The 42,469-nt window shown below is 63.4% G+C and carries 31 protein-coding genes and 1 pseudogene; 10 read left to right on the top strand and 22 right to left on the bottom strand.

Annotated elements, in window-relative coordinates:
* From D477_RS04410 to D477_RS04375, 8 genes are all read right to left on the bottom strand, one after another.
* A partial coding sequence (locus D477_RS04410) for an ATP-binding cassette domain-containing protein (protein WP_005267656.1) occupies nucleotides 1-1,383 on the bottom strand: 1,383 nt, incomplete at its 3' end.
* Nucleotides 1,380-2,267 (bottom strand): ABC transporter permease, encoded by an 888-nt coding sequence (locus tag D477_RS04405; RefSeq protein ID WP_005267655.1) that lies wholly within the window; start codon nucleotides 2,265-2,267, stop codon nucleotides 1,380-1,382. The genes D477_RS04410 and D477_RS04405, both read right to left, overlap by 4 nt.
* Nucleotides 2,264-3,220 carry an ABC transporter permease gene (locus D477_RS04400; protein WP_005267654.1) on the bottom strand — a complete coding sequence of 319 codons (957 nt, stop codon included), beginning with the start codon at nucleotides 3,218-3,220 and terminating at the stop codon, nucleotides 2,264-2,266. The genes D477_RS04405 and D477_RS04400 overlap by 4 nt, the downstream gene beginning before the upstream one ends.
* Nucleotides 3,217-4,743 (bottom strand): ABC transporter substrate-binding protein, encoded by a 1,527-nt coding sequence (locus tag D477_RS04395; RefSeq protein ID WP_005267653.1) that lies wholly within the window; start codon nucleotides 4,741-4,743, stop codon nucleotides 3,217-3,219. Before D477_RS04395 ends, D477_RS04400 begins: the two co-directional genes overlap by 4 nt.
* Nucleotides 4,744-4,848: 105 nt before the next feature.
* The gene (locus D477_RS04390) at nucleotides 4,849-5,319 is read right to left on the bottom strand and encodes a thioesterase family protein (protein ID WP_005267652.1); all 471 of its coding nucleotides are present in this window, start codon (nucleotides 5,317-5,319) and stop codon (nucleotides 4,849-4,851) included.
* Entirely contained in the window at nucleotides 5,316-6,287 is a 972-nt protein-coding gene (locus D477_RS04385) for a 3-hydroxyacyl-CoA dehydrogenase NAD-binding domain-containing protein (protein ID WP_005267651.1), read from the bottom strand. The genes D477_RS04390 and D477_RS04385 overlap by 4 nt, the downstream gene beginning before the upstream one ends.
* The gene (locus D477_RS04380; protein WP_005267650.1) at nucleotides 6,284-7,171 is read right to left on the bottom strand and encodes a 3-keto-5-aminohexanoate cleavage protein; all 888 of its coding nucleotides are present in this window, start codon (nucleotides 7,169-7,171) and stop codon (nucleotides 6,284-6,286) included. The genes D477_RS04385 and D477_RS04380 overlap by 4 nt, the downstream gene beginning before the upstream one ends.
* Nucleotides 7,168-8,037, bottom strand: a complete 870-nt coding sequence (locus D477_RS04375) for a TetR/AcrR family transcriptional regulator (protein WP_043845610.1) — start codon at nucleotides 8,035-8,037, stop codon at nucleotides 7,168-7,170. The genes D477_RS04380 and D477_RS04375 overlap by 4 nt, the downstream gene beginning before the upstream one ends.
* Nucleotides 8,038-8,161: 124 nt before the next feature.
* Between D477_RS04375 and D477_RS21685 the strand changes: the two genes are divergently transcribed.
* Nucleotides 8,162-8,311: a hypothetical protein gene (locus D477_RS21685; RefSeq protein WP_005267648.1), complete on the top strand. Its 150-nt coding sequence runs from the start codon at nucleotides 8,162-8,164 to the stop codon at nucleotides 8,309-8,311.
* Between the two features lie 144 nt (nucleotides 8,312-8,455).
* Here the strand turns inward: D477_RS21685 and D477_RS04370 are convergent, their stop codons facing one another.
* The 14 genes from D477_RS04370 to D477_RS04305 form a co-directional block, all read right to left on the bottom strand.
* A complete protein-coding gene (locus tag D477_RS04370) occupies nucleotides 8,456-11,749 on the bottom strand; it encodes a UvrD-helicase domain-containing protein (RefSeq protein ID WP_052510685.1) in 3,294 nt (1,097 codons plus the stop codon).
* Nucleotides 11,746-12,066, bottom strand: coding sequence for a hypothetical protein (locus tag D477_RS04365; protein WP_005267645.1), 321 nt, complete (start codon nucleotides 12,064-12,066; stop codon nucleotides 11,746-11,748). Before D477_RS04365 ends, D477_RS04370 begins: the two co-directional genes overlap by 4 nt.
* The gene (locus D477_RS04360; RefSeq protein WP_005267642.1) at nucleotides 12,039-14,600 is read right to left on the bottom strand and encodes a PD-(D/E)XK nuclease family protein; all 2,562 of its coding nucleotides are present in this window, start codon (nucleotides 14,598-14,600) and stop codon (nucleotides 12,039-12,041) included. The genes D477_RS04365 and D477_RS04360 overlap by 28 nt, the downstream gene beginning before the upstream one ends.
* A gap of 207 nt (nucleotides 14,601-14,807) precedes the next feature.
* Complete coding sequence (locus D477_RS04355; protein ID WP_005267641.1) at nucleotides 14,808-16,511, bottom strand: NERD domain-containing protein; 1,704 nt, start codon at nucleotides 16,509-16,511, stop codon at nucleotides 14,808-14,810.
* Between the two features lie 113 nt (nucleotides 16,512-16,624).
* Nucleotides 16,625-16,894, bottom strand: coding sequence for a hypothetical protein (locus tag D477_RS04350; RefSeq protein WP_005267640.1), 270 nt, complete (start codon nucleotides 16,892-16,894; stop codon nucleotides 16,625-16,627).
* A gap of 233 nt (nucleotides 16,895-17,127) precedes the next feature.
* Nucleotides 17,128-17,643 (bottom strand): hypothetical protein, encoded by a 516-nt coding sequence (locus D477_RS04345; RefSeq protein WP_005267639.1) that lies wholly within the window; start codon nucleotides 17,641-17,643, stop codon nucleotides 17,128-17,130.
* Complete coding sequence (locus tag D477_RS04340; protein WP_005267638.1) at nucleotides 17,640-18,161, bottom strand: hypothetical protein; 522 nt, start codon at nucleotides 18,159-18,161, stop codon at nucleotides 17,640-17,642. Before D477_RS04340 ends, D477_RS04345 begins: the two co-directional genes overlap by 4 nt.
* A gap of 23 nt (nucleotides 18,162-18,184) precedes the next feature.
* Entirely contained in the window at nucleotides 18,185-18,691 is a 507-nt protein-coding gene (locus tag D477_RS04335) for a hypothetical protein (RefSeq protein ID WP_005267629.1), read from the bottom strand.
* Nucleotides 18,691-19,776: a sigma factor-like helix-turn-helix DNA-binding protein gene (locus tag D477_RS21050; RefSeq protein WP_005267628.1), complete on the bottom strand. Its 1,086-nt coding sequence runs from the start codon at nucleotides 19,774-19,776 to the stop codon at nucleotides 18,691-18,693. Before D477_RS21050 ends, D477_RS04335 begins: the two co-directional genes overlap by 1 nt.
* Before the next feature lie 117 nt (nucleotides 19,777-19,893).
* On the bottom strand, nucleotides 19,894-20,472 hold the full coding sequence (locus tag D477_RS22545) for a ribonuclease HI (RefSeq protein ID WP_190273517.1): 579 nt from the start codon (nucleotides 20,470-20,472) through the stop codon (nucleotides 19,894-19,896).
* A gap of 396 nt (nucleotides 20,473-20,868) precedes the next feature.
* Nucleotides 20,869-21,129 carry a hypothetical protein gene (locus D477_RS04320; protein ID WP_005267624.1) on the bottom strand — a complete coding sequence of 87 codons (261 nt, stop codon included), beginning with the start codon at nucleotides 21,127-21,129 and terminating at the stop codon, nucleotides 20,869-20,871.
* Between the two features lie 323 nt (nucleotides 21,130-21,452).
* Nucleotides 21,453-22,247, bottom strand: a complete 795-nt coding sequence (locus D477_RS04315; protein WP_005267623.1) for an EcsC family protein — start codon at nucleotides 22,245-22,247, stop codon at nucleotides 21,453-21,455.
* Nucleotides 22,248-22,429: 182 nt separating this feature from the next.
* A complete protein-coding gene (locus D477_RS04310) occupies nucleotides 22,430-23,908 on the bottom strand; it encodes an ADP-ribosylglycohydrolase family protein (RefSeq protein ID WP_005267620.1) in 1,479 nt (492 codons plus the stop codon).
* Between the two features lie 62 nt (nucleotides 23,909-23,970).
* Nucleotides 23,971-24,858, bottom strand: coding sequence for an ARPP-1 family domain-containing protein (locus tag D477_RS04305; RefSeq protein WP_005267618.1), 888 nt, complete (start codon nucleotides 24,856-24,858; stop codon nucleotides 23,971-23,973).
* Nucleotides 24,859-24,993: 135 nt separating this feature from the next.
* Between D477_RS04305 and D477_RS04300 the strand changes: the two genes are divergently transcribed.
* The 9 genes and pseudogenes from D477_RS04300 to D477_RS04260 all read left to right on the top strand — a co-directional run.
* Nucleotides 24,994-25,647 (top strand): NUDIX hydrolase, encoded by a 654-nt coding sequence (locus tag D477_RS04300; RefSeq protein ID WP_005267616.1) that lies wholly within the window; start codon nucleotides 24,994-24,996, stop codon nucleotides 25,645-25,647.
* Nucleotides 25,629-25,906: pseudogene (locus tag D477_RS21680) on the top strand (transposase); the annotation flags it as partial. The gene D477_RS04300 and the pseudogene D477_RS21680, both read left to right, overlap by 19 nt.
* A gap of 1,318 nt (nucleotides 25,907-27,224) precedes the next feature.
* Nucleotides 27,225-27,782, top strand: a complete 558-nt coding sequence (locus D477_RS04290; RefSeq protein ID WP_005267614.1) for a BREX protein BrxB domain-containing protein — start codon at nucleotides 27,225-27,227, stop codon at nucleotides 27,780-27,782.
* Nucleotides 27,779-31,234, top strand: coding sequence for a BREX system P-loop protein BrxC (brxC, locus tag D477_RS04285; protein ID WP_005267613.1), 3,456 nt, complete (start codon nucleotides 27,779-27,781; stop codon nucleotides 31,232-31,234). Before D477_RS04290 ends, brxC begins: the two co-directional genes overlap by 4 nt.
* Before the next feature lie 58 nt (nucleotides 31,235-31,292).
* Nucleotides 31,293-34,433 (top strand): Eco57I restriction-modification methylase domain-containing protein, encoded by a 3,141-nt coding sequence (locus tag D477_RS04280; RefSeq protein WP_005267612.1) that lies wholly within the window; start codon nucleotides 31,293-31,295, stop codon nucleotides 34,431-34,433.
* A gap of 24 nt (nucleotides 34,434-34,457) precedes the next feature.
* A complete protein-coding gene (locus D477_RS04275; RefSeq protein WP_043845605.1) occupies nucleotides 34,458-35,174 on the top strand; it encodes a hypothetical protein in 717 nt (238 codons plus the stop codon).
* Entirely contained in the window at nucleotides 35,063-36,784 is a 1,722-nt protein-coding gene (gene pglZ, locus D477_RS04270) for a BREX-1 system phosphatase PglZ type B (protein ID WP_005267609.1), read from the top strand. The genes D477_RS04275 and pglZ overlap by 112 nt, the downstream gene beginning before the upstream one ends.
* Nucleotides 36,781-38,826, top strand: coding sequence for a protease Lon-related BREX system protein BrxL (brxL, locus tag D477_RS04265; protein ID WP_005267608.1), 2,046 nt, complete (start codon nucleotides 36,781-36,783; stop codon nucleotides 38,824-38,826). Before pglZ ends, brxL begins: the two co-directional genes overlap by 4 nt.
* A 221-nt stretch (nucleotides 38,827-39,047) precedes the next feature.
* Nucleotides 39,048-42,469: DUF4011 domain-containing protein (locus D477_RS04260; RefSeq protein ID WP_150109996.1), on the top strand; the 3,422-nt coding region annotated here is incomplete at its 3' end.

Below are 42,469 nucleotides of genomic sequence, written 5' to 3'. Positions count from 1 at the left end.
GTCGCCGGGCCGCCGGTCGAGGTAGCTGGCGCCGAGCCGCACCTGGTCCAGCGCCTCGAGCACGCGCCGCCGCCGTTCCTTGCGGCCCAGCTTGCCGGACATCTGCAGCGGCACCTCGACGGATTCGCAGATGGTGCGCCGCGGGTTCAGCGAGGAGAACGGGCTCTGGAAAACGTACTGGATCCGCTGGCGCTGCTCAGCCGTGCGCGCCCGCGTGCCTGCCGACAGGGTGTCGCCGGCGAGCCGGACCTCGCCCGAGTAATCGTCGTTGAGCCCGGCGACGCAGCGGGAGAGCGTCGTCTTGCCCGAGCCTGATTCGCCGAGCAGCATCATCGATTCGCCCGGCGCCAGCGTGAAGCTGATGCCGTCCAGGATCTGGTTGCTGCCGTAGGCCAGCCGCAGGTCGGAGACCTCCAGGAGGCGCGCGCTCGCGGATTCCCGCGCCGCCTGCACAGAATCCTGCGAGCCGACCGAATAGCCGTCTGCACCCGCCGGCTCCGCGTGCCTGCCGACCACCGGCTGCTCCCCGGTGATCACCGACGTCCGCCCGACCCGCCGTTTCCCGGCCAGGTCCGGCACGGAATCGAGCAGCTTCCGCGTGTACTCGTGCTGCGGCTGGTACAGCACGCGCTCCGTCGGCCCCTGCTCCACGACCTCGCCGGAGAGCATGACCACCACCTCGTCGGCGATCTTCGCCACCACGGCCAGGTCGTGCGTGATGTAGAGCCCGGCCACGTGGTGCAGTTCCGCCAGCTGGTCGATGGTCTGCAGCACCAGCGCCTGCGTGGTGACGTCGAGTCCGGTGGTCGGCTCGTCCAGCACGATCACGCTGGGCCGGCAGGCGAACGCCATCGCGATGCCCACGCGCTGCTGCTGCCCGCCCGAAAGCTGGTGCGGATAGCGGCACTGGTACGCGTCGTCGTTCTTGAGGCCCACTTCCGCCAGCACCTCGGCAACCCGCGCCCGCCGCTCCGCCAGGGAGCTGCCGTAGCCCTGCACCTGCAGCACCTCGAGGATCTGCTCGCCGATGCGCATCGCCGGGTTCAGCGAGAGCGCCGGATCCTGCGGCACATAGGAAATGACCCCGCCGCGCAGTTTCCGGCGCTCCGGTTCCGCCAGGTCCAAAAGGTTCGACGCCGGACCGGTACCTGCCATCCGGATCTCGCCTCCGGTGTGCTTCAGTCCGCGCCGGAAGTGGCCCAGGCACGCCAGCCCGGCCGTGGTCTTGCCCGAACCGGACTCGCCCACGAGCGCCAGGATCTTGCCCGGCTGCAGCTCGAAGGAGACACCGTGCAGGATCTCGTCCCCGCCGGTCGTGGCGATCCGCAGGCCGGAGACGCTGAGGACGGAGGTCCTGATGGGGTCCTGGAGGGAAGTGCTCATTTGCTTGCTCCCACGTTCGCGTTCGCAGCCGCACGGGCCAGCGAATCGGTGATCAGGTTGATGCCGACGGTCAGGACGGCGATGGCGAGGACCGGCAGGATGACGCCCCACGGCTGGATGACCAGCGCGATCCGGTTCTCGTTGATCATCAGCCCCCAGTCCGCGGTCGGCGGCTGCATGCCCAGGCCCAGGAAGGACAGGGACGCCACGGCGCCAATCGAGTAGGTCATGCGCAGGCCCAGCTCCACCATGAGCGGACCGGTGATGTTCGGTAGCACGTCCTGGACCAGGATCTTCCACCGCGGCACCGCGTACATTTCGGCGGCCCGGATGAAGTCCTCGGTGATGACATCCACGGTGGCCGAGCGCGTCACCCGGGCAATCCGGGGCGCGTGCGTGATGCCGATGACGGCCACCAGCACCCAGCCCTCCGGCCCGAGGACCGTGATGGCCAGCAGCGCGAACACCAGCGAGGGCAGGGCCAGCAGGACGTCGTTGCTGCGCATGATCAGGCTGTCCACCTGGCCGCCCGCGTACGCCGCGGTCATCCCGGCCAGCACGCCGAGCACCATGCCCAGCAGCGTCGCCAGTGCGGCGTAGGCCAGCAGGCGCAGCCCGCCGTCGAGGAAGCGCGACAGCACGTCCCGGCCCAGATTGTCGGTGCCGAACAGCCCGTCCGGCTGGAACGGCCGCCCGGTGAATTCGGTGCTGGTGAAGCCCGTGACCAGCGGCAGCAGCACCGGTCCCAGCAGGGCCAAAAGTACGACGGCGGCGGTCAGCCCGATCCCGACCTTCGCCTGGCGCTGTGCCACCAGCCGGCGGAGCAGCCCGGGCGGGGCCTTGGTTTCCTGGATGACGAGCTGGGGCGAATCAATGGCGGTCATCGGGCACCCCCGGTGCGTAGTTTGGGATTGGTCACGATGCCGACGACGTCGGCCAGCAGGTTGACCACGATGTAGACGGCGGCGATCAGGATGGCGAGGACCTGGACCACCTGCACGTCCCGGTTGGTGACGGCGTCCACGAGGGCCTGGCCGACGCCGGGGTAGCGGAACAGGAATTCGACGACAACGACGCCGCCGGCCATCCACGCCAGCTGGATCGCGACCACCTGGGCCACGGGGGAGAGGGCGTGCGGAAGGGCGTGCTTCAGGATGACCTGCCGCTCGGGCACTCCCTTCAGCCGGGCCATCTCCACGTAGCCGGACTCCAGGACCTCCAGCATCGTGGCCCGCATCATCCGGATGATGTACGGCGTGACCACGAGGACCAGCGTCAGCGTCGGCAGGATGAGCTGCAGCGGGTAGTTCCACACCGCTTCCCCGGGAGGCGCCATGGTGACTGACGGCAGGATGGTGAACACCGTCGTCGAAAACAGCGTGACCAGCGCGATGCCGATGACGAACTCCGGCAACGCGGCGAGCACCAGGCTGGTGCCGGTGGCGATGTGGTCGCCGGCCCGGCCGCGGCGCAGCGCACTGTAGGTTCCCACCAGCAGGCCCACCGGGATGCTGATGATGCCCGCCGCGGCCAGGAGGACCAGCGAGGCGCCGATCCGCTCGCCCAGCAGGGCGCTGACCGGTCCGCCGGAGGCTGCGGAGACGCCGAAGTCGCCCACGAAGAGGCCGCCCAGCCAGGTCAGGTAGCGTTGCCAGACCGGGTCGTTGAGGTTCATTTGCTCGCGCAGCGCGGCCAGCCGTTCCGGCGTGGCCTGCTGGCCCAGGATGGCCTGCGCCGGATCGCCGGGCAGCAGCAGCGTGGCGACGAAGACCAGCACGGAGACGGCCAGCAGGATCAGCACGCTCGTCGCGAGCCTGCGCAGGATGATGGGCATCATGATGCGACTCCTAGCCAGACGCGGCGGAATTCGAAACCGGACAGGGCGAGCCCGGTCCGGCTGGGCACGAGGCCGGCAACGTACTGCTGGTACGCGTCCGCCTGGTTCGCGTGGCCCCAGATGATGTAGCCGCCTTCGTTGTATTCGATCTCCATGGCCTTCGCGATCAAGGCGTTGCGCTCCTCGGGATCCACGGTCCCGGTGGCCTTCTTCACCAGGGCGGTGAACTCCGGGTGGTCCCAGTGCGTCTCGTTGAACGGCGACGTCGGAAGGGTGCTCGCGTTGACCTGCGGCAGGTAGTTGCGGGTGTAGTAGAAATCTTGCGCGAAGTCCCACTTGAGGTAGCTGTCGCCGAAGAACGTGGTGGTGTCCACCTGGCGGATCTTGACCATGATCCCGGCCGCGGCCGCCTGCTGCGCGAAGACCTGGGCGGCCTCCACTGCACCGGACTGGATGGGAGCGGTGACCAGCTCCACGGTGAGCCCGTCGGGATAGCCGGCCTCGGCCAGCAGCTCCTTCGCCCGCGCGATGTCCTGCTTGCGCTGCGGGAGATGTTTGGGATAGCCCGGGTCGAACGGCGAGTACATGTCGTTGCCGAGGCTGCCGTTGCCGCTGAGGACCTGTTCGATCATCTGCTCGCGGTCCACCACCAGCCGGAACGCCTCGCGGACGCGGTTGTCGTCGAAGGGCGGCCGGTCCACCCGCATGGTGAACGGCATCCAGGCGCCGGTCTCGGCCGAGAGGATGCTGATCCGCGGGTCGGCGTCGATCACTTCGAGCAGCGCCAGCGGAATCTGGCCGATGGCGTCGACCTGGGAGGACAGCAGCGCGTTGATCAGTGCGTCGTCGTCGTTGAAATTCAGGATCTCCAGCTCGTCCAGGTACGGTTCGCCGTCCCGCCAGTAGTCCTCGTTGCGGACGAAGACGCTGTTCCGGCCCGGGGCAAAGGACCGGTACTTGAAGGGGCCCGTCCCCACCGGGTTCGCCGGATCGTAGTCGGCCGGCACAATGCCCAGCGTGTACTGCCCCAGCGAATCGTCGAAGGTGGCGCTGGGACTGTTGAGGCGGAACTCCACCCGGTGGTCGTTCACCACGGCCACCTCGTCCAGGATCGCCAGCGCGGCCGCGCCGCTCTTGGGGTCGTCCGGGTTGACGATCCGCTTGAAGCTGGCGGCGACGTCCTTGCCGGTCATCGGGCGGCCGTCATGGAACAGCACGTCCTGCCGCAGGTCCACGGTCCAGACCAGCGCGTCGGGCGACGGCGTGACCTTGGTGGCCAGCAGCGGCTTGAGCTCGTAGTTCTCGTCCCGGTAGACGAGGGACTCGTACAGGTTCACCACGCGGGCGATGTCGGTGGTGCTGACGGAGGAGTGGGCGTCCAGGCTGTCCGCAGCGCCGCCGCCGGCCAGGCCCACCCGCAGCCGGCCTCCACGCTGAGGCGGACCGCTTGGAGCGGACAGCACCGCGGCCTGGCTTGCGCCGCACGCGGTCAGGAAGCCGCCCAGCCCGAGGGCCAGGGCCATCCCGAGCACGCGGCGCCGGGTCGGCGGCAGTGCCGGTCTATCGGGCAGTTGCCCGCGAAGAACAGAAGATCTTTCCACTGGTCCTTCTTTCTGAAAAAGGGACGGCTAGGAACTGACTTTCCTGCCGGTCCATTCCGGTGCCGGCTCCCCCTGAGCCGGCAGGAAACCTGTGATGGTGTCCATGACGGACGGTGTGAATGCGGTGCTGCGTCCGGACTGCTGGTCCACATGGAGCGCCAGCAGTTCCTCGGTGGCGATCAGCGTTTCTCCGGACCGCATCTCGTGGGCCAGATGCAGCTTCTTCGCCCCGGCGCCGACAATCCGGGAAACCACGCTGAGCTCGGCGTCCACGCCCGTCTCCGCCAGGTAGCGGATGTGCGCCTCCACGGTGTAGAGCGAGCACCCGCTGGAACGGCGGTACTCGTCATCGAGCCCCAGCTGCTCCATCACCTGGTCCGTGGCGTAGCCGAAGACCAGGACGTAGAAGGCTTCGGACATGTGGCCGTTGTAGTCGATCCACTCGGGTTGCACCCGGCACCGGTACTCCTGCAGCGTGCCGGCTGCGAGGGCACTCATGCGCCGCCCTTGACCTTGGCAATCGCATTGCGGATCGCGATGATAGCCTCGTCGCGCTCGGCCACCAGCTCGACGACGGACCGCCCGGCCGCTTCCTCGTCGCAGCCCGCGATCACCGCGTTGCGCAGCTCGGGCGTCAGTTCCGGGGCATCGAGCCGGGTCCACGGTGAGAGCAGCGACGGACCGAAGTGGTCCAGCATGTGCGCCATCCCGCCCTCGCCGCCGGCCAGGTGGAAGGTGAGCATCGGCCCCTGGATCGGCCAGCGCAGGCCCGGACCGTCGGTGATGGCCAGGTCGATCTGCTCCACCGTCGCCTCGCCGTTGTCCACCATGTGCAGGGCCTCGCGCCACAGCGCCTCCTGCAGCCGGTTGGCGATGAAGCCGGGAACCTCGCGGTCCATGGTGATGACGGACTTGCCGATCAGCTCGTACCACGCGGACGCCCACTTCACGGCGGCGGCCGAGGTCTGCTCGCCGCCCACCACCTCGACCAGCGGGATAAGGTACGGCGGGTTGAACGGGTGGCCCACCACCAGGCGGGACGGATTGGCGGCTTCGGTCGCCATTTCCGTCATCCCGTACCCGGAGGTGGAGGAGGCAATAACGACGTCGGGGGCCGTCACCGCGTCAATCTGCGCCAGCAGATTCTGCTTGAGTTCCAGAACCTCCGGCGCGCTCTCCTGCACGAAACCGACGCCGTCCACCGCTTCGGCCAGGTCCGTGTGGACGGTGATGTTGTCCTTCGACGCGTTTGGCGCCAGCCCGAGCTTGGTCAGCGCCGGCCAGGCAGCGTCGATCAGCCGACGGAGCTTCGGCTCGGCGTCGGGCGACGGGTCCCACGCCTTGACGCGGTAGCCGCGGGCCAGGAAGTACGCGGCCCAGCCCCCGCCGATGGTGCCGATGCCCACGCAGGCGATCGTGTCGACGTCGTTCATGTCCAGGGGAGTGAAGTCTTCGGTCATGGTCATGCTTTCTTCTCGAGCTGGAGGATTTCGCGGGCCTCGTCCGGAGTCGCGACGGAGGACCCGAGGTCGTGGATGATCTGGATGGCGCGCTCGGTGAGCTGGGCGTTGGTCGCCTTGACGCCCTTGCTGAGGTAGAGGTTGTCCTCGAGGCCCACGCGGACGTGGCCGCCGAGCAGGACGGACTGGGCGACCCACGGGAGCTGGTCGCGGCCGATGGCGAAGGACGTCCACTGGGCGCCCGCCGGGAGCATGTTCACCATGGCCTGCAGCAGGCCCGCGTTGACCGGGGCGCCGTAGGGGATGCCCATGCAGAGCTGGTAGAGCGGCGGGGGAGCGATGAGCCCCTCTTCCACCATGATGTTGGCGAACCAGAGGTTGCCGGTATCGAAGATTTCCATCTCCGGCTTGACCCCGAGTTCCTTGATGCGTTCGGCGCCCTCGCGGAGCATGTCCGGCGTGCTGATGTAGACCTGGCTGCCCTCGCCGAAGTTCAGCGAGCCGCAGTCGATGGTGCAGATCTCCGGGCGCAGTTCCTCCACGTGGGCGAGCCGCTCGAGGGCGTTGACCAGGTCCGTGCCCGGCAGCTGCTTGGTCGGCTGGCCCGGATCCAGGATGAGGTCGCCGCCCATGCCAGCGGTCAGGTTGATGACCGGGTCCACATCGCTCTCGCGGACCAGCCGGACAACCTCGCGGTACAGCGCCACTTCGCGCGACCCCTGGCCCGTCTCGACGTCGCGGACGTGGATGTGCACCACCGACGCGCCGGCCCGGGCCGCGGCGATCGCGTCATTGGCGATCTGCTCCGGGGTGACGGGCACATGCTCGCTCTTGCCGGTGGTGTCGCCGGCGCCGGTGAGGGCACAAGTGACGATGACCTTGCGGTTCATGCAGGGCTCCCTTGCTCAATGACGATATTGCGGTCGATGAAACTTTCGATATGACGGTGCATCTGATCCGAAGTCAGCATGCCCGTCAGGACTTTGATGCCGAGGCCGTCGATCAGGCTGGTGAGCTCCATGGCGAGCTGGTCGGATGGGACCACTACAAAGGCGCCGGCCTCCTGGCCCTGCACGATCGCGTCCTCCACGGTCTTGAACCAGCGCCGGTAGCCCTGCGCGTGGTTCTCCTTGCCCGAGCCTTCGACGGCGACGTCCGCCCAGGTCTGCAGCCAGATGGAGAACTCGGCGCTGCCGCGCTCGCCGGCGGGGAGCTGCAGCTCGATCAGCCGCTTGAGCCGGCGCACCGGGTCACTGATGGGAAGCAGCTCGGCGATCTGCCGGTCGAAGGCCAGCTTGATCGAGTAGCGCAGCGCCTCGGCGAAGATCTCGCGCTTGCCGGAGAAGTAGTAATGGATGGCGGCCGTGCTGAGATTGCAGGCGTATGCGATGTCGGCGATCCGGACGGCCGAGTAGCCGCGGCGCGCGAACAGCCACCAGGCAGCCTCAGTGATGGCCCGCCGCTTCTGGGCATGCTCGTTGTTCTCCGGGTGCCGGGTCGGCAGCACCATCGGCGGCGGCGGGACCGACGGACCGTGCGTCTCGTCCGAACCTGACAGCAGCCAGTTCACCGTCACCCCGGTGATGTCCGCCAGGCTGGTCAGTTCCTCGGGGTGGAACCGCCGCGTCCCGTTCAGCGCCTTGGACAGCTTCGTCTCGTCCAACCCCATGTGGTGCGCGATCTCGCGCTGGGCCATCCCCGAGTTCCGGATCGAAGTCCGGACCCGTTCTGTGACGCCCGTCTCATTTCCTGCCATGCGTCGAAGTTAGCTGCTGTTTGCGATTGTGGCAAGCACTTTTAACTCGAAGTCAGAAGTTTGCGATTCGCAAGTGGGTCACCTGGCAAATCCATTCCGGCCTTGCCGGAGGGAGTTGGTTTCTTTGGGCCCGCAGCGCGCGGTCTGGCTGGAGCGTTTCGTCATAGGGGAAATTGCCGGCAACTCGTGGACCGAGGTCGGCAGCTCCAAGATCTGTGACGTCATCATCAAGGTCACCCCGGATTTGAACTCAGCACCGGCGGCTTCCGCATGAACGGCACCAAGTATTATTCGACCGGCAGCATCGTCGCCGCTCCTGGCAGGGCTGGACGTGGCCCAGCCCTGCCATCGGGGTTCATCGCGAAAGAGATTGCGGCAGAAACCAGGAGATCTACTTCCGCCATATAGTCACGCCGAGTTATGCCAGCAACCTTTTCCGAACATCGGCTTCACTGGAACGGCAGAATATTAGTGCAAGGTCGCTGACTTTCTCGCCGGTGATCTTATTGATCATGGCCGCATAAGTCGTCAGCTGGTTCCAATAGGCAGCCAGCCGTTCTTCCGTGACTCCCAGATCGGTCTTGAAATCCGCGATGACCAGCTTGCCGTCGTCTTTGCGGTACATCAGGTCGATGATGCCTTCGACGGTCATCGAACCGCTGGGGTAAACGACAGGCAGCTCCAGCCAGTGTTCGCGCGTGGAAGCGGACCGGACCGGCTCGCTGTTCAGCGCCGACCGCGCCCGGTCGGCCAGACCCAGGGCATCCTCCATACCATACAGCGCAGCGGTCTGCTCGGCGAGCTGGCCGAAAGACTCGGTTTCCTGCAGACCGCTGAGCTCGAGCAACCGGTGGAGCGCCGAGCCGAACTCCGTGCCGTGCTCGCCTAGGGCTCCTGCAAAACCAAGGGGCCGGTCGCCCTCGTCCTCCACCGCGACATACAGCGGTATTTTCTCCAGTCCGTACCCGACAGGCATCGTGCTGCCGGCGGACTTGGCCAGCGCAGTCACGGAAGTGCGGGACTGGAGAGCGGAGAGCTCCTGCCACCGCCTCGATTCCAGCTTCCATTCTTCGAAAGAGTCGACGCCGGTAACCTCGACCTTGATTTCCGCCCCTGTGAAAATCTCGTCGGGCAGGCGAAGGTCCGGCGTTGCCCGGGCTTCTTCCAGCTTGGCCAGCGGGACTATCAGGCCGTGTCTTTTTCCTGACGTAAATAGTGACACGACCAAGTGGCTCTCGGCCCGGGTACAGGCCACGTAGAGCAGGCGCAGCTTCTCCTCTGCCAGGAATTCTTTCTCCGCCTCAGCGGCCTCGAAATGGCCGGCAGATGCGAGCCCCGCCCCGAAACTGACATGAGGAGCCCCAGCGGCGTCCCAGACGGCAGGAAACGTGTCGGATTTTGGCTGGTGCCCGGCGCCGGCCAGAATGACCACCGGAAACTCCAGGCCCTTGGAGGCATGGATCGTCATGATCCGCACGGCCTGTGCGTCCGTCTCCGGGACCACTGATTCCTTGACGCGCGAGTTCTCCTCCAGCTGGGCAGTGGTCCAAACTAAGTAGTCCCGCAGACCTCCATGGGTGGCCTCACTCCATGCCCGGGCCTGGTCGATGACAAAACGGATACGGCGCCAGACGTCCCGGTAACGGGGCGTGTCCGTTGCCGCCTCCAGGACCCTGCGGTCGATCACCAAGCGGTCGAGCAATTCGCCCGGGGACAGCAGAGGAAGCTCCCGGGCCAGCGCCGATAGGTATTGCATGGCCCGCGCAACGGGGGTGTCCTTCTGGGTTTCGGGCGCGGGGGCGAAGATGTTCCACGCCCCGCCGGCCTGCTTCCAGTCGAAGAGGTCATCGTCGCCGCAGGCGAACAACGGGGTGCGCAGGGTCAGCACCAGAGCGGCCTCGTCTGCGGTGTTGGCCAAGGCCTGCAGCGCGAGCAGCAGGTCTGTGACCTCCTGTGTGGAGTAGACCAGCGAGGAGGCCTCCGCGCGGTACTCAATACCGGCCCGGTCCAAGGCATCCTCGATGGCCGGAAGGGGAGTGCGGGTGGGAAGGAGGATGCAGACGTCCTTCAGCTCAACCGCGGACATGGCGAACTGCCCGCCACGACCCGCCTGCTTCAGCCAGCCAGGCGAATCCGTTTGGCCCGTCGCCACCAGGATGGCTCCGGCGACCGCCTCTGCTTCTTGCCGGCGGACTTCGTTGGGGCTGGCCTTGCCATCCGCACCGGGGACAGCGCCATCGCGGCCGACGACGGCGACGGCGGGTCCGTGCCCATCCTGCCATTCCGGCCGTGCAGGGTCGGGCACAAGGCTGGAGTAGTCCGGCTGCAAGGTCCCGTTGGCCTCGATCAGCTTGCTGAAGGTGGCGTTCACCCAGTCCAGGAGTTTTCCGGTGGACCGGAAGTTCGTCTTCAACTCGGAGATCTTTGAACCGGGATCCGACTTCGCCCGTCCCAGAGATTGCAAATAGGTGGCAATATCGGCGCGGCGGAAGCGGTAGATCGACTGCTTCGGGTCCCCAACCATGAACAGCCGGCCGGGCGGTACCGTCAATGACTCCCAGCCTTGGCGGCCGCAGACCTCGGAGGCCGCGATTCGCACCGCGATTTCCGCCTGGATGGGGTCCGTGTCCTGGAACTCGTCGAGCATGATGACGCGGTAGCGGTCATGGAGGGCGGCCTGGACCTCCCGCTTGTCCTCGCCGATGAGCAGGTCCCGGGCATGGACCAGCAGATCGCTGTACTCCAGTTCACCCGTGCGCTGGCGTTCCCTCGCCGCGACGAGCAACGCCTCAGCAATGGCAGCGGCCACGGTCTCGGCCGCGGGGGAGATGAGCCTTTCGCGGGTTTCGGTCACGGCTTCGCCGAGTTCGATGATGGAAGCGCGGAGACTGCCGACGTCCGGCCAGTTGCCCTTGTTGCCCGTCCTCGAGACTTTGGTGGATGGCAGATCGTCCAGCACGGCCAGCTGCAGTTGCTGAACATCCAGCTCAGTGGCGTGGGCCAGCCGCCGGTGCCAGTCCTCCAATCCGGCAAGCCGGATGAACAACCCGTCGTTGGGGTCGCTGCAGGAGGACTTGGCCATGACGATTTCCCCGGCCTGCCGCAGAATCCCGGTGACGTCCAACTGCGGGACGTGCCGGCGCTGCGGCGGGTTGTCTTCCAACCGATCCCAGTTGGCATCCAGCTGCTTCGCAACGTTTCTCAGGCCATCTAGGCTGAGCCCACCGGCCAAGAGCACCCGCAGCGCCCGCTCGGTCTCGGGCTGGTCGAAGATCAGTTTCCGGGCTTTCTCCCAACGCTGGGTGAAGGCGATCTGCGACCGCAGCTCGTCCACCACGGTGATCAGCGGAGGAACCCCGGCCTCGATCGGATGCTCACTTAGGATCCTGGCCGCGAAGGAATGGATGGTGCCGATAGCTGCCGTGTCGAGCTGGTCCAGCGCCGCTTGCCGGAGGTCGGTTGGCTCGGCTTCGCGGAGCCGTTTGTGGACACGGTCCCGGAGCTCGCCGGCTGCCTTTTCCGTGAAGGTTATCGCGGCCAGATTCTTGAGCTCGACGCCGCTGTCCACCAGCGCGATGATGCGTTCGACCATTTCGCGCGTCTTCCCGCTGCCGGCGCCGGCCTCCACGAAGACGGTGGAGTCCAGCCCGGACACAATCAGGTCCCGGCTTGGCTGATCAATCAGCGCTGGGACATCCACAGTATTCATCATTTCTCTCCCCCAAGCAGTGCGGCGATGTCCCGCAGTTCCTCCGCGCCAGACACACCGTGCCAGGCCTGCTGCATCCCGTCCCGGCCCATCATCGTCGAGAAGCTGGCGAACTGGCCCGATTCCGGCTTGGGCGGGAAGTATCCTCGGCGCATCGCGGTGATGACACGCGTAGCGTCCGCGCGGAGGGTCTCAATGACCTCGTTAGTAACGGCATAGCCTCTCCTGGTTTCTCCGAAGGGCAGGGAGATGAACCAATATTCGGCTTCAACCTCGACGGCTGGGATTTCGCTCAGCCGTCGGGCAAAGAGACCGTACACGGGAAGCTGGAAGCGGGTTCCCCGGCAGTCGGGTTGGTCGGGCTCAGGTCTCCGTACTTCTTATCGCTGCCGGACTTGTAGTCAATGACCTTGATCCGGCCGTTGGCGTCGCGGTCAATGCGGTCCACCTTGCCGAGGAACCGCACGGTCGAGCCATCCGCCAACTCAAGCTCCGCTGGGGGATAGGCGTGCCCGTGTTCCTGCGGGCCGAAGCTCGCCTCCGCGGCTAAATATTTCCAGCCTGCGGACTGCCGATCCTGATCGGCGGTGAAGACGGCGAGCAGGTTCTGCCGCATGGCGGCCATGTCCCGCTCCCAGAGATAGCCCAGCCACGCCGGATTGGCCTCCCGTTCGAACGCGGCCTGCGCCAGTTCCATAAGCCGGGCTGACGACGGCACCAAGCCGCCGCTCGTAGCCTCGCCCACGAAGTCCTCGAGCACGGCGTGCAGCAGTGTTCCCCTCTGCAACCTGCCGATCTGGACCTCAAGGGCCACATCCTCGAAGAGCTCAACCTTGAGGATGCGGCGCAGGAAATAGGCCAGCGGGCTGTCCACCCAGTCCTCCAGCCGCGTGGGGGACATGGCCTTGTCCGGATCCACGAGGCCTGTGCGGCCGGACAGATTGCCATTGAACCGGGAGAACACCCCGTCGCGGCGGTGCCGGCGGACCTCAAGTGAGCCGAGCAGCACCGCATCGTCGGCGAGCATGCCAGGTCCGGCGTTGGACTCCAGGCAGCGGCGGAGCCGCCATTCCTGCGCAGTCGGCACCAGGCCGCCCACAGTCGGCGCACCGGTGGCGACGCCATGGGCGTACGAAGGTAGCGCCGTCGGTCGCCAGCCTTCCGGCACATCGGTGGTGATCCAGCGGGAGAGCTGGTAGGCTCCTCCGCCGCGCAGGTTTCCGCGGGGACTGGTGATGACCTGTTCCGCGCCGGTGGCCAGAAGAGCGAAGAACTGTTCCTTTTTCGTGACCGCCCGGTCTTCGACGGTGGGCAGGCCCGGACCGAGTTGCCGCCGGACCGAGTCTGGGAGCAGCGGATCCTCCTTGATCCGCGCCGGAGCCAATCCTTCGGCAGCGCCGACGATATAGACCGCGTCCAGGTCCCGGCCGATGCCGTCCGCGTACGCGCCCAGCACAACGCCGGTGCCGCTCCTACCCTTCCAACCGCCCTTGGCGGCGATGGCTCCCTCCAGGACGCTTCGGAGCGACGCGGCAGAAGGTGCGGGCGCAATGCCCTGCAGGAGTTTCAGTTCCCCGACGATATCGGAGACCTGCCCGCGGGCGGCGCTGAGTTCCGGGCGTTCTTGCTCAGAGCGCGGCCCCATGAATCCGTCGATCAGCTCTTCCAGCTTTGCCGCAGCCTCTGTCCATGATTCGGCCAGGAAGATCCGGTCCACCTGATCGGATAGCTCCGACACGAACTCGCGGAAAAGTAGCAGGTTCTCGCGTTGCCGAAGGAGGTGGCTTGGCGGCTCAGCGTCGGGATCCCCATCCTCATCCGGTGGAGCGGTGTACAGCCTTTCGCACGTGGCGCTGCTTGGAAGCGTCCTGTCCTTCCACACCAGCGTTCCTTCGGCGAGAACGTTGAGGATCAGCCGCAGGTCCGGATCGAGCGGATCGAGTCTCAGCAACCGCAGCAGACCGCGGGCCATGGGTGTATCGCTCAGCTGGTGAGCGTCGGCGCCAACGTAGGTAATTCCGGCCTCGGTCAGACGCTGGGCGAGCAACCCGCGGTAGGGGTCGGCCGCGGAGTAGAAGATGCCGATGCGGTGCCCCGGCGTTTCGGAGTTAATCCGTTCGGCGACCAGCCGCACTACGGCCCGTGCCTCGTCATCGGCATCAGAGGTCGTATAGACGGTGGTATCCGGAGTCAGTGCACCAGCAGCCCGCAGGACCGCCATCCCGGTTCGTTCCTCCAACATGGCCCCAAACTGCCCGCCGGCCGGATCATCTTCCGGCGGCAGCATGAACCCGACGACGACGCCGAACCGGCGGATGACTGCCGGGTCCAGCAGGGCCTTCTGCGCCAGGGCGAAGAGCTCGTTGCCGGTCAGCCAGCCGGTGGTCAAGGCGGCCGCGGCCTTTCCGTGCACCCGCAGCACTTCATTGACAAGAGCGGGAAGTTTGATGTCACCCGGCTCATCGACGGCGTCGAGGACCATGGCGGTGCGCGCAATAGCACGTGCAGTGGCGGGCTGGTCCGCGACGTCGGCGAAGAGTCCCGGGTCGACGGCCAGGACGGAGCTGATGGCTCCTTCACGCAGCATCGGCGGCAGCGGAATGCGGCCATCGGCCAAGTTGCCCAAGGCGATCAGCTCTAGGGCAAGGTCCCGGAGGGTGAACGTGCGGACCGACACGCTGCCGCGACCGTCGTTGAGCGTGCGGCCCAAGTAGTGTTCCACGTCCAGGCCGGAGGCATGGGACGGGACGACGACGGTGACAGGTGCGAACGGATTCTCTGCCTGGGCTGTTCCCACCATCTCAGTGAGCTCGGCTAGCGCCTCGGGCACGGACAGCAGCGTGCGGTTCCCCAACTTCCCCCCAAAAAAATCGGCCAGATCACTAACTCTATGCGCTTGCGGCAGCCGCCATGGTCTTTGACGGCCTGCGACACGACGGTCAGTGATCGCGAAATCTCGGAAAACGTTCGCGCCGTGGTGCGCACCTCGGCCCGGACGAAATTCCTGCTTCACCTCAACCGGCAGCTCAGCCACCGGATAACCGCTGAGGGCCGCCTGCTCCTACCCGGCCGCCATGTCGGCAGCGGGTTCCATATGTGGGTCCCAGTCCTCGGCGCGCTTCAGTTCGGCGGCGAGCCGCGCTCCACCTGCCTTCTCGAGCAGGGCCGGGTCGCCGACGACGACCAGCAGGCTGCGCGCCCGGGAGAGCCCGACATACAGCTGCTCCGGCGCGCGGGCGGCTTCCTTGAACCCGTTGACGCATAGGACAACCACCGAGCGTTCCAAACCCTTGAACCCCAGCACGTGCCCGTAGAACTCGGCCTCGTTGGCATGGAATTCCCTCCAGTACTCGGGGACGGTCCCATCGTCGAAATGCCGTTGGTGCTCGGGATGCCGGCTCCGGGTGGTCAGCAGGGCGATCTGGTTGTTGGCCCAGCCCTCGCCGATGAGCGCGTCCACGCAGTCCCCGGCCACATCCAGCGCGTCCTCGGTAGCGCAGCTGACGAACCGCACTGGTAGTCCGGTGCTTCCCTTTGGCTTGAAGGACTCGCCGACGAACACGCCGAAGGTTTCCGCGATGCGCCGGGTGTTGCGCAGATTGTCGTCGATCCGGATCGGCACCAGATCCACCGCGCCCAAGGCGGCGCCGACGGCGGCCTCGTCCCAGCGCCGGTAGACATCCTGCTGGTCGTCCATGAAGGCGTAGACCTCGCCGGACGCAGGATCATTCAGGCAGGCCAGCAACGCCTCCCACCACAGCGGTGCGAAATCCTGGGCTTCATCGACGACGACGGCGTCGAGCTTGTCCCGTTCCGGCAGCAGGGCGGCGGCTTCCCTGAGCAGGCGCGGCATCTCCTCGTCGAAGTAGGCTTGGCCCTGGCCGTCCGGAACTCCAAGAGAGCGGACATATTCGTGGAACTCGCCGGTGAACACCGGCTTGGCATGCCGCCAACCGGACACCTGGTGCTGGAGGTACTGGCCGAGGCCCTTGTTGTAGCAAAAGAGGCCTACGCGCTTGCCCTGGCGGCACAACCGCCGGGCCTTCTCCACCGCCAACCAGGTTTTGCCACTGCCTGCCCCGCCGGAGAACCGGATGCGCGGAATGTCCCTCGTAGCCGATAGCAGAACTGCCTGCTGTGCAGTCAGGCGCTCCTGATCGTCTTCCTGCTCCTGGCTGCTCAGGCGCGGTCCGTCGTCGGGCTGCAGCGTGCCGGAGAGCTTGGCGGCCACGCGGTTGGCGTACGACGGCGTCAGCTGGCTGGCGCCGCTGCCTTCCTGCTCGATGGCGCGCCGGATTTGTTCGGCAGGGTCAGTCAGATCTCTTTCGTCCAGAATTAGGGAGCGCGGGCACCCGGCCATGGTCCAGTCTGCGGGCACGTGCGTGTAGGGCAGGCACACCATGTAGGCGAAGCGGCTGGTCAGGGGAGTGCCGAGTTGGTCGCCAATCCACGCCTTGAAGGCGTGGGCCGAACTCTGCGACTGGGCGACCGGACTCTGGATCCGGCGCCTGCCTTCCTTGCCACCGGACTGGTACCACTGCCCGTTTTCGATGCTGACGAGCCCGCCTTTGACTTCGACCGCGGCCAGCCCGACTCCGGGCCACAGCACAAGCAGGTCGATCTCGTGCTCGGCCCGTCCGTGCCGGACCTGCACCGAGTGGGCCAGGATGACGCCGTCAGGCAGACAACGGCGCAGCTTCTCCCAGACGGCCTTCTCCGCCGTCTGCCCCTCGCTGAACTCCGGCTCCTCCGGAATGCACCGCATTTTCGACCCCCCGCTCCTGACGGCCGGAAGTCCAGCCCGGCTCATGTGCTTCCACCGTACCGTGGCCCGCTCCTTGCTCCAGGCAGGCCACGCAGTCCGGAGGCGGTGGCGCATCAGCTCGGGCGGGGAGCGTCCTCGTCGGGGACCAGCCTGTATGGCTTCATCCATTCGACGTGCTCTTGGAGCTTCTCATTGAGCGCGTTGTGCGCGCCAGGAGGAACGTCCTGAGGGCGGGTTTTCTGGAGCTCCAGCAGGAGCCCGTACTTTTCGAGCAGCTGGTCTGTCGTCGTCTCCGCATGCCCTAGGACGGCGAGAGTCTCGATTTCGGTCTCTTCCTCCCGGGACATGAATGCATCGCCCGGATGATTTAGATTGTCGGTCACTTGATTCCTTTCGCAAGGTACAGGAGTACGCTCGCGTCCCGACCCTAGTCATCGGCTGTCTGCACTCGCCATTCGTAGCCACAGTCCTCATTCATGCAGATCTACTCCGGGTCGTCGCCTCCGACGACGCATCCGGCCATGCCTCCTGACCACACCGCGGGAAGGAGACGATCCCGTCCATGACCTCGGCAGGGCGCACCCGTTCCATCACAACCTCGGGCCAAGGGTCTGGTCTATCTGAGGGATTCCAGCACGGCTCGGGCCATGTCCTGATAGGCAGCCAGGCCGAGATCGCCGTGTTTCGCGGTGATGGTCACGACGAAGTCTGTGCTGATGGCGTTACTGTCCGCGGTTCCAGGCTGTGGATCCTTCGCTACGAACTTGTAGCTCTGGTTGCCGTCTTCGATCTTCGTGACCAGGCAGTCGTGTAGCCTGTCCGCCTGCTTTCGGCTGACTCGCACGTGGGTGTGCAATTCCCGGGCCAGGGCATCGTTGACGGCCGCTTGGATTCGGTCAATGGATTTCCGGCGTAGCGCGAGGCGGATTGGAACCGAGGACAGCAGCACGAGCAGGAATACGGCAAGGGCTGCGCCGGAGTTGCCGCCGCTCACGGAGGCGATGATCAGCCATAACAGGGAAGTCAGCACGGCGAACCCCAATAGGCAGCCGCCCGTGGTCCGTTTCGTCACTTCGACATTAATGGAAGAGTCGCAGGACCGCTCACCGCTACTGCCGGCGCTCTTCGTCATCGCCACTCCTTTAACTCAGCTAGGGCCTCTGCCTCGCGGGCCAACTGCAAGGCTTCGCGAAACTCTGGCATCTCCCGCGCCTGTGCGGTGGGCAGCGGTTCGCCGAGTGCTGCGAGCGAAGCCAAATGGGCTTGTCCCTCCATGAGCTTCTGAGCTACGTCGAGACGGTTCCTGGCTTGGACTAGCTCATTGCGTACGGCGTTGAGTTTGTTCTGGCGTCCCTGTTCGCGGCGGAGTTGCGTCTTCCAGTAGTCCCGATTCCGCTCAGCTGTAGCCAGCATCGCCTTACCGGTTTCGATGAGACCGGTGACGCGCGGATCGGAAGTGTTGGCAGCGAGCAATTTGTGAAGGCAGTCCTGGTAGCCGGCGACAATCTCCCGATAGTGCTGCGAGACCTTCAGCGCGATGTCCAGCGCTGGCCCGAGACTTTCCGCTGAATGCTCGATGGACTCTAAAGCGGAATCCAGCCGCTGCCGCGTTTCCGCATAGTTGTTTACGTCCGGTTGATGGCCTGCCATTCAGTTCCCCCAACTGCAGATTTCTATTGGCCGTGTTCCAATCCCGGTGAGTCGTGCAGAGCAGCATTCACTGCCGTCAGCTCGACGTCGTATAGTTCGGCGATGTCCTCGAGCGACAAGCCCTCATGGCGCAGTTGCATTAGGGCGAGGCGATCAGGAATGCCCGTCGTGCTGTGCGTGTCGACGCGCCAGTTGTAGCCGCAGCCGTCGTTTTGGCAGGCCCATTCGGGGGCGTCAGGACCGATGACGCATCCTGCCATGACGGCTTTCGGCGCCGGCTTGTCCCGCTCTGGGATCCACATGCCGAAGCGAACCGGCCAGGCTTCTTTGGCGCAGCGGGGGCAGATCGTTGTGCCGTCCTTCGCTACCTTGGGACGTTTGCACTCCACTCCCGTCCACGTGCCTATGGCTCGAGCAATTTCCTCCGCAGGAATGCGCAGCGCCTTTGAAACTCGATCTAGGGAAACGCCCTGACGATGCAGTTCGATGACGCACTGCCATATGGGACTGTTCCTCAAATCGCCGTTCATCAGTTCTCCTTCCCATGTTTAGACAGCTCGACCGCAGCAGCGCGAACAGCCGCCGACCAGCCGCCGAAGAAGTTGCGGACCGATGAACCGGAAGGGCGCTCCACTCCGGAGGATTTGGTAGCGGCTAGCCAGTTCTCGTATCGCTCAATGCTCGGATGCAGACCCTGGTTGTGCATGGCTTGCGCGAACGAGTCGATGGCCGCTTGGTAATCCTCCTCGTCGAACTTGACCAGTCCGGGTGCGCGGCCGAGCGCGGCGGTTGCGAGTCCCATGGACTCGAGCGCTGTGTTCCACAGTTTGTATCGGCCCATCAGTGTCTGGCGAGTGGGAGGCCAAGGCGTCGAGCCTTTGCGGGACTCCCAGCCGAGCGCGGGTACCAGCTCGTCGCGCAACTCTTCATAGCGCGCGCCGGTGATCGTCGTCGTTGGATTCTCTGCGACGTGGCGATGTGCGGCACCAATGACCCCGAGGATTGTCGCTATGTCCTCGTCGCTGGCTGTGCCGCCCTGTAGGATCCCGGCGAGCTCCTCCATGAGCTCAAGGTCCAGATGGACCGCGGTGTATTCCGGTTCCGGCGCCAGCCCGAGTTCGGCACCGACGAGATAGTAGACACCGGCCTTGATAATGGCATCCGAGAAGATGTTTTGAGCGCCATGGTCGAACACGATGTCGGATTCGCGGAGCACGGTCTCAGCGAAATCCTCGTCCATTTCTGGGAAGACGTACTTCAGCCGGTTGATGGTCTGGGAACGTGTGCAGCCTTGGGCTGCAATCTGCCGCGCAATGTCGCCGTATCGTCCGATGAACTCATCGGCACGGGCCTGTGCATGTGCCTGCCGTGCTTCGATCCGTTTCTGCCGGGATTCCTGTGCAAGGCTACCGCCGAGTTTCGTGATTACCTGCCGGACGCGTTCGCGGGTAACGCCGTAATCAATGCCAATGGCTTCCAATGTCTCGCCATCGATGTACCGCTCGACCCAGAGTGCGTTGCGCTCGTCCTGGGTGAGCTGCTGCTGCGGTACTGTAGCTGCAACCGGCTTTGAGCCGGCTGCGCCGGTCAATGCCGGCGGAAGGGTTAGGGTCATCTATTCTCCTAAAGTCGGGAATAAGGTTGAAAGGGCAGCGGCTGCCGGCCGTTCCATGAGGACTATTTATCAGCCGGCTCCGACAGGATTCGTGAGGCCTGCAAGCAGTGGTTCTTTCTAGGCGGCCAAGGCCAGGGCTGAGCCGAGCAGCTGGTTGCGGGCTTCTTCGCGTACTCCGGCCGCTAGCCGTGACGTCTCTTCGTCGGAGAGGCCGGCTTCCTGGCAGCGCCTCGAGAGCACAGCCAAGCGGTCCGCGTAGATGTTGGGCATGTTGTCGGCGTGGCCCTTGACCCATCTGAAATCCACGTTGGCGCAGCGGACGAGTCCTCGGATGCGCAGGACTTCGTTGGCGCAGCGCCCGTTGGCGGAGGGTGGCTCGAAGCCGGGCTGGTTGATCATACGCAGCGCAAGCTGGCTGTCCGAGCTGACGGTGACGGCGCTGCGTCCGTCCAAGGCGCCTACGTAAATATTTCGGGCCGCAAGCAGGGCCAGTCGGATAGCCCGGAGCTCGCCCTCCAACACACTGCCACCATCCATGGCCTTGTGTCCGAGGGACGGCTTCATTCCATCCGGAAACACTAGGACCCAGCCATGCCCAACCCAGCGGGAACGCTGGCCGCGGGAGGCATCAGTCGCGATCTCCAGCCTGGCGAAGAGCTCCTGGACCCGCGCATTGATTGCCTCCTGCAACGCCAAGACAGCAGGCGCCGGAGGATACAGAGCCGAAACGTCGATGCCGAGCAGTCGCAGTGATTCCGCCTGATCCTCACTGAGGCAGAAAACGTCGGCGGAGGTGCCGCACTGAAGCTGCCGAACGGCGTCGCAAATTGCCTTCAGCAGCGCATGTTGGCTGCCGTTGACAGACTCGGTAATGACCGACCCGGAGCGGATTCCGGCGACATGTTCGCCCGCTGTCCGGACGGCTGCCCAGAGGAAGTGGCCTCGGCGGTACTCCGTGTGGACGGAGATTCCGCTACGGCTGGTGAGTGCGTCGGCAGCGCTGATGAAGCGTCGGACGGGTGGAACTGGAACTGGAAACTGCATAACGACCTCCTCGGCCTGGTAATTGGTGTTGGTTGTGGTGCTCCCTTGTTAGATATGCAAAGTTGTCCGGCGGCTGATCCGATGAAGTTCAGTCAGAATCTTGGCCGCCTCGATGTCATAGAGCTCGGTCAGGTTTGCGATCGGCCGCCCGGTGGTCTTCATCAGGAAGTCCAGCACGGCTCCCTTGGACCGCAGGCCAGCTGCGCGCAGGCCTCGGATGATTTCCATCTTCTTGCTGTGTCCTAGCCGGAGCCGGACCGGGTCCCGCTGCTCGTTACCCGTATCGAAGATGGCGTAACCGTCGCTCATAATTCCCCCCAAGAATGTCCGCAATTCAGTCGTGGCAGCGGATGCCTGCCCCCACTTTTTACGGTAGAGGTTGCCTCTGACAGTTTTTGCAGTTGGCCACGGTAAATGGAGACTCGCTCGAGTAGTGCGACTTCAGCCCTGGGTCGGATTCCGGAGATACGCCGCTCGGTCAGGCCTGGGTCTTCAGATGGTAAGTACGAGCATGTCTATGCCGGAAGACCCCGATCTTTAGAGGGCGCGGGGCCTCGCCCCGGCTACCTGAGACTGCCGAGTAGCCGGGACGCGTGGCGCATGGGCGATGGTGGCTGCCCTAAAGCGAACCGTCAGTCGACGGGGAACATCGCTCTCGCAGTGCGGCCGATCACGCTCGTCATGGTCGCGTCCACAGCACCGCCGATCACCCCTCCGACCAGCGGTACGCCCTTCGCTAAGGTAACGAGCGCACGCTTCGAGCCGTACTTGGCCAAGAGCATGAAACCGGCCTTCTTATTGATCTCGCGAATCACCACGATCGGGAGCCTCTTGATTGCCTGCATGGCCACCTTCTGGCCAACCTTGATGCCGATTACCTTCCCGATTTGCTGGGCGTTCGAGCCCACCGCGATGAGCGTGGCCACGGTTCGTACGTGCGGATCCTTGGGATCATATCCACGTAGGTAGGCGATCGCGGCGGCGAGCCGTGCATTGATCACGAGTGCGCCCGCCATATTAGCGGGTACTGTCACCGGCATTGCAATGAACCCACCGAGCCCGGTCACAAAGCCGTTGACACCGGCAGCCTCAACGGATTCGACGATCAGCCTCTTGATGGCCTTTTCGATATCCTCTTGCTCGTCCGGCCGGATTTTCCGTGTTGGGTCGGCGCTGGGTTCATACCGGTCCCCTTGTATGCGGGAGAGTCGATCCTCCGCCCATGCAATCGATCCCGTCAATGGACCAACACCCTTGTCGATCACGTTGTCAACCAGCTTCAGTAGCTGTGCGGACGCCTTCTCTGTGGCAGTGGTGGGTGTCTCGTCAGCGTGTCGCGTATCCCCAACAGTGCTCGCCGTCTCCTCTGCTTCGACGGGCGGCGTCTCCTCAGCGGTAGGCGTCGTCTCATCGGTCGTGTTAGCCATAGCTACCCCTCTCTAAATCTTGCGAGTATACGGAAGGCGGCAAGCGCGCCGCCGAACAGTGCGACCGATTTCACTATTTGTGATAACGAGAGCCCTTTGAGCACTTTAGCGGGGTATAAATTCTTACGCTGAACACCGCGCCGCGTACCGCCCGCCGCAAGTCGATCGAGTCATTGCCCAACTCACGAGAGGCGGCGCAGCGCTTGGCGGAAGCCGGGGTTCGGGTTGGCGTGCGGGAGGACCTCGCGGACCTTGTCGAGGGCTTCCTCTGGAGTCATGCCAGTGAGGAGCGCGCCGTAGAGGGCGGCGACGGTGGGGGTGCGGCTTTCCATCCGGACGCAGTGCAGCAGCACGCGCTTGCCTTCGGAGCGGAAGAGCGCGACGGCGGCAGCGGCTTCCTGGAGCACGTATTCCAGATGCGCGTTGGATTCAGCGCCGGCTTCGTCCAGCAGCCAGAAGGCAGCGTGGTCAGATGCGTCGACGTGCGTTTCGGCGGTGCCGACGCGGGAGAGGGATACGACGGCGTCGTAGTCGTTCCGGGACAGGGCCGGGGCCCCGCCGAGGAGCACGTCGGAATCGAGCGGGTGCTCGACGACGTCGGTCCGCGTCGGGCTGATGTACGTGGAGTTGTCGAAGACCGGCAGGTCCGGCCAGTGGCCTTCGGTTCGCCCTTCGCCGCGGGCCAGCTGCAGGGCCAGCCGCTGCAGATCACGCGCCTTGTACCCGGGCCAGCCGTGCAGCTTCCGCCGCCATTCGAACGGCACAGCGGTAAAGCCGTACGCAGCACCGAGCAGCCCGCCGGCGATCGAGGCGACGGTATCGGTATCGTTGCCGCCACGGACAGCCGCTTCCAAAGCGGCACGCAGGTGCGCCGGACCGGAAGCCGCGCCCGCCGTCGTCGTAATTGCCGACCACGCTGCTTGGAATGCCTCGACCACCCAGCCGTTGTGGGAAAAGTCCCGCGGGAGCTTGGCCTCGGCTGTCTCGATTCGCACGGCCCACACTGCGGCCCGCTCCTTTGTCAGAAACGGCAGCCCGGCACGGACATCGAGTTCGCCGGTAAGCACGGCGTGACGGATGGCCAGGCACCAGAGCGCGCAGGCCTCGCCGGCCTCGGGGTCGAAGTGGGTCAGGGCGCTGACCTCCAGGGCGGCGTCGAACAGATCCCGCTCGGGCCGGCCGAGGTAGGCCAGCGCCAGGGGAGCGGTGCGCATGAGCGAGCCGTTGCCGCCGGAGCGTCCGGTGGAGCGGTGCACCTGTTCGGACGCGGCGTAGGCATCCGCCGCCGTGATCGTACTCCGTCCCTCCGCGGTAACGGCGGCGCCGGCCCGCCCCAGCACGGCACGAGTCTGCACGCCAACGTCCTTCGCGCCGCGTGCCCAGTCGGACCATGCCTGCGCCATCGCACCCTTGGTCCGTTCATCCAGGCTCCGGCCCTCGCCGGCGGCCTCGAGCAGGGCTTCGGCGATGACGATCGCCATGGACGTATCGTCCGTCCACTCGGCGGGGGCGAAGCCGAACGGTCCGCCGCCCTTCATACTGACGTCGGCGGTGTCCGGCAGGGCCGGGCCGAATTCGTAGCCGGCACCGAGGGCATCGCCGGCGGCAAGGGTGACGAGGACGCCGGCGGCGCGGTCATTCTGCAAAGAGTTCAGGTTCATAAGGCCTCCAAGGGGCGCGAAGTGATGAGTGAAGTATTGCGGATGAGGTGGAGCGGCGGCGGTCAGATCGCCATCATGGGATGGTGCGTGTCCCAGCTGCTCAGGTGCGCCAGCGCCGGCATCCGCTTCGGCGGCGCCCAGGCGATGCCGCTCGCGGTCACACGGCCGTCGCCTGTGGTGATGGCCGTGCCGTCCAGCCGGGTGCCGAGCTCGGCCAGCCGGACCGCGAGGTCGCGGGCGGACTGTGCCGGTGTCTTGATGCTGGGTACATTGCCGGCGAAGAGCTGGATGTCCAGCCACGCCGCTTCCACCAGCGACCGGTAGTGCTGCACAAACAGCTTGTGGCTGCCGAAGAGCTCCAGCATCAGGGCCTTGCCGCCAAAACCAACGACGACGCCGCGCTGGCCTTCGATCGGGCGCGGCAGCTTGGCCAGGTCGAGACCTGCGTGGCGCGTGCCGGCATCCAGATGCTCAACCAGCGAGCCGGAACCGGAGATCGTGTGCAGGCCCTGGTAGCGAGCCACCCGCTGCCAGACCCGGCCCTGCGTTTGCTGTCCGCGGGCGGCACGGTTCAGCTCCGCCCGGACATTCAGCGGCGCCCGCCGGGCGGACCGGCCGTGGACTGAGGCTCCGCCCCAGCGGCCCTGCTCCACGCAGTACGTGTCGATGTCGCGGGTTTCGCCTGGCGCCAGGATCGCGTCCCGTGCGCAGACCCGGTGCTGGTGGCCGCCCTCCAGCAGCTCGCCCTCGAGCAGCAGCACCGGCTTGGTGTCGCGGTTCGTGACGGTCAGCTTGGAAACCTGCGGGCCGGAGGCCAGCTCCGTCACCTGGAGGTTGGCGGCCGCTCCCGTCGTGAGGCCGACAGCGCCACGGCCCTCAGTCCAGAGCGGGAAGAGCGTGAGCGGGCCGAGCTGCGTGCCGGCCCCGATGTGCAGAGTGCTGATCTTCATGATTCCCCCAATCTGCCGCCGGCTTGCACCTCAGCTTCGAGGTTCATTCCCTGCGGCGAATCTTTAGAGCGTCTTTGCTCAAAATAGAGAGTAGGGCAGTTTGCGGCTTTGCGCAACTATGAGTTAATTGAAATTGTGGCAATCACTAACGACGCCGGCAAGCGCCTGAGCGACTACCCTCGCCCTTCGGTAGCAGTAGACACCGCGGTACTGACAGTTTCCGGAGACGAGCTGTGCATCTTGGTCGTCGCCCATTACAAGGCGCCTGGCTACGATTGGGCGCTCCCCGGGACATTCCTGCACGAGGGGGAGCGGCTGGCCGACGCCGTGCTCCGCTCGCTTCGCGAAAAAGCTCACGTCTCCGGGCGCCAGCCTAAGCAACTGCACGTCTTTGATGAACCCCGGCGCGATCCCCGCGGCTGGGTCCTGTCCGTCGCCCACGTGGATGTCGTGCCACTTGAGGAACTCGAGCAGGCCCTCGCCACCGACGGCGTCAAACTCCTGCCCGTGGCCGCCCGTGTCCCCGACCTGCCCTACGACCATCCCGCTATCATCGCCAAGGCCATGGAACGCGCCCGCGCCGCCTATAGGTCAGAGCCGGATCCCGGTGGCCTGCTCACAGGAGCCTTCACCCTCCGCGACCTGCGCATGGTGCACCAAGCCGTCATGGGCGAAGAACTACAGCGCGACACGTTCCGCCGACTCATGGAACCCCAACTCGTTCCGACCGGCGAAATGACGGACGGGGCCCGCGGCCGCCCTTCGAGGTTGTTCCGTCGGCCACGATGAGCCGACTGTTGGAGGTCATCGGCGAGATGACAGAGTGGCAGAACCGGCCTCTTGACCGCGTTTACCCGGTGGTGTTTATCGACGCGATCCACGTCAAGGTCCGGGCCGGGCAGGTCACAAACCGGCCGGTCTACGTGGCGATCGGGTCACCACCACTGCGGGGGAACGCGACATCCTCGGGCTGTGGGCCGGTGACGGCGCCGCGGGCGCGAAGTTCTGGCTTGAGGTGCTGACGGAGATCAAGAACCGAGATCTCCGGACAGCCATTCCTATTTCCTCGCCGCTGAGTACAAGCAGGCACTGACGCCGCTAGAGTTTTCCCTTCGCGACTAGCTCATCAACCTCATCAACAGTATGGACGATGAAGAACTCGCAACGAGCGGTGGTGCCAATTCAGCGCAATGATGGATCGAGTGGGTAGAAGCTGCAGTTATTGATTCATTCCTTGGCGGTGACTAGCTTCGCCCGGACAAGCCAATTTAAAGGAGCAGCCGCAGTAAGCATCCAGGGTGGCGAACGGGTAAGCGCGGTGGCATGTTGAGTGACGCGGAATTCGGTTCCGAAACGGATCACGGGCTCTGTGTGTCGGCGGACATTCACGGAAGGGCCAGGAAGCAGGTTGACCGACCATGCAACTTAGTCCTACGAACCTCCGTGGCTGGCCCCGGACATGGGTCGGGGCCAAAAGTGTCGGAAGCACGCTCTAGAATGACTAGATGTTGGGGGTGATCGTCGGCAGATAGCCGATATCCTTCTCGATATCATTGGATTTTGAATTCACCGCGCGCATGCGGAGCGATTGTAGGAAGGCGCAAATGGGTAATGGGCGACTGCAGTGATGCAGTGTGGCGGCACCTCAGGACGACGGCGAGTCACACCATTGGTCTTTCCTACTTGACTGAACTGTTGAATGTTGCGCCGGTCAGGGCATCTGTCGACGACTATGCTGAGCTCGTCATTGAAGACAATGTGCTGGGGAGGGCGACAGAGTCGGGCCGTCGCCGGGTTTACCGGCATCTCCGAGAGGTCTATTCCCTTGACGTTGGTTGCCTGCCGTTTCGTGCCATGCGTGACTTGTGGGGCGAAGACAGTCAGTCGCGGCCTCTGTTGGCAGGGCTGCTCGCTTTCTCCCGCGACGAGTTCCTAAGAGCTTCTTTTTCCGCCGTCCGTGACTGCAACTCGGGTGAACTAGTTACACCTGGGGATCTCGCTCACGCGGTGGGCATGGTATTTCCGCAGGTTTTGAGCCCTGCAACGCTGGCCAAGGTTGGCCGGAACACTGCATCGTCATGGCAACAAATTGGGCACCTCTCCGGGAAGTCGGGGAAGGTGCGCACAAGGGCTCAGATTCGTCCGGCGGCGACCGCGTACGCACTCTTTCTTGGACACTTGTCCGGGGTGCGCGGCACTCTGCTGTTGAATACGCCATGGACGGCACTTCTGGACACTAGTGTGGAGCATGTGCGGTTTATGGCGGAGGATGCGTCTCGGCTGGGCTACTTGGAGCTACGATCGGCAGGCGGGGTTGACGAGCTTGAATTTTCGCATCTTATGCGGGGCGATGAGGGGCGGGACCGATGAGCGTCATTATGGATATCGCCGATGCTTTCGAGCGTCAGGTGCGTCTGCCGTGGAAGCGGAATATTTCCCCCGCGGAACGGGTGTGGCTTGTAGTTTACGAGCCGGAGATTGAACGCCGTCTCCGCGCGCAGCTGGGCGAGTTCCAGCACCGCGCGATCAAGAGTGGCCACGCCTGGGTAGACCTGGACCTAGCGGATGTCTTCGGGGAGTGGATGGCCGAGCATGAGTACGCAGATGCGTTCTTTGCCGAGCCGGAGTTGCTGTCTGGCTCGGCCCTTGAGGATTTTGATGAGTTTGTCACGGCTAGGCTGACCGCTGCCCTGACGAGCGAGGGCGTCGATGACGACACCGTGGTCGCCGTCCTGGGGGCGGGCGCGTTGTTCCCGTTTACCCGCGCGAGCAGGGTTATAGAGTCGGCGGAATCGGCTGTACGGGGACGTCTGGTCGTTTTCTTTCCGGGCCACCATTCCGGCTCGAACTATCGTCTGCTAGATGCCAGGGACGGGTGGAATTACCGGGCTATTCCAATTACTGGGGGAAGGGAAGCACTGTGACCGTTAACTATGAGGTATTTGCCAAGGATCCAAGGACTAGCGACATTCCGAACACAGGAGTCTCCAAGCTGCTGCCGCCGAAATCGGAGGCAGAGTGGGGTGTCCTGCGATATGAGCTGACCAGCTTCGTTTGTGAAGGCGAATATGAACGAGGACTGGATCGGATCCTGGGCGGCTACCTGGAGCATCTGGACCGTGCTGAACAGCCGGCCGTGTGGGTCAGCGGCTTCTTTGGAAGCGGCAAATCGCACTTGGTTCGAGTTCTTGAATACCTGTGGACGAACCAGGAGTTGCCCGACGGCGCCAGTCCACGTGGTCTGGCCCATGTCTCGCCGCAGATCGCGAACCACCTGACGGAACTGACGACAGCGGCAAAACGGTCCGGGGTCCCGCTGTGGTCTGCGGCCGGGACGTTGGGCGCCGGGGCGGCGGAGGAAATCGAACTGAGTTTTTTGGCTATCCTTTATCAGGCTGCGGGATTGCCGACGAAGATTGGTCCTGCCAGATGTGCCCTGTGGCTGAAGTCGGAGGGGCTTTACGAAGCCGTCGCCGAAACCTTGGCGAGCCACGGCCGGGATATTGAGTCTGAACTGAGGAATTTGTATGTTTCGCGTCCATTGGCCGGAGCGATCCTGGCGCATAACCCGGGGCAGGCGTCCGATGCAACCGAGCTTCTGAAGCAGCTGCGGGAGAGTTTTCCGGACAAGGCGGCCCTTGCCGTCGATGAACTCGTGGACCAGGTCCACGAAGTGCTTGAAACCGTTTCCGGGCAGAAGGACGCCATTCCCCTAACTCTGGTTGTTCTTGATGAACTCCAGCAATACATCAATGATGATGCCGGGAAGGCGCTGCGGGTCCAGCATTTGGTCGAAGCCTGTTCCTCCCGTTTTGACTCGAAGCTGCTGGTTGTTGCTACTGGGCAGTCGGCGATGACCGGCAATCAGATTCTGCAGAAGATCGTCGACAGGTTCAACGTGCAGATTGAGCTCAAGACCCAGGACGTCGACACCGTCGTGCGGCAGGTCGTTCTAAAGAAGGATCCGGCTCGCACAAGTGAAATCAAGGCAGCCTTGGACGAGGTCAGCGGGGAAATCAGCCGGGAGCTTGCAGGGGCAAAGATCCAGCACCGCGAGTCTGACAATGCTTCGCTGGTCCTGGACTATCCCCTGCTGCCGTCGCGGCGTCAGTTCTGGGCGGAAGTCCTGCGGAACGCGGACACATCGGGCAAGGGCGGGCAGTTGCGCTCCCAGCTTCGCGTAATCAACGAGGCCAACCAGCACGTTGCCGACCAGCCGTTGGGAACCGTCGTGGGTGCCGACTACATTTACGAGGCTAACTCCGGGTCGATGCAGTCCAGCGGGGTCCTGCTTCGGGATACCCAAAACCTTATTGAGGACGAACGTCTGAATTCCGACGACGGTCCGCTTAGGGCCCGTGTCTTGGCAACGGTGTTCCTGATCGGTCTGCTGCCGGCTACTGGGTTACAGGACACCGGCGTACGCCCCACTGCCGACCATATCGCCGACCTGCTGGTTGAGGGCCTCTCCTCGTCTGGGACCTGGCTCCGCAAGGACGTCCCCCGGATCTTGGCGATCTTGGTGGAGGAAGGCAAACTGCAGGAAATCAGCGGGGAGTACCGGATCCAGACTCCGGAGGGTCAGGAATGGGACCAGGACTACCGAGCACGGAAGGCGGCGCTGATCGGTGACTCCGGCCGAGTCTCCATGCTGCGCGAGGACGCATTGACCGAGGCCATTTCTGCCGTCGTTCCCGTGCGAGTAATGCAGGGGCAAACCAAGGCCCCGAGACAGCTTGCTGTTTCACGCGGTGAATTGCCTGAAGCGGGTGACGACGCAATTCCCGTAGGCGTGGTCACTGGCTGGGCCATGACTGAGAAGCAGTTCCACGATGAACTGAAAGGCCTAGGCACCGAATCGCCTGTAGTCGGAGTCTACCTGCCCCAGATTAGTCCGGAGGATTTTCGGGACGCGCTTTCCACCTATCACGCGGCAAAGGAGGCCGTGGAAGTGCGTCCGCAACCGAGCACGGACGAAGGGCGCCTCGCTAGGCGTTCGATCGAGTCCGTGCGGGACTCGGCCAAGGACAGGCTGAATGCGCTGGTGGACGAAGTCGTCGGCGCGGCCAGTGTGGTCCAAGCTGGCGGGTTCGTGGCTGAGGGAACCACGTTGAAGGCCCGCGTCGAAGCCGCAGCGTTGCGTTCCGCTGACCGGATGTTTCCGCAGTTTGCACTTGCAGATAACCCGGCCTGGGCTAAGGTCGTCGAACGTGCGCGCAGCGGCAACACTGCGCCGCTGGAAGCAGTGGGGCATACGGGGGAAACCAACATGCACCCTGTTGCGAAGCTCGTGCTTGAAAGCTTGAACTCAGCGTGGACCGTAGGTTCGTCGATTGTTTCCAAGTTTTCCAAAGCCCCGTACGGGTGGACGAAGGATCCTATCCATGGTGCGCTGCTCGCTCTTCTGGCCTCAGGTGACCTCCGGGCGCAGGTCGGCGGGAAGGACGTAATCGCGTCGGCTATCCCGAGCACCGGCGTTGGCGCCGCAAGCTATTTGAGAGAAGCGGTTTCTGTGGGGGTGCAGGAGCGGATCGCTGCCCGCAAGACCCTCCAACTCGCAGGGATCAGCTGTGTATCGGGTGAGGAATCGGCCAAAGCTCCCGTTCTGGTCGAACGGCTGACGTCGCGTGCCGCCTCTGTATCTGGGGAAGCACCGTTGCCCTCGGTACATCTGCCAGCCCCTGTTGCTGGGCTGGCGGGCTTGCAGGGAAACGAGCTCATTTCCGCCTTGTCAAAGTCAACAGAAGCAGTGGCGGTCTTCGTCGGGCTGTTGGACGAACTTGAAGGTCGGCGTGCTGACCGGCTGGGCAGATGGCTGCTAGCCGAACGATTGTCCCGCCATGCCGCAGCATTGGCCGACGTGCCTTCCGCGGTCGGCCACTTAGAGGCCATCCGTGACAACCGGTCGCTGCTGGATGATCAGGACCTTGTCGGCCCGGTCGTGGGTGAGCTGGCGGATAGGTTGCGTGACGCCGTGAAACTGGCGTATGCCGGGTATGCGGCTGAATTTGAACAGGGTATGAACGCCTTGGTAGCGGACCCGACTTGGAAGTCGCTCGACGCCGCCGCGGCACAGCAAATACTGGCCGACAATCAGCTCCTACGTCAGCCTGAACCGGCAGTGGGCACTCCGCATGAGATAGCAGATGAACTAGACTCCACGTCCGTCGCCAATTGGCAGGACCGGGCCGCGGCCCTCTCCGGACGGTTCTCTAACGCCAGGGCGGAAGCTGTCAGGGTGTTGATTCCGCAGGCGAAGAAGGTGTCGGTCCCCGGTGCGACGCTGGCAACACAGGAGGACGTCGATGCCTACATGCAGCGGCTGCGGGAGTACCTGCTCGCAGAGCTGGGCGCCCATTCTTCGATTGTGATTTGAGGTTAGCTTGACGACACAAACAGCTCCCGGCCGCGTTCTGTCGGCTTCCGAGCGGCGGTTGCTCGAAGCCGCGGTCCTTGCCGGACGCGAGACGGCAGAGTCCGCCGCCCGTCACGAAGTGGTGCGTCTGGGGGTGTCCCAGGACAAGGCTCCGGCATACCTGAACGCCGGCGAGCGCGCCCTCCGGCGCGAGCTCAGGGCCAAGGCCCGCCAGCTCGGGGACCGGGTGGGCGGGGACAGCCCGCTGCCTCTGCTCATGGGTGAGGTCGCCTACGAGCAGTGGCACCGCTTGCTTTTTGCGCGGTTCCTGGAGGTCAACGCTTTGCTGATCCATCCGGGCATCGGGATGGCCGTGACACTCGAGGAATGTGCGGAACTCGCGCCCGAACTGGCCGAGCCGGACGCGTGGGCGGTAGCCGCCCGGTTCGCCAGCGAGACCCTTCCCGGGGTGTTCCGGCTCACCGATCCGTGCGTTTGTATCAGCTTCGCCCCGGAGGATAGCCAGAAGCTGGAACAGATCATCATGGGGCTGCCCGAAGACATTTTCCGGTGTGAGGATGCGCTGGGGTGGGTCTACCAGTTCTGGCAGACCAAACGCAAAAAGCAGGTCAATGACGCCGGGAACAAGGTCGGCGGTGCGGACCTCTCACCTGTTACCCAGCTCTTTACTGAAAACTATATGGTCCGTTTCCTGCTGGAAAACTCCTTGGGTGCCTGGTGGGCGGCCGGAAACCCCGGGTCACCGTTGCTTGACGGATGGGAGTACCTGCGGCGGACCGACGATGGGGAACCTGCCGCCGGAACCTACGAAAGCTGGCCGGCGGCGGCATCCGACGTGACCGTCCTGGACCCCTGCTGCGGCTCGGGGCACTTCCTGGTTGCTGCTTTCGGTATGCTCTGGCGGATGCGCGCCGAGCAGGAGTCCCTGACGCCGGCCCAAGCGCAGGACGCGGTACTGCGCGACAACCTTTTTGGGCTGGAGCTCGATCCGCGCTGCACCCAGCTGGCCACCTTCAACCTCGTTCTCGAGGCTTGGAAACAGGGCGGATACCGCCAGCTGCCCACCCCTAACGTGGCTTGCTCCGGCATCCCGGTCCGCGCTGCAGGATCGGAGTGGGAGGATCTTGCCGGTGATGACCAGGCCCTGCGGGGATCCTTGGCCCGGCTGCATTCCCAGTTCCGCAACGCCGACACCCTCGGCTCGCTCATTAATCCTGTCAGCGGTCCCAAACAGGGCGCGCTGCTGGGGCGCACCGGAACACTCGAAAGCACCGACTGGGACAAGGTTAGGAACGCCCTCCGCACCGCAGTCGCGGAGGAAGAAGACAGTGGCACGGTCCTAGGCGACACCGTGAACGACGTCGCTAGGGCAGCACAGCTGCTCAGCCGGCAGTACTCATTGGTTGTCACCAATCCGCCGTACCTGATGCGGACGTTCATGTCAGCCGACTTGCAGTCCTACATCGACGCACATCATCCTGCCGCCAAGGGGGATCTGGCGACCGCCTTCCTCGAGCGGTGTTTCGATTTTGCAGGCAAAAACGGCCTGGTGGTCACGGTTTCCCCGCAAAACTGGACCCTGCTGACCACCTACACGCGCTTCCGCAAGGACTTGCTGGACAACCGCACACTCCACGCGGTCGCGCGTCTTGGACATGGAGCCTTCCGGCAGATCACCGGCGAAGTGGTGAAGGTTGTACTTACCATCATTCAAACGGGCCGGGCCGCAGCACAGCACCGCTTCATGGGTCTTCGGGCCCAATCTTCGCTTGGACCCGACGCGAAGGCGCTCATGCTGTCCCAAGGTCCGTTGGTGGTCCTGGAGCAGGAAACTCAACTTGCCAACCCCGACCAGCGAATCACCGTCTCGTTGCTCGACAAGTCTGCTTTGCTTGGTGCTAAGGCAGATGGGCTTCAAGGCATTGCGACCGCCGATTACCCTCGCTTCGGCCGTTTCTTCTGGGAGCGGACACTTCCTCACCCCGATTGGGCTTACCAGCAAAGCACGGTGCGAGAAACTGCTCCCTATGGAGGCCGGGAGCACATTATTTGGTGGGAGAAAGGGGCAGGGGCGCTAAGCGAAGAACCTGGCGCCTACGTGCGCGGCAAAAACGCATGGGGTAAGCGCGGAGTGGCTGTTTCCCAGATGGGCAAGCTGCCCGTATCCCTCTATACAGGGGAACTGTTCGACAACAACACCGCCGTCATTCTGCCGAAGAACGACAAGGACCTGCTGGCCATCTGGGCGTTCTGCTCCAGCCCCGAGTTCAACGAGGCCGTTAGGGAAATCGATGATGTCATGAAGGTGACGAATTCCACCTTGGTGAAGGTGCCGTTCGATGTGGAGCATTGGCGGGCGGTTGCCGAAGCGACCGGGCCGCTGCCCGAGCCGGGGTCGGATGACCCGACCCAGTGGCTGTTCTCCGGGCGGATCGCCGGTTCTGCCGAGCCGTTGCAGGTCGCTGTCGGCCGGTTGCTGGGGTATGCCTGGCCGGAGCAGGCCGACGATGGTTTGGGCGACCTGGTGGATACGGACGGCATTGTCTGCATTCCGGCGGTGGCGGGGGAGCGAAGTGCGGCCGAGAGACTGCTGGACGTACTCGCGGCCGCCTACGGGAATGAGTGGTCGCCGGGGCTGCGGGATGGCTTATTGACGGCCGCTGGAGGCCAGGCGGGGAAGGTTGAGGGGTGGCTGCGGGATAAGTTCTTCGCGCATCACGTGAAGGTATTTCAGAACCGGCCGTTTATCTGGCAGGTGTGGGACGGGCGCCGGGACGGTTTCTCTGCTCTGCTGAATTACCACCGGCTGACACGGGCCACGTTGGAAAAGCTCACCTACACAATTCTGGGTACTTGGATTTCCCGACAGCGGGAGGACGTGTCCTCCGGGGTGGCCGGTGCCGAGGATCGGCTGCGCGCTGCCGAGGGGCTCCAGAACAAGCTCAAGTTGATCCTTGAAGGTGATGCCCCCTATGACATTTTTGTCCGCTGGAAGGATCTCAAGGACCAGCCGGTTGGCTGGGATCCGGACCTGGATGACGGCGTCAGGATCAACATCCGTCCGTTTGTCACCGCCGGGGTCCTGCGCTCGAAGGTCGGGGTCAAATGGGAAAAGGACAGAGGCAAGAACGCCGACGGTTCCGACAGGATCAACGACCTTCACCTCACCCTTCAGGAGAAGCATGCGACACGTAGCTAATATCGTGGTCGGAGATACCACGGCATGACGAAGCTCAGGGCAGCGATTGCCGCGTCCCTACGGGCAGCGGCACGGCACAACAGCAACGGCCAGATCGCACCGGTAGGCGTTCTTTGGCCCGACCCCGAGCGGCTCTGGGAGCAGGTCATCCCCAGCCTGCAGGAAGCGGTTCCCGTTTGCATTCTTGGCGAGTGGGAACCTGAGCGCCTGCAAGGACCCGCGATTTGGATACGCGCATTGCTTGCCGGTGGCGTCAGTGTCCCTGAAGAGTTCGCTAAGCCGCATAGCAAGATTCCTTGGATCATCTATCTACCGGACTGGTCCCGCTCCGATGTCCGCGGCGTGGAGACGGCTCCTGTAGCACTGCAGCCGCTGGCGGAGCTGCAGTATCGGGCGCAGTGGTGGCAGCAGCAGAACGGGCAGCCATGGACTCCGCTGGCGTTTTTGGGCAGCCCTCAAGGTGCAGACCTGTCCGTGGCGAAAGACGGGGCGACTCTTGCAGCCTTGCAGGACGGCCTGGTTGAAATGCTGGATTACTCCATTGAGGAGCTCACATCAGTTGGCCGGATTGATGCAGGGCGAATACAGCAACTGATTCTGCCTGATGACGTGCTGGCATCCTACGATGGATGGATGATCCCGAAGCCGTCGAGAAGTCCATGGCGCTTTCCCGGTGGAACGCGTTCTGCGGACTGGCCGCTTCACAATATGGCGTCGATCCCCGCAAGGACTCGGTGCTGACCGCCGGCGCCCTATTGGGAGCTCGGGAAGGAAACTGGAAGCATGTATGGGCACGCTTCGTGGAGAATCCGAAGAAGTTCCCGCACGTTCCCGAGTTGTTGGATCAGTCGAAATCTAATAGTGGGACTCTCTTTGAAATGGGCGGGTATCCGGATTCGTGGCCTTCTGACAACCAGGACGCTGAGCAGCTTCTTCGCAGTCGCCTCGCCGACCTGGGCGCCGAGACCGCTGCTGAAGCAGCCGATGCCATCCGCGCGCTCGAATCCATACACGGACAGCGACGAGACTGGGTCTGGAGCGCCTTAGGGCTGAGCCCCTTGGCTCAGGCTCTGGAGTTTCTGATGGACATCGTCCTCCAGACCGAAACGGGTGCCTCCAGCGGCTCAGTGGATGACCAGGCAGCATGGTATTTCACTTCCGGCTGGACTATCGATGACGCAGCGGTCAGAGCGTTGGCGTCCGCCCGAACGACAGCAGACCGTACCGCGGTTGCGGCGGCACTAACGTCGCTATACGGGACATGGCTGGAAGACATGGCATCCAGATTCCAGAATGCGGCAGTGTCGAGCGGTTATCAGGGCCAGACGGGGCTGGAAGTCCATAGTGGCACTTGTGTGATATTTGTCGACGGACTCCGGATGGACATCGGTCAGCGGCTGCAATCGGAACTTGCGGCCCGGGGAATCGAGACCGGTATCGATTATCGTCTGGCTGCCTTTCCCACCGTCACGCCGACTGGCAAGCCCGCCGTCGCACCTTTGACGATCAACATTGGTTCCGGACCGGGGTTCGCCGCCGGCAACGAGAACGGTATAGGACTCGAAGGAACAGCATTTCAGAAGGCTTTGGAAGCTTCGGCAGTCCAAAAGGTGCCCAATGATGCGCTCGGTGATCCGTCAGGACGAGGATGGACCGAAATCGGTGACCTAGATTCGTCCGGGCATTCACACGGGCACAAGCTTGTGGACCGGATTGACGCGGAGATTACACTCGTTGCCGACCGTATCCAAGTATTGCTCGAAGCCGGTTGGAAACGCGTCGTCACCGTCACGGACCATGGATGGTTATTGGCTCCGCAGGTTCTCCGGAAGGTCGAACCCGTTCCGATGCATTTGACAGAGGGGGAGAAGAGCCGGAAGGACCGTGTGGCTCGGCTGTCCACAGCCGCTTCGGGGAGCACATATCCAACGGTTCCCTGGACGTGGGACAGCTCCGTGTCCATGACGTCTGCCCCGGGCACGGGATCGTTCGAGACAGGAGTCGTATATACCCACGGAGGTCTTAGCCTCCAGGAATGTGTCATTCCCGTTCTATCTGCAACGGGAGCCGGTAAAGCGACGTTCGAGGCCAAGCTGGAAGCGTTGAAGTGGACGGGTATGCGCTGCCGGATTGACGTAGCTGATGCCGTCGAAGGAATGAGCGTTGAAATTCGCACTGCGTCGGGTGACGCGGCCAGCAGCGTAGCTGGACCGAAACTGCTCCGGGATGGCGAGGCCAAGCTTCTTGTCGCTGATGATGGATTACTCAACCAGCCGGTGTTCGTGGTGCTCCTGGATCCGGCCGGCAAAATTGTTGGTCAAGCCAAGACAGCGGTGGGAGGCGAAGCATGAGCGCGATGGATGTAACCGACAAGCTTGCTGCAGAGTCATTCGAAGGGTACGTGGTCCGCAAGGACCTTGCTCAGAAGTTCAAGGGGGCCTATCCAGTACCCACGTACGTGGGCGAGTTCTTGCTGGGCCGCTACTGCGCTACCACAGATGACGAAGAGATCGGTGAGGGGCTCGAAGTTGTCAGGAAGCTGATGGACGACCGAACGGTTCGCGCTGGCGAGGAGGAGCTCTTCAAATCACGTGCGCGCGAACGGGGAGCGGTCAAACTCATCGAGCTTATGAAGGCTCGCCTTGATGCCAAGTCCAACTCATACTTTGCCGAGCTTCCCAGCCTTCAGATCAAGGATGCACGCATTTCGGATTCCCTAGTCGCTGCTAACGAACGGATGCTTACCGGAGGCTTTTATGCGGAGGTAGACCTGGAGTACGACCCGTCAATCGCTGAGGAAAAGGGAGGACGTCCCTTCGGCGTTGCCAATCTTCGGCCCATTCAGCTATCGACTAGGGACTCACTGAGTCATTTGGCCCTCGGCAGGCAGCAATTTACAACCGAACAATGGAAGCAATTGCTTCTCAGATCCGTCGGCTTCGAAGCGGAGCGCCTCAATGACAGGGCCCAGGATGTGCTCCTGCTGCGCATGGTGCCCTTCGTTGTCCGGAACTATAACCTCGTCGAACTCGGCCCGCGTGGCACCGGAAAATCCCATTTGTACCAGCAGGTATCCCCGTATGCACACCTAATCTCCGGTGGTAAAGCCACAGTGGCCCGTATGTTCGTTAACAATGCGACCGGTCAGCGCGGACTTGTCGCACAGTACGACGTCGTATGCTTCGATGAGGTTTCGGGCGTTTCCTTCGATCAGAAGGATGGCGTGAACATCATGAAGGGCTACATGGAGTCGGGAGAATTCTCCCGCGGACGCGAGTCCATCCGCGCCGACGGCTCGATTGCTCTCGTTGGCAACTTCGACGTCGACGTCGCCCACCAACAGCGTATTGGCCACCTGTTGTCACCCTTGCCAAAGGAAATGCGCGACGACACGGCCTTCATGGACCGTCTCCACGCGTACCTACCCGGCTGGGACGTCCCCAAGCTCGACCCGTCCTACTTCACAGCACATTTCGGTCTGGTCAGCGACTTCCTCTCCGAATGCTGGGCTCGGTTGAGGGACCAATCCCGGCTACCCGCAATTCAGGGACGCGTCCATTTCGGGGATGCTCTGTCCGGACGCGATCTCACGGCCGTGAACAAGACCATCGACGGGCTGCTCAAGCTGCTCTACCCTGCTGCCACATCCGAAGTCTCGGACGAAGACCTCGAATGGTCCGTCAAATTGGCGCTGGAATGCCGCCGGCGTGTGAAGGAACAACAACGGCGCATCGGAGCCGCCGAGTTCCGAAACACGCACTTCGGATACCGCATCGGTGAGGGCATCGAGCAGTTTGTGTCGACTCCCGAGCTCCGAAGCCCGGACACCATCGGCTTGGACCCGTTGCCGCCCGGGCAGGTCTGGGGATTGGCGGAAGGCAGTGCAGATGTCGGACCGGGGCTTTACCGGATCGATGTGACTGAAATGGCGGGCACCGGCGTACGCCTACTCAATCAGGCGGCCCCTGCGTCCCTGCGTGAAAGCGTCAAGGTCGCCGAACAAAATCTCATATCCCAAGCTCGTCTCCTCGTGGGAGACAAAGATCCACGGGAACATGAATTCACGGTCCAGGCGCGCGCCCTCGACGCAGCGAAGTCCGGACAAGGACTGGGCATCCCCGTCCTGCTTGCATTGGCAAGCAGCCTGCTCCAACGCAATGTGCGCGGCGGTCTTATCGCCGCAGGCAGCTTGACTCTCGGTGGTGGCATAGAACCCGTAGCCAACGCCGGCCAGCTTGCAGAGCTAGCTATGGAGAAAGGGGCGACTGCGCTACTGCTACCTGTGTCGGCGCGCCGCCAGATGATTGAAGTTTCAGACGAGGTCGCGGCCAAAGTCTCCTTCATTTTTTACACTGATGCGCAAGACGCTCTCATCAAAGCCATAGACAACTAGCCTCGCTTCAGCGCCCAAATATGAGTTCCCATTCAGACTGGCACTGGGACTGAACACGACATTGGAGTGCAAGGGAAAGATCGTACAGATGGTTCAGGCACCAGCGGTAGAACCCCAACCCCGCTTTGGCTGTTTAAACCTTTGCCCATTCGAGGTAAGATTCGACGGAAAGTGTATTAGGTGTTGGGGGATAGGCTGTGGGGTCAGCGCCAAGTGCTCAATTGAGCACCGATGCTCGCAAGAAACTCATTGCCCAAATGCGGGCATGGCGGGAGGACTTGCTGTCTATCGACAGGCGTCAGAAGCTTGTCTACTTTTCACACCCCAAGAGCGGGTCGTTTGAAATCGTTGAGCCAGACATGGTGGGCATTGAGCAGTTAATTCGTGCCGGTGCCGTACATTTGCGTGCGGAGGAGTCGGAGGAATCAGGGGAGGGCGACGGCGACACTGCAGCCGAACTTGGACTCCCGGCGATCGACGAGAACCGAGTCTTTCGTGTCCGCAGCAAAACCAACCAGCAGATCGTATCGACGTGCAAGCGGCTGCACCAACGGTCGGAACAGGAGTACGCAGACAAAGGCATCTGGGTTCTTTATCTGGGACTCGGCATGCTTACCTGGGTTGATCCGGCCGACAAAAAGAAGGTCAGCAGCCCCCTCCTGATGGTGCCTGTCCGCCTCACCAAGGCCGGGCAGGTGTATGTCCTCGGGCGCACGGACGACGAGCCCTTCCTCAATACAGCTCTGTCGTTAAAAATGAGCCGGGACTTCGGAATTGAGCTGCCGGACTTTGACGACGACGACGTTGCGATCGCCGACGTAGCAGAGCGTGTCTTACAGGCCACCAGTGGCCAGCCGACTTGGACAGTGGAATCGCGGGCCATCCTTATGCCCTTCAGCTTCCACAAAGAGGCGATGTATAAGGACCTGGAGCAGAACGAAGACACGATTATCGGCAGTAACCTCATCCAGCTGCTCTCTCTCGGTCCCGAGGCGCCGAGCGCCGGTTCCTTCGCCTACGAGCCACCGTCTGATGAGCAGCTCGATACTGTCATCGCCCCCGAGAATCTCCACAGTATTCTGGACGCAGACGGCAGCCAGCGTCGTTGTGTGATTGCAGCACGCGACGGCAGTAGCTTTGTCATGGACGGTCCTCCTGGTACGGGGAAGAGCCAGACAATCGCGAACATCATTGCTGAGCTAATGGCTACCGGAAAGAGCGTGCTGTTCGTGTCCGAGAAAGCAGCGGCCCTTGACGTGGTGCGTGACCGCCTTGCAGCCCGGAACCTGGATCCCTTCCTGCTCGAGCTGCACAGTCACAAGGCAACCCGCAAACAGGTCGTTCAGACCTTACATGCGGAACTACTCAAAAAACCCGTTGCTCGCGAATCGTTCGGAGCCGTGGAGCAGAAACGGCTCGGGCAGACGCGTTCAGAGTTGAGCGCATACGCACAGGCCATGAACGAGATTCGTCGACCGCTGGGAAGATCACTGCATGACGCACTCGGCCGACTGTCCCAGCTCACCGGCGTCGAGAACTATCCCACGGGTGATAAAGATGCGTTCTCCGAGCTGAGCGCTGAGCAGCTTGCCATGCTTTTGGAACACGCGGCCCAGCTTGAGGGCGTGTGGCGACCCGCAGAAGAGGGCGATGCCTTCCTATGGCGCGGGCTGCGAGGCGAATCGATGTCGATGAGCGAGCGCAAGAATGCCGAGGATACTGCTCTTGCGGCCGCAAAGGCCGTCCGCGGTGTGGTAGACGCGGCACAGTTTTTCGACTCGTCTCTGCCGTTCAGGGACTTCGATCTGAATGACGACGGACTTCGGCAACGCCTCGAAGTGCTCAAGGTCTATGGCATAGGACGTTTCGTTCCTGCTTCTTGGTGGACCATTGATCAACTCGATGAGTTGGACCGTCGGGTCATGGAGCTGCGCCGGATCACCAATGAACGGCTAACTGCGATCGAAGAGATTTCCGCGAATTTCAGGGCTGCGTGGAGGTCAGAGGACCGTCAACTTTTCGATACTCTGAAAAGCGCGATGGCCGCGGACCCGAATGTATTCCCCGAAGCATTGGGCGACATGACAGTCGTCAACATCAAAGAAGCCGCAGGCAACCTCCGCGAGCTCATTCAGAATTTTGGTCAGCTGGCCAAGGTAGCAGGAAAGCTCGGCAAGCTGTTCAAGGTGGATCCTGACACTGTTTCGATGGGCAGACTGCAAGCTTTGATCGCCTTGGCACGGTTGTCCCAGTCGGGGAATCTGCCGGAGGCCAACTGGTTGATTCCGGGTGTGCAGGGAGCGCTGGACGAGAGCGCCCGAGTCCTCGACAATTTGACTGCCATGGTGCGCGAACGCGAAGAGACTCTGAATTCCGTTTTCAAGCCGGAAGTATTGGACCTCGACTTGATAGGTTTGAAGGTCCGCTTCGCCGACCGCAAGGGCTTCAAGGTTTGGAGCAAACAAGCGCGGGAGGACAAGAAGACGCTGCGGGGAGTGACGCAGAGCGGCGGCGCCGGCAAGGAAATCGTTGCGAGGTTGGACGAAGCCTTGGCCTGGCAGCAGGCACAACGGGACTTGAGCAGTGGTGAAACGGAGTATTCGCCACGTCTAGGCGAGTATTATCAAGGAACTAGTACGGATTTCGGCCGGCTGAGCGCCGCCCTCGAAGTTGCACGGGAAGCTATCCGGTTGGCTGGCCAAGACATTGCGCCAGGCGCTCTGGCTTCTCAAATCGCCAGGGGCACTGAGCCTGAGTTCGACCTCATCCCCACCGCGGACCGCGCTGAAAAGCAACTGAGCAGCGTCCGTGAAGAAGTCCGGTCACTTCTGCATTCTGAGTACGCGAGTGCGCTCTACATTCTGCCGCTGCCCGAGGTCTTGACCCTTCTAGGACAGGTGGCGGAACGCTTGTCCAACTCCTCAGCGGAACGCGAGCGGCTGGAAGAGATGGGCGGTTCAAGCCTTACACTGCATGCTTGTGTCGAGGGAATCGGCAAGATCGGCATGCTGCACGAACTGGAAGTAGCAGTTGAGGCTGCCGCTACGGACGATGCGGAGCTTATCGGCTCCCGCTACCAGCGGTTCGAGACAGACTGGGACGAGATCGACGCCGACCGGAAATGGTGTCGCGAGGTACGCGACGTCGTGAAGGCGCCGCTCGACGCCACAGCGGTGCCCTTTTTGGAAGAATTCCGTCCGGAGGACCATTCGTTGGTTGGACTTGTGGACACATGGCGGGCCGCGAAGGATAATCTGCTGTATTTTTTCGTGCCGGTTCAACGGAATGAACTCGAGAACGCGCTTAACGATTCGTTGTCCTCTGCGCATGCGTTGCTCGAGGAGATGGCGGACAGCGCAGCCACGGACATTGACGTCTGGTTCGAATTCAGCCGCCTTACCAACGTCATGGCCAGGGAAGGCATGTCGGACGTCATTTCGGCGTTAGAGGCTAAAGCCGCACCCGCAGCCGAAGTTTGCGACGCCGTCGAACGCGCTGCATTGGAGCCCTGGGCCGAATCCGTCATCGGGGTCGACGAACGACTCAAGTCCTACCGTGCCGATAACCGAGATCAGCTAGTCGGCTCATTTCAAGAACTCGACAACCGACTCGTGCAAGAAGCCTTCAGCGCTGTTGTTACTGC

Origin of the sequence: Arthrobacter crystallopoietes BAB-32 (assembly GCF_000328305.2) — a bacterium.
Taxonomy (GTDB): Bacteria; Actinomycetota; Actinomycetes; order Actinomycetales; family Micrococcaceae; genus Crystallibacter; species Crystallibacter crystallopoietes_A.
This window is presented reverse-complemented; position numbering and strand designations above follow the sequence as displayed.

Coding starts and splice junctions, on each gene's coding strand:
- D477_RS04405 (WP_005267655.1), bottom strand. CDS start 2,267: ATGACCGCCATTGATTCGCCCCAGCTCGTCATCCAGGAAACCAAGGCC.
- D477_RS04400 (WP_005267654.1), bottom strand. CDS start 3,220: ATGATGCCCATCATCCTGCGCAGGCTCGCGACGAGCGTGCTGATCCTG.
- D477_RS04395 (WP_005267653.1), bottom strand. CDS start 4,743: ATGGCCCTGGCCCTCGGGCTGGGCGGCTTCCTGACCGCGTGCGGCGCA.
- D477_RS04390 (WP_005267652.1), bottom strand. CDS start 5,319: ATGAGTGCCCTCGCAGCCGGCACGCTGCAGGAGTACCGGTGCCGGGTG.
- D477_RS04385 (WP_005267651.1), bottom strand. CDS start 6,287: ATGACCATGACCGAAGACTTCACTCCCCTGGACATGAACGACGTCGAC.
- D477_RS04380 (WP_005267650.1), bottom strand. CDS start 7,171: ATGAACCGCAAGGTCATCGTCACTTGTGCCCTCACCGGCGCCGGCGAC.
- D477_RS04375 (WP_043845610.1), bottom strand. CDS start 8,037: ATGGCAGGAAATGAGACGGGCGTCACAGAACGGGTCCGGACTTCGATC.
- D477_RS04370 (WP_052510685.1), bottom strand. CDS start 11,749: ATGATGAATACTGTGGATGTCCCAGCGCTGATTGATCAGCCAAGCCGG.
- D477_RS04355 (WP_005267641.1), bottom strand. CDS start 16,511: ATGCGGTGCATTCCGGAGGAGCCGGAGTTCAGCGAGGGGCAGACGGCG.
- D477_RS04345 (WP_005267639.1), bottom strand. CDS start 17,643: ATGACGAAGAGCGCCGGCAGTAGCGGTGAGCGGTCCTGCGACTCTTCC.
- D477_RS04340 (WP_005267638.1), bottom strand. CDS start 18,161: ATGGCAGGCCATCAACCGGACGTAAACAACTATGCGGAAACGCGGCAG.
- D477_RS04335 (WP_005267629.1), bottom strand. CDS start 18,691: ATGAACGGCGATTTGAGGAACAGTCCCATATGGCAGTGCGTCATCGAA.
- D477_RS21050 (WP_005267628.1), bottom strand. CDS start 19,776: ATGACCCTAACCCTTCCGCCGGCATTGACCGGCGCAGCCGGCTCAAAG.
- D477_RS04320 (WP_005267624.1), bottom strand. CDS start 21,129: ATGAGCGACGGTTACGCCATCTTCGATACGGGTAACGAGCAGCGGGAC.
- D477_RS04315 (WP_005267623.1), bottom strand. CDS start 22,247: ATGGCTAACACGACCGATGAGACGACGCCTACCGCTGAGGAGACGCCG.
- D477_RS04310 (WP_005267620.1), bottom strand. CDS start 23,908: ATGAACCTGAACTCTTTGCAGAATGACCGCGCCGCCGGCGTCCTCGTC.
- D477_RS04305 (WP_005267618.1), bottom strand. CDS start 24,858: ATGAAGATCAGCACTCTGCACATCGGGGCCGGCACGCAGCTCGGCCCG.
- D477_RS04290 (WP_005267614.1), top strand. CDS start 27,225: ATGAGCGTCATTATGGATATCGCCGATGCTTTCGAGCGTCAGGTGCGT.
- D477_RS04275 (WP_043845605.1), top strand. CDS start 34,458: ATGACGAAGCTCAGGGCAGCGATTGCCGCGTCCCTACGGGCAGCGGCA.
- pglZ (WP_005267609.1), top strand. CDS start 35,063: ATGGATGATCCCGAAGCCGTCGAGAAGTCCATGGCGCTTTCCCGGTGG.
- brxL (WP_005267608.1), top strand. CDS start 36,781: ATGAGCGCGATGGATGTAACCGACAAGCTTGCTGCAGAGTCATTCGAA.